This is a genomic window from Nocardiopsis sp. MG754419 (assembly GCF_018207095.1).
Taxonomy (GTDB): Bacteria; Actinomycetota; Actinomycetes; order Streptosporangiales; family Streptosporangiaceae; genus Nocardiopsis.
The window spans coordinates 1-48,916 of record NZ_QOCZ01000027.1 but is presented as its reverse complement, the minus strand read 5'-3'; the positions used below and the strand labels follow the sequence as shown (position 1 = coordinate 48,916).

Genomic DNA, 48,916 nt, shown 5'->3' with positions numbered 1-48,916 from the left:
AAGAGATCCCCCGTGAACAGCGCACGCCCCACCCGGAAGAGCACACGTCGACGCGGTCCCGCCCTGGGCCGGAACTTCCATCGGTTCTGGACCGGCAGCCTGTCCAGCAACCTCGCCGACGGGCTCATGCTCACCGCGCTGCCGATGTTGGCCGCCACGCTCACCAACGACCCCTTCCTGGTCTCCCTGATCGCCGTCGCCCGCTTCCTGCCCTGGCTGCTGTTCGGGCTCCTGGCCGGGGCGGTGGTCGACCGGGTGGACCGGGTCCGCCTCATGGTCGGCGCCAACCTCGCCCGCGCCCTGGTGGTCGCGGGCCTGGCGGTGGTGGTGGCGACCGGCAACGCCTCGATCTGGACGATCGTCCTCGCCATGTTCCTGGCCATGTGCTTCGAGGTCCTCTACGACCTGGCGGGTCGGGCCATGCTGCCCGACATCGCCCCCGCCGGAACGTTGGAGCGGGCCAACGGTCGGCTGGTGGGCGGCCGGACGGTCACCGAGGACTTCGGCGGCGCCCCGTTGGCCGGGTTCCTGTTCGTCATCGCCGCCGCGTTGCCCCTGGCGGTCAACGCGGGCGCCTATCTCCTGGGCGCGCTGGTGCTGCTGGGGCTTCCCTTGGCGGTCCGCCGGCCAGGGTCCCCGGACGGCGAGGCCGCCGGTGTGGGGCGTTCGGGCGGCGGGGCCCGTACCTCCCTGTTCGACGAGATCCGCGAGGGCCTGCGCTACACCTTCGGTGACGCCTCGATCCGCGCCATGGTGCTGTTCGGCGCCGCCACCAACATCGGCCTGATGGCGATGAACGCGGTCATGGTCCTGTTGGTCACCGACCACTTCGGTGTGCCCCTGAGCCTGTTCGGCGCGTTCATGGCGAGCCTGGCCGCCGGCGCGCTCGTCGGCGCGATCCTGGCCGGGTGGCTGGTCGCACGCCTGGGGCGCTTCCCTCTCCAGGTGGGCGGCTTCGTTCTCCAGGGGACGTTGTGCGCCCTGGTGGCCGTCGCGCCGAACGTCTCCATCGCCGTGGTCGCGTGGACCGTTCTGGGCGCGGTCATGGCCGTCTCCAACACGGTGCTGCTCGGCGTGGTCCAGCGGGTGGTCCCGGGCGCGATGCTCGGCCGCATGATGTCCTGCTCTCAGTTCCTCGGGTTCGGACTCACTCCGGTCGGATCGGTGCTCGGTGGGCTCCTCGGCCGGGTGGATCTGCGCATCCCCTCCCTGTTCGCCGCGGGCGTCGTCCTCCTCTGCCTGGTGCTGGTCCTGCCCGCGTTACGGCGCCTGGCGCACCGGGCGGACGCGATCGAACGTGAGGCGGACGAGTGCGAGCGACGAAAGGATGCCTCGGAACGGAAGTCGGCCGAAGGTGGCCGCGCAGGCGTCTGACCCGCACCGACGGGGTACTCAGAGCGTCGGCGAAAATCTCTCGTGCGGGCGTGTCGATCCGGCGTCGTCCCGTTCGACGAACAGGTGAGAGCGGGAGAGAGGTCCCCGCGCCGCACCCGGAAGAGGGCGAGCATCATGCGTTACCTGATGTCGATCATGAGCACCCCGGAGACCGAGGCCACCGACTACGATCCGCCCGCCGAGGCGTTCGAGGCGATGGCCGCCTACAACGAGGAGATGCTCAAGGCGGGGGTCCTGCTGTCCGGTGAGGGGCTGACCTCGACCTCCGAGGGCGCCGAGGTCATCTTCCGGAACGGGGAGGCGAACGTCGTCGACGGGCCCTTCACCGAGGCCAAGGAGTTCATCGCCGGGTTCTGGCTGCTCCAGGTGTCCTCGCACGCCGAGGCGCTGGAGTGGGCCCGGCGCTGCCCGCACCCGCCGGCGGGGGACTCCACCGAGATGAAGCTCCAGTTGCGTCGGATCGCCGAACTGGAGGACCTGGAGCAGATGCCCGAGGAGCTCAAGGAGCGCGAGCGGGCCCTGCGCGCACAGCAGTAGCGACGGAGAGCCACCGGGGCCGGGTCCGGCCGGACCCGGCCCCGGTACCGCGGTCGCGGGGCGTCGCCGCCGTCCGCCCGAACCCTGGTGGCGCCGACCCCGCGGCCGCTCGATCGGTTGCGGTCCCGGTCCGCCGGTGCTGTCATGGTGCCGTGGCCCACACCGAGGTGACACGTGAGGTGGAGGCGGTCTGGCGGATCGAGTCGGCCCGACTCGTCGCCGCGCTCACCCGTATGGTCGGCGACGTCGGCCTGGCCGAGGAGTTCGCTCAGGACGCCCTGGTCACGGCCCTGGAGAAGTGGCCGGAAGAGGGTGTGCCCCAACGCCCCGGAGCGTGGCTGACCACCGTCGCCAAGCGCCGGATCCTCGACCGGTGGCGGCGGGACGAACGCTTCCAACGGCACATGGTGGAACTCGGCCGTGCGATCGCCGAACACGACGGTTCGGCCGACTTCGACGCCGTCCTGGAGGAGGACTACGGCGACGATCTGCTCCGGCTCATGTTCGTGTGCTGCCACCCCGTGCTGTCCACGCGGGCCCGGGTCGCGCTGACCCTCCGCCTGCTCGGCGGACTCACCACCGACGAGATCGCCCGCGCCTTCCTGGTGTCCGAATCCACCGTCGCCCAGCGCATCGTGCGGGCCAAACGGCGGTTGAGCGAGAAACGGGTGCCGTTCGAGGTGCCCTCGGGCGGGGACCGCGACGCCCGTCTCACCGACGTGCTGGAGGTGCTCTACCTGGTCTTCAACGAGGGGTACACCGCCACCTCGGGGGAGCGGTGGTTGCGGCCCGAGCTGTGCGAGGAGGCCATGCGGCTGGGGCGGATCCTGGTCGGGCTGGTACCCGAGGAGGCCGAGGCGCACGGGCTGATCGCGCTCATGGAACTCCAGGCCTCCCGGTTCCGTGCCCGCGTGGGTCCCGACGGTGCGGCGGTGCCCCTGGCGGAGCAGGACCGCTCCCGCTGGGACCGTCTGCTCGTCCAACGGGGGCTGGCCGCGCTGGAGCGTTCGTTCCCCACGGATCCGGGCCGGACACGTGGCGTGTACTCCCTCCAGGCGGGCATCGCGGCGCAGCACGCCGTGGCCCCCACCGCGCAGGACACGGACTGGCGGGCGATCGCCGTCCTCTACGAGGCGCTGGCCAGGCGTACCGGGTCGCCGGTGGTCGAGCTCAACCGCGCGGTGGCCGTGTCGATGGCGGCGGGCCCCGACGCGGCGATGGCGATCGTGGACGCACTGGATGCGTCCGGTGCGCTGGAGGGATACCACCTGTTGCCGGCCGTGCGGGCCGACCTGCTCCAACGGTCGGGGCGGGACGAGGAGGCCCGGGCCGAGTACGCGCGGGCTGCGGGGCTGACCCGCAACGAGCGTGAACGGGCGCTGCTGCGGGAGCGCGCGCGGGGGCCCGTGCCCCCGGACGGTGGCGCGGGGTAGGCGGTTCGGAGCCGGGCGGCGTGGCGCGGTCCGGCCGGCAGGGTTCTCGTGGGCGGGCCGTCGGACCGGTGGGGGAGGGCGACGGTACGTCTGGGTCGGTTCCGACCCGGTGGCGCGTGCGCCGCGGCGATCTGCGAGTCTGGCGCACATGGTCTCGATGCTGCGGAACATGGCGATCGACTGCACGGACGCCTACGAACTGGCGCGGTTCTGGAGCGGGGTGACGGGCCGCCCGGTGCATCCGGAGAGCCGGCCGGGTGACCCGGAGACCGAGGTGCTCCTGGCCGAGGGGCCGGTGCTGCACTTCAACCGGGTGCCCGAGCCCAAGACGACCAAGAACCGGTTCCACCTGTGCCTGCGCCCCGAGACCTCGCGCGAGCAGGAGGTGGAGCGGCTGCTCGGCCTCGGTGCCGGCCTCGTCGAAGACCGACGCAACCCCGATGGTTCGGGCTGGGTGGTCCTCGCCGACCCCGAGGGCAACGAGTTCTGTGTGCTGCGCAGCGAGTCCGACCGGGCCGCGACGCACCCCTGACCCTCCCCTCCGCCGCCCGCCCGCGCGGGGTCTTCCGGTGAGGCGGGTCCACGCCCGTGCGAGGCGTTCACCTCGGTGACGTCAGTGGGAAAGGCTCGCGTTCTCGTGCCGGAACGAGGTCAGGACGTGGTCGACCTCGTCGGGGAGTCCTGCTGAGGGCGCCCAGGGGGTCGGTGCCTGGAGCGGGACGATCTGTGAGGGGTACGGGCGCCGGGATCGGCGTGGCGAATCCGTCCGTTGATGACTATGCGCATTCCGTGGCGGACCCCGTGAACTGCGCCGAGGGTAAATCGAGAAGGAGAGAGAAGTCGTCGCTCACTCTATGGGTCCTGATCCCGGAGACGAGTGCGGCCGCGCACGAGGAACGCCCGGCCGGGTTCGACCCCGGCCGAGCGTTCCGACGCGATTTCCCGGTGGCGGCCGACCGGTGTCACGCGATGCGACGACCGTGCGCGTCCGCCTCACCGGCGCGGTGCCCCGGACCCCCGCGGTGCGACGGGTCGATCGTGAAGCGGATCTCGACCCCTGCACGCGAAGGACCTTCAGCGCCTCAGGGCTCGATCTCGGTGATCGTCTCGGCGATCCCGTCGACCATGTCGACCGAGGCGAGGATGACGGTCCCGTTCGCGAGGGTGGCGTCGAACTCGTCGAAGTCACACCTGACGTCGCCGGTGTCGGGGTCCTGAACGCCATCGACACAGGCGTACTTGCCAGCGGTGATCCGCGTGTCCTCCGCGACGTAGAACGCGGTGCCATCGACGATGTACTCGCCCGGGGCCACGTACTCCAGCTCACCCGACGCGATCCCGGTGAACCCGCCGCTCTCCTCCGGGGCCTCGCCGTCACCGTCCTCGGGGCCGTCCGTCTCACCGGGGTCCTGCACGTCCCGGGCGTACTCGTTGATCGATGCGGCGTTCCCGTTCTCGTCCATCTCTACCTGGGCGTAGACGGGCGTGCCCGCCTGGAGGGTGGTCTCGACCGACTCCAGATCGCACTCCACGATCCCGAAGCCGTCCTCGCCGACGCCCTCGTCGGCCGGACAGGTGTTGACGCCGCCGACGATCTCCGTGTTCTCGGTGACGAAGAAGGACTGGCCGTCGATGAGCAGTTCACCCGGGGCCACGAACTCCATCTTCCCCGCCAGCGTCCGGGTCTCCGTCTCGCCGTCGCCGGCCGCGCCCGTCTCGGTGGATTCCGCCGACATCACCGTGTCGTACATCGCCTGGCCCGAGCACGCGGCGGAGGCGAGGACCACCAGGCCGGAGGTCGCGAGGGCCAGGGTGGTGGAACGGAGGTCGCGCTTCATGATGTTCCTTTCTTGCGGCGGTGGGGGATGCGGTATGGCGAGTGCCGTGATCTGTACTACGGGTGAGGTGCTATCAGTCGGTTCAAGGGCTTGTTCTGTGGGTGAAAAATGCGCTCACGCCTCACTCGAAAAGGCGTGGCTTTCACCGTGAGAGCCCTGGTGTCCGGGTTACTTGTTACGATGTCCGGAGTCGCTGTGGGCGATCCTCGAAGGTGCGCCGCGCCGGGTGTCCCGCACGGTCGTCTCCGAGGGCTGAGCGCCGGCTTCACGGACGCGTCGGAGTGCGGGTGCGACCCCCTGGCCAGGCCGTCGATCAGCGCTTTCCCGGTTCTCGGGGCCAGGGTCACGGTGGAGGTGACGGGGGCGCCGGCCGGGCCTCGCGACGAACGCGCTCTCGCCTGGAGGGCGTCGTTCAGGGTTGCGCTCCGTGTGATGCGCATCGTCGCCTCCTGGGTTCGATATCCCGGTCGCGGGGCGGCTCGCCCCTTTTCCTCCGTTGCTCTTCGGTCCACTCCTGTCGGCGCTCCATGTGCGTCCGTCCATTGTTTATATGTACTGCGATGTCGCCCGGAGCGTTCGAGTTCGCCGTGTCGTGGATCTTTTTTCGCGGACCCGAACGAGGCGCGCACGCGGGGATATCGGTGCGGTCGCGGGCGGTGCGGCGGCCGTGGGGTCGGGTCCCTCCGGCCTCTCCGGCTGCTCCGACCTCTGGGGTCCACGGACCCATGGTCGTGTGGCCTGTACGGGGCGGGCGCGATCCCGGCACGTCGCCGCCCGAGCGACTTCTGTCCTTCCCGGCCGGCAGGAAGGGGACTCATCCACTCAAGGGCCCCTCCTCCTCGCCGGTGAGGCACCCTGTGGCGCGTTCCGCGCTGCCCCCGCCTCCGCCCGACGGCGATGACGACGACCGCGTGCACGGCATGCCGCTGATCCGCACCGACCACGACGACGCGGCCTGGCGGGAGGTGCTGTTCCGCCCGTGGTCTCCGCCCGGCTCCACCGTCGTCCGCCCGGGCGAGGAGACCGGCGCCTCCGCACGGGGGTCGTTCCTCGACCAGATCCGGTGTGCCGGACCACCGGGGTGCGCTCTCGGGCGCGCGCCGGCGGACCGCGCGTCCGGCGGACCCGAGGAGGCGCCGGGTTTCGCGCCTGGCGATCGGGCATCCGAACGCGGGCCGGAACGTGGCGGAGGCCCCGGGAGGACACCGCCGGGTACCCCCGAGGACCCGCGCCGCACGCCTCGCGGTTTCTGCTGTGAGCAGGCGACCCTGGCGGTGCGCGCGGACGCCCCCCAGACTGTCCGCATGAGACTTCTGGTTCTGGGTGGTACCGAGTTCGTGGGGCGCGCGGTCGTGGAGGAGGCGCTGGGTCGAGAGTGGGAGGTCACCGTCTTCCACCGGGGGCGTCACGATCCCCCGGCCGGCACCACCGTGCTGCACGGCGACCGCACCGAGGCGGACGGGCTCGACGCCCTGGCCACGGGGGAGTGGGACGCCGTCGTCGACACCTGGTCGGGGGCCCCGGCCGCGGTGGCCGCCACCGCGCGGCTGCTCGCGGACCGGGCCGGTCACTACGCGTACGTCTCCAGCCGCTCCGTCTACGGCATGCCCACCCCGCCGGGTCTGGACGAGGACGCTCCGACGGTGGAACCCGCCCCGGCCGACGACGGCACCGACTACGCCCGGGCCAAACGCGGTGGCGAGGTGGCCGCGCAGGAGGTCTTCGGGGATCGCGCCCTGTGCGTCCGCGCCGGGCTCATCCTCGGTCCCCACGAGAACATCGGTCGACTGCCCTGGTGGCTGAACCGGATCGCGCGCGGTGGCACCGTCCTGGCCCCGGGGCCGCGGGAACTGCCGTTGCAGTACGTCGACGCCCGTGATCTGGCCACGTGGACCCTGGACGCCTCCGTGAAGGGGCTGGGCGGCCCCTACAACCTGGTGAGTCCCCTCGGCCACACCACCACGGAGGAGTTGCTGACCGCGTGCCGCGAGGTCACCGGCTCCGACGCCGAACTGTGCTGGGTCGAGCCCGAGCCGATCGTCGCGGCGGGGGTCCGACCGTGGATGGACCTGCCGATCTGGCTGCCGCCGGGCGAGTCGCACGAGACCCTGCACCAGGGCGACGTCGGCCGGGCGCTGGCCACGGGCCTGCGCTGCCGTCCCGTCGCCGCGACGGTCGCCGACACCTGGGCGTGGTTGCGCTCCCTCGGCGGCGAGGCGCCCCACCGTCCCGACCGCCCCCGCCTGGGCCTGGACCCCGAGGTGGAGCGGCGGGTGCTCGAAGGCCTGGGTACGCAGCACGCCGGCCGACGGTCCGGGCCCGAAGCCGAGAACCCGTGACCCGGGCCCGACCACCGGGGACCCGCCGCTCCGGCCTCGCGACCGTGACCCCGCCACCGGGCCCGCGACCCGCGCGGGCCCGGCGTGACCCCGACCTCTTCCCTTCCGACGATCGGGTCGCAACCGAACCCCGCCCGCGAACGTCGGACAGGACAGGTCGTCCCCCGATGTGAAGAGGTCCCCGTGTCGTACTCCACCCCCTCCACCCCGCACCACGGTGCGCCCTCGGACCGGAGCCCGGTCACGGCTCTGGTCATGTCCATCCTCATGACCCTGTGCTGCAACCAGATCTGCGGCATCATCGCGATCGTCTTCTCCGTCATCGCCATGGGCAAGGACGGTGCCCCCGCCGAACAGGATCGGTACATCGGTTACGCCTGGACGACGATGGGGATCGGTCTGGCGCTCAGCGTCCTGCTGTTCTTCGGCTACATCCTCTTCTTCTCCGGCCTCTCCTGACCGGTGTCGAACACGACGCGGGGGCCGCACCCGACCGGGTGCGGCCCCCGCGTGTGCGACCGGTGCGGATCAGACCCCCGGGACCGCCTCCTCGTCCCGCCTCGCGGAGACCACGAGCCGGTCCTGGGCGTCGTCCACGTCCACGACCACGGTGTCGCCCTCGGTGAGCTCTCCGGAGAGCATCTCCTTGGCGAGCGGGTCACCGATCGACGACTGCACCAGGCGGCGCAGGGGTCGGGCCCCGTAGTTCGGGTCGAAGCCGGTCAACGCCAGCCACTCCCGAGCGCCGTCGGTGACCTCCAGAAGGAACCGACGGTCGGCCAGACGCCGGGCCAACTTGTCCACCTGTAGATCCACGATCCGGGTGAGTTCCTCGGTGGACAGCGCGTCGAACATGATCACGTCGTCCAGGCGGTTGAGGAACTCCGGCTTGAACGTGGCGCGCACGACGTCCATCACCCGCGCCGTGCGGGTGGCCTCGTCCAGGGACTGGTCCACCAGGAACTGCGACCCCAGGTTGGAGGTGAGGATGAGGATGGTGTTGCGGAAGTCCACCTGACGCCCCTGGCCGTCGGTGAGACGACCGTCGTCCAACACCTGGAGCAGGGTGTCGAACACCTCCAGGTGCGCCTTCTCCACCTCGTCCAGCAGCACCACGGTGTAGGGGCGGCGGCGTACCGCCTCGGTCAGCTGACCGCCCTCCTCGTACCCCACGTATCCGGGGGGCGCGCCCACCAGACGCGACACGGAGTGCTTCTCGGAGTACTCGCTCATGTCGACGCGCACGATCGCGCGCTCGTCGTCGAACAGGAACTCCGCGAGCGCCTTGGCCAACTCGGTCTTGCCGACACCGGTCGGGCCCAGGAACAGGAACGAACCGGTGGGCCGGTCGGGGTCGGAGATCCCGGCCCGCGCACGGCGCACCGCGTCGGACACGGCGGTCACCGCGGCCGTCTGCCCGATCAGCCGCCGCCCCAGTTCCTCCTCCATGCGCAGCAGCTTGGAGGTCTCGCCCTCCATCAGCCGGCCCACGGGGATCCCGGTCCAGGCCGACACGACGTCGGCGACCTCGTCGGCGCCCACCTCGTCCTTGACCATGCTGTCGGTCTGCTCGACGACGTCCTCCTCGGCCTTGGACGCCTCCTCGACCTGCTTCTCCAACGCGGGGATCTCGCCGTACATCAGCCGGGAGGCCTCGTCGAAACGGCCTTCGCGTTCGGCCAGTTCGGCCTTGGTGCGGAGTTCGTCCAACCGGCCCTTGAGCTCACCGACGCGGTTCAGCCCGGCCTTCTCCTGCTCCCAACGGGCCACCAGGGCGTTGAGCCGTTCCTGCTTGTCGGCGAGGTCGGAGCGCAGCCGCTCCAACCGCTGGAGGCTGGCGGCGTCGGACTCCTTGTCGAGCGCCATCTCCTCCATCTTGAGCCGGTCGACGGTGCGACGCAGCTCGTCGATCTCCACCGGGCTGGAGTCGATCTCCATGCGCAGGCGGGACGCAGCCTCGTCGATGAGGTCGATGGCCTTGTCCGGCAGGAACCGCGCGGTGATGTAGCGGTCGGACAGGGTCGCCGCGGCCACCAGGGCCGAGTCGGAGATCTGGACCTTGTGGTGCGCCTCGTAGCGGCCCTTGAGGCCGCGCAGGATCGCGATGGTGTCGGCCGACGAGGGCTCGCCGACGAACACCTGCTGGAAGCGGCGCTCCAGCGCGGGGTCCTTCTCGATCCGCTCCCGGTACTCGTCCAGGGTGGTGGCGCCGACCATGCGCAGCTCACCCCGGGCCAGCATGGGCTTGAGCATGTTGCCCGCGTCCATGGCGCCCTCGGCGGCGCCCGCGCCCACCATGGTGTGCAGCTCGTCGATGAAGGTGATGACCTGGCCCTCGGACTCCTTGATCTCCGAGAGCACCGCCTTGAGCCGTTCCTCGAACTCGCCCCGGTACTTGGCGCCGGCCACCATCGCGGACAGGTCCAGGCTGATCAGGCGCTTGCCGAGCAGGGACTGGGGGACGTCGCCCGCGACGATGCGCTGGGCCAGCCCCTCCACCACGGCGGTCTTGCCCACCCCGGGCTCGCCGATGAGCACCGGGTTGTTCTTGGTGCGCCGGCTGAGCACCTGGATGACCCGACGGATCTCGCCGTCCCGACCGATGACCGGGTCGACCTTGCCCTCGCGGGCCCGTTCGGTGAGGTCCACACCGAACTTCTCCAGGGACTGGTAGGTGTCCTCGGGGTTCTCCGAGGTGACCCGGCCGGTGCCGCGCACCCGCTCGAACGCCTCCAGGAGTTGGTCCGGGGTGGCCCCGGCCTCCTTGAGCAGTCGGGAGGCCTCACCGCCGTCGGTGGCCAACCCCACGAGCAGGTGTTCGGTGGAGACGAACTCGTCCTCCATCTGCTGGGCCCGCTGGGCGGCGGTGTTGATGGAGACGATGAGCTGCCGCGACGAACTGGGCGAGCCGACCGTCGACCCCGCCGCCTTGGGCAGGGCACCGATGGCCTCCTCGACCCGGTCCCTGAGCCGGGCGGGGTCGGCCCCGACCTCCTTGAGCAGCGGTCGCGTGACCCCCTCGGGCTGGTCCAGCAGCGCGTTCAACAGGTGCAGGGGCTCGGTCTGTGGGCTGCCGTCGGTGGTGGCCTGACGGATGGCGGCGGCCAGGGCCTCCTGGCTCTTCCGGGTGAGCTTGTAGTTCATGAGTCTGTGACTCCCTCCGCATGAAGTGTCACTCAGGGTGATGTCGGGCGGCCTACCCCGCCGCGCCGAAGGTGGGGGACCCCGGGGGTCCGCACCCGGTGGTCCGGCCCTTACTTCTGGTCCGGGTCACCCGGATCGCGCGCGTCATCGTCGTCCCCGCGCTCGCCGCCCCGCTCGGGGCGCTCCTCCGGGTCGGCCGTGTTGAAGATCGTCACGCGGGTACGCCGGACCAGCTCCCCGCGGACCGGCCCACCCTCGGGGCGGGCCGGGCGGCCGCGCCGGGACACCGCCCGGCGCGCCGCCTCCAGTTCGTTGGCGAGGTGGAACACCTGCTCGCGCAGCTGCTCCGCCTCGTGCTTCAACTCCAGGATCCGCTTGATCCCGGCGAGGTTGATGCCCTCCTCCTGGGACAGACGCTGCACCTCGCGCAACGTCTGCACGTCGCGCATGGAGTAACGACGGCCCCGCCCGGTCGTGCGTCCGGGCGACACGATCCCCAACCGGTCGTACTGCCGCAACGTCTGCGGGTGCATACCGGCCAACTCCGCGGCCACGGAGATCACATAGACCGGAGCGTCGACTCCGAAGGAAGGATCGTTCACGTTCCTCACGCGCCCTTCGCCCGCGCCTCGAGTCCGTCACGCGGGTCGTAGTCCGACGTCGCGGCGCGGAACTTCTCCAACGCCTCGCGCGCGTCGTCGTTGAGGATCTGGGGCACCGCGACCTGGAAGGTGACCAGCATGTCGCCGATGGTGCCGTCCTTGCGGGTGGCCCCCTTGCCGCGCACCCGCAGCGTGCGCCCGTTCTGGGTGCCCGGCGGGACCTTCACGGTCACCGGGAAACCGCCGAGGGTCGGAACCCGGACGTCCGCGCCCAGCGCGGCCTCCGGGAAGGTCACGGGAACCGTGATCGTGACGTTGTCGCCGTTTCTGCCGAACACCGGGTGATCCTTCACATGGACGACGACGTACAGGTCACCGGACGGGCCGCCGTGCTCGCCCGGCGCCCCCTTGCCCTTGATGCGGATCCGCTGTCCGTCGGACACGCCGGCGGGGATCCGGGTCTGGATGCTGCGCGTGCTCTTGCCTCGTCCGCTGCCGGTGCAGGTGGGGCAGGGGTCGTCGACGACCAGGCCGCGCCCCTTGCACTCGCTGCACGGCTCGGACAGCGAGAAGCCGCCCAGGTTGGTGCTCTCGTGCCCGGTGCCGGAGCACTTCGGGCACATGCGCGGGGCCGAACCGGCGCGCGCGCCCGTGCCCTTACAGGTGGGGCACGCCGCTTCGCTGCTCAGTTGGAACGAACGGGTGACCCCGTCCGCCGCCTCGCGGAAGTTCAGTGTCGTCTCGGTCTCGATGTCGGCGCCGCGTCGGCTGCGGGTCGCCTGACCCGGCCGCCCGCGGTTGCCGAACAACCCGCCGAACAGGTCGCTCAGCCGCTCGCCGCCGGAGGCGCCGCCGCCCCCGGTGCTCTGGCCGAAGATGTCGCTCATGTCGAACCCGCCCGGACCGGTGCCGCCACCGGGTCGGTACGAGCCGCCGAACATCGAACGCGCCTCGTCGTACTCCTTACGACGGGTGTCGTCCGACAGGACGTTGTACGCCTCGGAGATCTCCTTGAAGCGGTCCTCGGCCTTCGGGTCGTCCCGGTTGGCGTCGGGATGGTTCTCGCGGGCCAGCTTGCGGTAGGACGAGCGGATCTCGTCCTTGGTGGCGGTCTTTGAGACTCCGAGGACCTTGTAGTAGTCCTTCTCCAGGTAGTCCTTGGTGCTCATCGACTGGTGCCTTCTCCCCGCTGGTGCCGGTTGCGTCCGATGTTTCCACGTGGCCCCGGACCGCGTCGGGCCGGGGTCGACCCGTGGCCGTGACCGACGATCTCACGTCGGGCACGGCCCCAGGCTGAGAGCGGCGTTCGGACGCCGGGCCGAGGCCGTGGCCCGCCGACGCCCGAACCTTCCGCCGCTCGCTACTTCTTGTCCTCGCCGTTCTCGGCGGAGGTGTCGTCCCCGGCGGACTCCGCGGGCTCTTCCGCGGCCTCCTCGGAGGCCTCCGGGGCGTCGCCCATGGGTTCCCCCACGACCACGCGGGCCGGACGGAGAATCCTCTCACCGATGCGGTACCCCGGCTGGAACACCTCGATCACCGTCTGGACGGAGATGTTCGGGACCGGGACGAGGGTGAGGGCCTCGTGCACGTTCGGGTCGAACTCGTCGCCCTGCTCGGCGTACTTCTCCAGGCCCAGCTTGGCGGACGTGGTCTCCAGTGCCTCGCCCACCGCCTTGAACCCGCCGGCGAGCTCGTCGTGCTCCCGGGCGCGACCGATGTCGTCCAGGATCGGCAGCAGTTCGCCGATGACCTGTGCGGTGGCGACCTCACGGACCGCCACCCGGTCACGCTCGACACGCTTGCGGTAGTTGGCGTACTCCGCCTGCACCCGCTTGATGTCGTTGGTGAGCTCGATGACGCGCTCGTCGGCGTTGATCGCCTCGCTCACCACCGACTCGGGGGTGTCCGGGACCTCGGGGAGGTCCTCGATCTCGGCCTCGACGACCTCGGGCTCCTCGCCCTCGGTGCCCTCGGCGCCGGTCTCCCCCGACTCCGACCCCTCGGCCCGGGTCTCCCGGGCCTCACCGGTCTCGGGATCGATCCTGCGGTTGTCGCGGATCACCGGACCCTGGTTCTCGTCACCGTCACCGGTGTCGGGGCTGTTGTTGTCCGACAGCGCCATGTCCGACGCTCCCTCCTTCCTCGGCTCTCAGCGGACTCAACGGGTCAGGACTGGGTGCCCTTGCCGTTCTCCTCGTCGACGATCTCGGCGTCGACGACGTCGGCGTCCTCGGTGGAGGTGTCCGCGCTCTCGCCGTCGGCCTGGGCGGCGCCCTCACCCTGCTGACCCTGGCTGTAGATGGCCGAACCGATCTTCTGGCTGGCCAGCGCGACCTTCTCGCTCGCGGTGCGGATGGCCTCGGTGTCGGTGCCCTCCAGCGCGGTCTTCAGCTCGGCGACGGCGGCCTCGGTCTCGGAGCGCACGTCCGCCGGGATCTTGTCCTCGTTGTCCTTGATGACCTTCTCGGTCTGGTAGACGAGGGACTCGGCGTTGTTGCGGACCTCGGCGTCCTCGCGGCGCTTGCGGTCCTCCTCCGCGTACTGCTCGGCGTCGCGGACCATCTGGTCGATGTCCTCCTTGGACATCGCCGAACCACCGGAGATGGTGACGGACTGCTCCTTGCCGGTGCCCAGGTCCTTCGCGGTGACGCTGACGATGCCGTTGGCGTCGATGTCGAAGGCGACCTCGATCTGCGGGACGCCGCGCGGCGCCGGGGGCAGACCGGTCAGGTCGAAGACACCCAGCTTCTTGTTGTACTGGGCGATGTCGCGCTCACCCTGGTACACCTGGATCTGCACGGACGGCTGGTTGTCGTCGGCCGTCGTGAAGATCTCCGACCGCTTGGTCGGGATGGTGGTGTTGCGCTCGATGAGCTTGGTGAACACGCCGCCCTTGGTCTCGATGCCCAGCGACAGCGGGGTGACGTCCAGCAGCAGGACGTCCTTGACCTCACCCTTGAGCACACCGGCCTGGAGCGCGGCACCGATGGCCACGACCTCGTCCGGGTTGACGCCCTTGTTGGGCTCCTTGCCGCCGGTCAGCTCCTTGACGAGCTCGACGATGGCGGGCATACGGGTGGAACCGCCGACCATGACCACGTGGTGGATCTGGCTCAGCTCGATGCCGGCGTCCTTGATGACCTGCTGGAAGGGGGTCTTGGTCCGCTCGACCAGGTCGGCGGTCAGACGCTGGAACTCGGCGCGGGTGAGCTTCTCGTCCAGGTGCAGCGGGCCCTCGGCGGAGGCCGTGATGTAGGGCAGGTTGATCTGCGACTCGCTGGAGCTGGACAGCTCGATCTTGGCCTTCTCCGCGGCCTCGCGCAGACGCTGGAGCGCCATCTTGTCCTTGGACAGGTCGACGCCGTTGGAGTTCTTGAACTTCTCGACCAGCCAGTTGACGATCGCCTGGTCCCAGTCGTCACCACCGAGGTGGTTGTCGCCGTTGGTCGCCTTGACCTCCACGACGCCGTCGCCCACCTCCAGGAGGGAGACGTCGAAGGTACCGCCACCGAGGTCGTAGACGAGGATCGTGGCCTCGTCCTCCTTCTCCAGGTGGTAGGCGAGCGCGGCCGAGGTCGGCTCGTTGATGATGCGCAGGACGTTGAGGCCCGCGATCGTGCCGGCCTCCTTGGTGGCCTGGCGCTGGGAGTCGCTGAAGTAGGCCGGGACGGTGATGACCGCGTCGGTCACGTCCTCGCCCAGGTACGCCTCGGCGTCGCGCTTGAGCTTCTGCAGGATGAAGGCGCTGATCTGCTGCGGGTTGAAGTCCTTGTCATCGATCTTCACCGACCAGTCGGTGCCGATGTGACGCTTCACCGAGCGGATCGTCCGGTCGACGTTGGTGACGGCCTGGCGCTTGGCCACCTCACCGACGAGAACCTCGCCGTTCTTGGCGAACGCCACGACCGAGGGGGTGGTGCGGGAGCCCTCGGCGTTGGTGATGACCGTCGGCTCACCACCCTCCAGGACCGCGACACACGAGTTCGTCGTACCGAGGTCGATTCCGACCGCACGTGCCATGGTTGCTTCCTCCGTCAAAGTTGAGTCGTTCGGGCGTAAGTTTGCTTCGTCGATCGGGGACTGTCAAGTCAGTTGAGTCGACCCCACTCAAGTCACTTCCTACGCCCTGACAACGGTCGGACGGGCGGGGATGTTCCCGACCTGGGCAAATTTCAGCGGTGCGCGGGGTCGGCCCCGGGACATCTCCGGGAGATCATCGACCCCGGAAATCAGGGCCTCAGGGGCGGCCTCAGGGTGGGATCAGGGGTGCCCCGACGGGCGGATGATCCGGTCGGGCGGGGCCGCGCGCGTCCCCTCGGGCGCGGGTTCGCGGGGGTCGGGGAGCCCGACCGGCGGACCCACCGATGTGCTCGGGTGCTCCGGTGGTCCACTCTTCCGCTTACATAGGGGGAGAAGCGTGGTGTGTTCGGGAGGGCTCGCACGGGCCCGCGTGATTCTGTTGACGCCGGAGCCGTCTACGGTGGGCACGCGCGTGGAGGCGGCCCCGCAGCCGCACCACGCGCGCCGAGAACACAGGAGCAGTGCGAGTGCGACGCGTGGTCGGGCGCTCGGGTCGTGGCGGCCCGGGGCGATGGCGACCGTGCTATTACTCGCTAGTAACATGAATTGGGACACCGGTGTGTGGCGCACCGGATGACGAGAGCAGGATGGGAGGCCACGGACGATGCACCCGCTGTACTTGACACTGGGCATCATCACCTCGGTCTTCGCCGTGGTCGCGTTCACCTTGTTCGGTCTGGGGATCCGCCAGATCGTGCGAACCGTGGGTGTCGGCCGAACGGTGGAGCCGGAGCGCAAGGGGCCCTTCGGGCAACGGCTCACGATGACGCTCATCGAGATCCTCGGGCACACGAGGATGCTCAAGCGACCGTGGGTCGGTGTCGCCCACTGGTTCGTGATGGTCTCGTTCCCGCTGCTCTTCTTCACGGTCGTCGAGGCGCAGGGTGAGACCTTCAACCCGCACTTCAAGCTGCCGATCATCCACGACTGGACCCTCTACGGTCTGGCGATCGAGATCATCGCGGGCGCCAGCCTCGTCGGCATCATCGGCCTCACCGTCTACCGCCTGCTCAACGGCCCGCACCGCAAGGGCCGCGACTCCCGGTTCTACAACTCGCGGACGTGGACGGCCTACTACGTCGAGGCCTACCTGTGGGCCCTGCTGATCTCGATCTTCGTGATCCGCGGTCTCAAGGTCGCCATCGAGGACTTCCCGTTCCCCGTCTGGGCCACCCCGATCTCGTACGCGTTCGGTGCGATCATGCCGACCGACGCCGCGGTCGCCGAGCCGGCCATCGCCCTGGTCGCCGCGTTCAAGCTGATCATCAGCTACGCGTTCTTCGTGGTGCTGTACTTCAAGCTCACCATGGGCATCGGCTGGCACCGCTTCATCGCCCCGGTCAACATCTTCTTCAAGCGCAACGCCGACGGCGCCCCGACCCTGGGCGCCGCCAAGCAGATGATGGACAAGTCCGGTACCAAGCCCCTCGACTTCGAGGAGGCCGACCCGGACGAGGACCCGTTCGGCGCCGGCAAGCTGGAGGACTTCACCTGGAAGGGCCTCCTGGACTTCACCAGCTGCACCGAGTGCGGCCGGTGCCAGTCCCAGTGCCCCGCCTGGAACACGGGCAAGCCCCTCTCGCCGAAGAAGGTCATCCTCGACCTCCAGGCCCACGCCTACGAGAAGGCCCCGTACCTGCTCCAGGGCATCACCGAGGAGACCCTCTCCGAGGCCCCGGACGAGAGCCACGCCGGCGTCGACGTCCTGGCGCTCCTCAACAAGCCGCTGGTCGGCACCGAGGAGGAGGGTGGCGTCATCCACCCCGACGAGCTGTGGGCCTGCACCAACTGCGGTGCCTGTGTCGAGCAGTGCCCCGTCGACATCGAGCACATCGACCACATCCTGGACATGCGTCGCTACCAGGTCATGGTCGAGTCCAACTTCCCGTCCGAGGCCAACACCCTCCTCAAGAACCTGGAGAACAAGGGCAACCCCTGGGGCATGGCCGAGGACCGGCGCATGGACTGGGTCCAGGAGCTCGCGTCCCAGGAGAACCCGGTCGAGGTCACGGTCGTCGAGGACACGCTGCCCGAGGGCACCGAGTACCTGTTCTGGGTCGGCTGCGCCGGTGCGCTGGAGGACCGCGCCAAGAAGACCACGAAGGCCATCGCCGAACTGCTCGACATCGCGGACGTGAAGTTCGCCGTCCTGGGCGGTATGGAGGCCTGCACCGGTGACCCGGCGCGGCGCCTGGGCATGGAGTACGTCTTCCAGATGCTGGCCCAGCAGAACGTCGAGACGCTCAACGAGGCCGGTGTCACGAAGATCGTGGCCAGTTGCCCGCACTGCTTCAACACCCTGGCCAAGGAGTACCCGCAGCTGGGCGGTACCTACGAGGTCATCCACCACAGCCAGTTGCTGGCCGCGCTCGTGGACGAGGGGCGCCTGACCCCGGTGAGCTCCATCGACGAGAACATCACCTACCACGACCCCTGCTTCCTGGGTCGGCACAACAAGGTCTACACGCCGCCGCGCGACATCATGGCGCAGGTGCCGGGCGTCAAGACGCAGGAGATGCACCGCCACAAGGAGCGCGGTTTTTGCTGTGGAGCCGGTGGCGCGCGCATGTGGATGGAGGAGCGGATCGGCAAGCGCATCAACACCGAGCGGGTGGACGAGGCGCTGACCACCAACCCCGACACCGTCTCCACTGCGTGCCCGTTCTGCCAGGTCATGCTCGGCGACGCCATCAACGAGAAGAAGTCCGCCGGCGAGGCCAAGGAGTCGCTGGAGGTCGTGGACGTCTCCCAGCTGCTGCTCCGTTCGGTCAAGGGCGAGAGCCCCACGGCCGGTGGTGAGGAGAAGGCGACCGCCGACGCCTAGTCGGTTCCGTTCAGGGCCTCCGCAGCGCTTCGACCGATGTCCGAGCGCGGCGGAGGCCCTGCGCGTCCGGTCATGGGCGGCGTGCGTTCGGGCACCGCCGTGCAGCCGGGCGCCCGAACACGGGCCGAAGCGCGGCGGAGGCCGCGCGACAGGGGCCTCAGGGCCCCTCGACCGTGTCTGACCAGGTCACCAGGCCGTACCGGTAGGCGTACACGGCGGCCTGTACACGGCTCCCCACTTCGAGCTTGGTGAGGATGCGGGCCACGTGGACCTTCGCTGTACCGGAGGCGATCCCCAGCTCGGCCCCGATCCCGGCGTTGCCGTACCCCTGGGCCACCAGCCGCAGCACCTCCCGTTCCCGGTCGGTCAGGCCCTCGGCCCGACGCGGCGGGGTGCGGGGCGAGGTACGCGCGAACCGGTCGACCAACCGCGGTGTCACCCGAGGGTCGATCACCCCCTCACCGCGCGCCGCCGCACGGACCGCCGTCACGTACAGCTCCGGCTCGCTCTCCTTCAGCAGGAAGCCCACCGCACCGGACTGCAACGCGCCGAACAGGTACTCGTCCAGGTCGAACGTGGTGAGCATGACCGTCGGCGGGGGCGGGTCCAGTCGCGCCAGCTCGCGCAGCGCCGCCACACCGTCCATCCCCGGCATCCTGACGTCGCTGAGCACCACGTCCGGGCGCAGGCGGCGCGCCATGGCGACCAGTTCGATCCCCTGGGCGGCCGCGCCCACCACCTCCACGTCCGGGACCGCCCCGAACAACAGGCGCAGTCCCTCCCGCGCGGCCGGCTGGTCGTCGGCCACCAGCAACCTGATCACGGGCGGGTCTCCTCCGTCGTGAGGGTCGCGGGGAGCACGGCCCGCACGCGCCAGCCCCGGCCGGGAAGGAACCCGGCCTCGGCGTGGCCGCCCACCTCCGCGGCGCGTTCCCGCATCCCGCGCAGACCCAGCCCGGGCGTCGATCCGCGCTCCTCGGAGTCGGGTGCGGGCCGGCCGTCGTCGAGCACGGTCAGCACCAGGTCCGCGGCGTCGCGCCGCTCGGACCTCTTCAGGGTCACCGTGACACGGCGCGCGGAGGAGTGCCGCAGCACGTTGCCGAGGGCCTCCTGAGTGATCCGGTAGACGCTCGCCGCGACCCGGGCGTCCACACCCTCGTCGGGTGCGGAGGGCACCGACAGCGCCACGTCCAACCCGGCGTCCTCCACCGACATCACCAGCCGGGACAGGTCCGTCAGGCGTACGTTCGGTGGAGGGGCCTCGTTCCAGTGGTCGTCGCGCAGGAGCTCCACCAGGCTCCGCAGCTCGCTCACGGCCCGCCCGGAGGTCTCGGCGATCGTCGACAACACCTGATCGGGCCGCGCGTCCGGCCCCCGGAGCGCCTCGCGGCCGCCCACGGCCAGCAGCCGGATCGCGCTCAGGTGGTGACCGGCGATGTCGTGCACGTCCCGGGCGATGCGGGCGCGGTCCCGCGCCAGCTCCCGCTGGAGCCTGGCCCGCTCGGCGCGCAGCCTCTGCTCGGCCCGCTCCACGCGCATCCGCAGGATCGACCCCGCGAGCACGGGGACCGTTCCGGTGAGCGCGATCATCACGGCATGCGCCGGCTGTTCCAGGAGGAACCGTGGTGACTCGGCCGTCACCCCGAACAGCGTCAGGATCCACAGCACCGACACCACGCCCACCAGCGGAGCGGAGGCGCGGTGCAGGACCGCGGATCCGGCGGCGAACGCCGCCAGCGCCTCGGGGAGCGGAGCGCCGATGTCCCAGACGACCGCCGTGGCCAGGGTCCACGCACCGACGGCCAAGGCCACCGTCAGCGGGTACCGGCGGCGCCGGACCAGCGCCGCGCACGCGGGAAGGAGCAGGAGCGTGGCGTGGGGACCCGGGACCGCGCACGCCAGAGCCCAGAGCAGGGCGATCAGGACGTCACCGACGAGGGGCGACGGCCACCGGAACGGCCCGCACGGCCCCAGGGTGCCCGTCCTCGCCCGGGCGCGCGTGGTCTCCATGCGTCCATGGTGCGCCACGGACGCCGTCGCCGTCGTCTGCCGAACGGCATAGGGGGAGCCCTCTGCCGTTCGGCGGATGTGGACCGGCCCGCGCCGGCCACAGTCTGCCCACCATGGACAGCACACCCGTCGCCCGTCGACGACCCGAACCCGGGAGCCGCCTCCCACTTCTGGACGTACTGCGAGGGATCGCCGTTCTCGGCACCCTCGCGGTCAACATCTGGCTCTTCCTCCCCAGTGCGCAGGATTCCGCCGGCGCCGTCAGAACAGTGCTCGACCCCCTGCTCAACGGCAAGTTCTACGCGATGCTCGCGATGATGTTCGGTATCGGGCTGGCCCTCCAGTACCGCTCCGCCGCGGTCGGAGGTCGCCGTTGGCCCGGTCGACACGGGTGGCGTCAGGTCCTCCTGCTCATCGAGGGCGCCCTGCACACCCTGCTGCTGTTCGCCTGGGACGTGCTCATGGGCTACGCCGTCACCGCGTTGGTGGTCGTGTGGCTGTTGGGCCGGTCCGCCAGGGTGCGGTCCGCGGTGATGTGGACCGCCTTCGGTGTGAACCTCGTGGTCATCGGCGCGCTCACGTCCCTGTACTTCCTGGTCGTGCCGGGCGAACCCACACCGGAGGCGATCCGGGGGATGCGGGAGCACGACGCGCTCTTCGTCGAGGGCGCCTACCCCGACCAGGTGGCCGAGCGCGCGGTGTCCTTCCTCGGCACGCGCACGGAGATTCTCGTGGCCTTCCCGATGGTCCTCTTCCTGTTCCTCCTGGGGGTGCGGCTGTACCGGGCGGGCGCCTTCGGCGACGACGAGCGGGGGCGTCGGATCCGCGGCCGTCTCATGGTCTGGGGTATCGGTCTCGGGCTGCCTCTGTGCGTTCTGGGCGGCACGGTGCCCGAACTCGGCATGGCCCATCGGTACGTCTTCTCGGGGCTGTTGATGCTGGGCTACGTGGGGTTGACGGGGTGGCTGCTGGACCGGGTCCGCCGGGCCGGCCGGATCGTCGCCTCCCTGACCGCCGTGGGTCGCACGGCCCTGTCCTGTTACGTCCTCCAGAACCTGCTGGGATCGGTGGTCTTCTACGGCTGGGGTCTGGGTCTGGCCGGGTACCTCCAGGGGAGTGAGGGGTACGCGCTGGACCTGGGGGTCGCGGGCGCGTTCGGGGCGATCACCCTCGTGCTGGTGGTCGGTGCCCGATGGTGGACGGCGCGGTATCCCCGGGGGCCGCTGGAGAGTCTCGGCGCCCGTCTGCTCACGCTGGTCCCCGAACGTCGGGGGGTGGACGAACGACCACTTTCGTAACACCATTGCACGCCTTTTCGTGTGGATATTCGACCCCGCCTGCGCGGACCATTCCGGACGGCGGTAACGTCGTCGTCGAGTCCGAGGATATGGCGGTTTCCCCTGGTGGGATCGGTGGAGATGGGACCTTTGGTGTGTCTCCGTGTCGTGCGTGATGGCTCTCGAACGATGAAGTTTCCTGAGAAGAAATTTCCCCTTCGCTATCGTTCCGGTTCGCTTCATCGGGGAATGGCGAATTCCACCACCCGGTCGCACGGAATTCGTGTAGAACGTTGGTAGCCGCGGCGCGGTCCCGCCCGACGTGAGTGTGAGGGGACGGGCGTGGATCGCGCCGCGGTGGCGATCGCGCTCTCACGTGAGGTGACGAAGGGGCACGTGCGAGTGCGGCGCACGGCCACGACCCGGGCATGGCCGGCCGGACGTGGTCCTGGCGGGGCGCGCGGGCCCGGGGGTGATGCCCGGACCAGGCCGCCGGACGGGCACGGGGCCCGCGGGACGGGGGACCCGCCAGGACCGAACGGCGACGTTCCCTCCACGGCACGGGGGTCGGCGTACGGCGCCGTACGCGTCGGTGCCGTGGGGCGCCCGATGACATTTGTCAGTGTCCGATCCGGGCGAACCCCATCGAGGGCCGGTGACAGCGGTGTCTGCCGATCATGAGGCCCCCTGCGCGAGGCTGTCGGTATGACCACGACAGCGAACACCACCGCCGAGAGCAGTGCCCCCCTCTCCACCCCGGAACCGACGGTGGTCGTCCGCGACCTGCGCCAGCGATACGGCGACTTCGAGGCGGTCCGGGGCGTCTCCTTCGACATCCGCCCCGGTGAACTCTTCGCGCTGCTGGGCACCAACGGTGCCGGCAAGACCACCACCATCGAGACCCTGGAGGGGTTCCGGCGGCCCGACTCCGGAACGGTCCGGGTCTTCGGGCAGGACCCCTACGGTCAGCCCACCGGGGTGCGCGAACGGACCAACGCGGTGCTCCAGGGCAACGGCCTGATGGAGGACCTCAGCGTCGACGAGAGCCTGTCCCTGGCCCGTGACCTGGCCGCCGACCCCCGCGACGCCGACGAGATCCTCACCCTGGTGGGCCTCACCGACAAACGCCGGTTGCGGGTGCGGCAGCTCTCCGGCGGACAGAAGCGCCGCCTCGACCTCGGCCTGGCCCTGCTCACCCGGCCCGAGGTGCTCTACCTCGACGAACCCACCACCGGCATGGACCCCGAGGCCCGTCACGAGACCTGGCGCATCATCTCCGACCTCAAGCGGGACGGTGTCGCGGTCCTGCTCACCACGCACTACCTGGAGGAGGCGGAACGGCTCGCCGACCGGCTCGCGATCATGCACCGGGGCGAGGTCCGCGTCGAAGGGACCCTGTCGGAGGTGCTCGGGGGCTGGGGCGACCGGGTGAGTTTCCTGGTGCCGAGCGACGTGCGCACCGCCGACCTGCCCCACCTGGACGGGGCCGACGTCGAGGTGCAGACCCGTGACCAGCGCCTGTGGGCGACCTACACGATCCGCGCCGGTGACGTCGCCGACCGGGCCCACCACGCGGTCGCCGCGCTCATGGCCTGGGCCGCCGACCACGGCGGTGCCCTGCACCACCTGCAGGTCCGCGGCGCCTCCCTGGAGGACGTCTTCCTCGAGGTCGCCGACGGCGCCGCCGACCTCGTCGGCGAGTAACGACCGGCCACTCGGAACACCGCCCCCACAGATCTTTGGAGCACCACCATGACCACCGCCACCACGACCGCTCCTCAGGGCGCCGACCACCGGCGAAAGGGACCGGGCCTGTTCCGGCAGACCCTGCGCCTGGGCCGCACCGAGTTCACCCTGTTCGTCCGGTACAAGACGGCGTCGATGTACCTGCTCATGCCGGTGATCCTGCTGCTGCCGGTCCTCAACCAGCAGTCCGTGCCGATCCTGGGGGAGTACACCACCACGGAACTCTCCCTGATCGGCACCATCGGGGCCATCGCCCTCTTCCTGGGTCTGGGCCACCCCTGCAACGTCTTCACGGCGCGTCGTGAGGCCTTGGTCCTCAAGCGGCTCCGCGTGAGCGGCGTCCCCGCGACGGCGATCTTCGGTGGCGTGTTCCTCGTGGTCCTGCTGTTCACCGTGCTCATCGCGGCGCTCATCGTCGCGGGATCGGTCGCCCTCGGCGGACCTCTGCCCGCCGACCCGGTGATGTTGCTGCTCTCGGTGGCGTTGGGGTGCCTCGCGATGACCATGCTGGGTCTGTTGCTCACCCGCTTCGCGGGCAACGCCGAGTCCGCGCAGATCCTCTCGATGGTCCCGATGATGGCGCTGCTGTTCCTCAGCGGCGGCTTCATCCCGCTGGACGTCATGCCCGACGCGGTCCGGCAGGTCGCGCTGCTGCTGCCGGTCGCCCCGACCGTGGAGATGGCACAGGCCGCCTACTTCGGCTACGACGTCTTCGGTGGGCTGGAGGGCGCCGAGCCGGTCGGTTTCCTGGGCCTGTGGGCCGGAGCCCTGCCCGGGATCGGCGTGATGCTCGTCTGGATCGTGGCCCTGGCGCTGCTGGTCCGCCGCTACTTCGTCTGGGACCCCCGTCGTCCGTGACGGGCAGGACGAACGCGCCGGGAAGTCCCAGGACGGGGGCCTCCCCGGCGCGTTCCCCATCGGTGGAACTCGGCCTGTGGACGACCGTCCGGAGGGGTGCGCCGGGCTCTACCTTGAAGAGGACGGATGAGGGTCGTATCCGGTTGGCCGTGACACCGGTGGTGTGCGCGGACGCGGTCGAGCGGTGGCGAGAGGGGCGGACGCGGTGCGAGAGGGTGGAACGGAGGCCGGCGCGGTGCGTCCGGCCGACGAGGAGGGGACCGACGCCGACCGTGCGGAGCCCGCCGATGGGCCCGGTGCGGCGACCGACCCCTTCGGAACCGCGGACCGGGGACGGTACACCCGTAAGCTCCGCCTCCTGCGTCGGACCGTCCTCTTCTTCCTGTCCGCCATGGGACTGCTGTTCCTCTTCTGGCCCACCTACGAACTGCTCCTCCGGTTGCCCTCCACCGAGGCGCCCGCGACGCGCTGGCTCGGCCCGGAACCGCCCCTGTGGCCCTCCATCGCCGCCCTGGCCGTAGGGGCGGTGGGAACGGTCCTCGGATGGCGGATGACCTGGGAGAGGGTGAACGGTCGCGCGGTCGCCGACCCCCGCCTGTACTGGGGTTGTCTGGGCGTCCTCGTCCTCATGTGCCTCCTGCTGGAGGTGCCCTTCTACGTTTTCTCCGCCTGCGCGAGCGCCTGGTGCCTCCTGGTCTTCATGGCCCCTCTGAGAAGGACCCTCTGGTTGACCCCGGCACTGGTGCTCCTGGGGTGGGGACGACTCCTGTTCGACCCGGCCGGATACCCGCCCGCCCTGCTCGTGCCCGATTTCGTGTTCGCCGTCCTGGCGGTCCTGGTCATCTGGATCGGTTGCGTCGCCACCTTCTGGATGTGGGACGCGACCCGGGAGGCGGTGGAGGGATCGCGGGCCCGCTCCCTGTTGGCCGTGAACGAGGAACGTCTGCGCTTCGCGGAGGACATCCGTGGACTGGTGGGCTCGGAGCTGAGCACCCTCGCCGTCAGCGCCGACCGGGCGGGGCGGCTCCTGCGCACCGACCCGGAGGCGGCCCGGAGACGGATCGACCTCGTGCACGAGTCGGCCCGGGGGTCCCTGCAACGGGTGCGCTCCGTGGTGCGCGGCTATCGGGAGTTGAACCTGGAGACCGAGGTCGGCTCGGTCCGGGCGGTCCTGGAACAGAACAAGACCGTCACGACCGTCTCCGGTCTGCGCGGTCTGGAGCTGCCACGGGAAACGGCCGCGCTGGTCGCCTGGGTGGTCCGGGAGGGAGGCACCAACGTTCTCCGGCACAGCACCGCCCACCACTGTCGGCTCGTGTTCTCCGTGGTCGAGGCGGACGGAGCGTCCCCTCGCCGTCTGGTCGTCGAGATGACCAACGACGGGGTGGAGCCCGGGACCAAGGACGGCGCGGAGTCCACCAGCGGGCTCTCGGGGCTGGCCGAACGTGTGGAGGGCGCCGGAGGCTCCCTGGAGGCCACGGGTACCGACGACGGTGGATTCCGCCTGCGTACCGTCCTGCCCCTGCCCTCGAACGACGTCCCAGGGGCGGGCGCGCGAGGCGAGGGGGTCGCCACGGCCCTGGAGGGGGCCGCGTCCACGTCACCGTCCGCACACCCCCTGGCGGTGTCGACCGGCACCGTCGCGGGCCCGGTGTCCGTCCCGGCGGGCGCCCCGACGCTCACCCGGGCCTCCGTGGACCCGGAACGCCGAGCCGACCGCCGGTATCGGATCACCCGCATGATCAACTTCGTCCTGCTCGGGCTCATAGGCCTGTCCCTGCTCCTGATCCCCCTCGTGGAACTGGTCCTCGCCGATGACGTCGGCGCGAGCCCGGCCACCAGCCTGGCCGCGGCGGGGTTCAGCGTGCCCAACGTCCTCCTGCTCATCCTGATGTTGCGGGCCCGGCTCGACGGCGATCGGGCGCCCTCCCCGAAGCTCTACTGGACCTCGCTCGGTCTGCTGGCGGTGACGGCCGTCCTGCTCGACTCACCCGTCACCACCCTCAACAGCCTCGCGTTCTGGTGGTCGATCGGTGTGCTGTTGGCGCCCCGGCGCACCACCGTCGCGGTCTCCGTCGTCCTGCTCCTGTCCCCGATCCTCCTGCTCCCCACCTACGGTTTTGCCATCACCAACCTCCCGGTGTACGGGGTCGTCTGGGTGATCGCGATCGTGCTCGCCCTGTCGATGGCCTCCACCACGCTGCTCACCGTCTGGCTCTGGGACGTCAGCAGGGAGGCGGTCCTGGGCCAGGAGGCCCGAGCCCGGTTGGCGGTCACCGAGGAACGGTTGCGCTTCGCCCGGGACATGCACGACCTGCTCGGGCACAGCCTCTCGGCGCTGGCGGTCAAGGCACAGCTCGCCGGCCGCCTGATGGACCGCGCCCCGGATCGGGCCGCCGCCGAACTGGCGGAGGTCCAGGACCTGGCCCGCAAGGCACTGGGACAGGTGCGCTCCGCGGTGAGCGGTGACCGCGCGGTCGACCTCGACGACGAGATCGCTTCGGTCGTCTCGGTCCTGCAGACCCGGGGCACACGCACGACGGTCACCGGTCTGGACGGTGGCCGGACACCTCCCCGGGTGGCGGAGTTGGCCGCGTGGGTCGTCCGGGAAGGCGGGACCAACGTGCTGCGGCACAGCGACGCCGAAGAGTGCCAGATCACCTTCACGCGGGTGCGGGGGGACGTGGGAGGCCCCCACACGCTGGTGGTGGAGATGCACAACGACCGGGCCGGGGGGTCCGCGACGGACGCGAACGGCGGCAACGGGCTGACCGGGCTCGCCGAGCGTCTGTCGGCGAGCGGTGGGACGGTCTCCGGTTCCCGCACTCGGGAGGGCGGGTTCCTGCTCCGTGCGGTCCTCCCGCTCTGAACCGGCTTCGGCCGTTCGCGAGCGCCCGGAGCGCGACCCCGCGACCCGTGGATTCGCCCCTGCCCCGCGACGCCCTGGACCGGGGCGCCGCGAGGCGTCCGGGGGGTCGATCAGAGCGTGCCGACGGACGCGAAGGCCGCGTCGATGCCCTCGGTGGCCTCGGCGCCCCCGCCCGTGTTCAGGCCCAGCATGAACCCGCCCTGGTCGCCACCGAGCTCCACCACCACGAACCGGCCGTAGGAGTCGTCACCCGCGCCGGAGCCGGCGCCCATGGTCGCGCCGAAGGCGGAACGACCGTCCACCTCGGTGGCTCCGTCGGGTTCGATCCACAGGTCACCGTCATCGGTGGCCAACCGCTCGACCATGTCCGTCGCCATGTCCACGGCGGTGAGGCCGAGCGGCTCCAGCGGACCGAGTTCCTCGCTGCCGGTCACGATGATCGCTTCGGGGTCCTCCAGGGGGCCGTACACCGTGTACGAGCTGTACTCCGGAGGGACCTGGTCGTCGCCGAGCCGCTGCCACCCCTCGCCGGGGAGCGCGAAGGCCAGACCGGCACCGGGATCGGAGACGGTACCGGAGGGGGCCGGAGTGTCCTGCCCCCGCGCGTCCTCGCCGGACTCCGCGTCCTCGCCCGCCGTCCCCTCCGCCGCCTCGTCGGTGGTCTCGGTCCCCGGCACGGCCTGGGGGGCGTCGTCCGACAGGAGCCGGGTGATACCCACGGCCGTGACCAGGAGAAAGACGATCGTCACCAGGATGGCGATGGTGAAGGTGACCGTCCGCGCCCGATTCGGCTCGTCGACGTGCTCACGGGGGGCGAGGTCCCTCTCGACCTCGGAGAGGGGGCTTTCGGGTTGTCTCATCTGTGCTCCTGCGAGGGCGACCGGGCATGACCGGTGGACAGGGGTCCAGAGGGTTCAGTACCCGGTGGCGCGGCGGCCGGAGCGGGGCGGACGTGGCCGGATCAGGCCGATTTCGCCGGAGGACGTGGGCGGCCGTGCCGGCCGACCGTCAGATGTACCAGGGCGCGAGCCTGTGCAGAAGGGGCCCGTGGGGTGCGCCGTGCGCGTGGACCTCCCCGACGGTCCGGGGCAGGATCCACGGCGCAGGGAGCGACCGGCGGATCGGCCTGCCGGCGAACGGGTTCGGCAGCGTGGCCTCGTCCAGTCCGGCCTGCGGATCCGCGGAGCGTGGTTCGGGCGCCCGGGGCGCGGGGGCGGTGGTGTGCGGCGATGGCCCCTCGGACACCGAAGGGCCGGAGGCTTCGGCGGGGTGGGGTTCGGTCCGTGCGTCCCGACCGGGCGTGTGCTCCGCACCCACGCCGTCCTCGGGCCGTGCCGAGGGACCCTCCTCACCGCGTGCGCCGAGCCCCAGGGCACGGTCGATCTCGCCGAGGCTGAGCCGGTGGTCGACGTCGGCGACCGCGATGAGCACCTCGGCGTAGAGTTCGATCTCGTCGAGGGCGACGTGATCGTGGAGGCGGTCACGCAGCCCGGTGCCGTGGTTCAACGGGTGCTCACCTCCGAGGGATCGACGGTCTCGCCGGACAGAACGGCATCACCCACGCGGTTCGGGTGAGGGGGCGAGTGCGACGATGACCGCTCCCACAGAGCGCGAGCACTTATCAGGCTACGTTCGCCGACACCCGCCGCGCATGACTCGGGTGGACCACCCCTCCCCCCACCCGGGCTAGTCACACAGTGTCGACTCCTCTTGGGCGGGAAGGGACGGAAGACTCTATCCCTTCTCCCCCGAGAGGACCATACGCGGTGTGACGGTGGCGTGACCGGCATGGATCGGATCCGCCGGGCGGCCCGGGGCCCGGCCTCAGCGCCAGGCGACGTCCTGGTGCTGCACGGCGTAGGCCGCGTAGGCGGTGGGCGTGTGTTCCAGGACGAGGCGGTCGTCATCGTTCAGTTCACGCACGACCTTGCCGGGAACACCGGCCCAGAGCGTGTTCGGGGGGACGACCTTGCCCGGGGCCACCAACGAACCGGCCGCCACGAGCGCGCCCTTGCCGACCCGGGCACCGCCCAGGACGATGGCGCCGATGCCGATGAGCGCCCCCTCCTCGACGATGGCGCCGTGCACCATGGCCTTGTGCCCCAGGCTCACGTTGTCGTGGAGGATCGCGGGCTGCCCGGGGTCGGAGTGCAGACCGCACTGGTCCTGGATGTTGACCTTGTCACCGACCACGATGTCCTCGGTGTCGGCGCGCAGGACCGAGCCGTACCAGACACTGCTCTCGGCGCCCAGACGGACGCGGCCGATCACGACCGCTCCCGGGGCGATCCAGGCGGTGGGGTGGAGGTCCGGCTCGCCGAACGGGGCGCCACCGATGCGCGCCCCCTCGGCCCGGTACAGGCCTCCGTCGTCCGTTGTGCTTCCCATGTTCCACGTCCTTCCCGAGGTCGGTTCCCCTGGGACCGAAGTGGAGGAAGTTGACCGCTCGGCCCCCGCGCGGGGATGATCGCGCATACCTTAGTAAGAAGGTGGCCGGCGTTCGCACGGCGATGTACCCGTCAGAGATCTTGACGCGACGGCGCGGCCCGTGTCTACCTTGGTCGTTTGGACTCTGTCCACGGCGTGACGCTCTGCTCTCGGCCGATGCCCCTCATCGAGCCGAGCCGGGGCGGGAAACAGGCACCCGGGGGAGAAATCGCAAAAGGGGCCCCTGGGTGTTCGTGAAGCAAGTACGGGGCAACTCACACCATCGGCGACGTGCAGTCAACGGTGTTAAGGACATGAAAGGCACATGAGCGAAATGTTGCCGGGCGGCGGACTGCAGCAAGACAGGTTCCCGACAGTGCGCAAGGGCGGCTACGACAAGGCGCACGTCGACGACTACTACGTCCGAATGGACAACCAGTTCAAGGACCTCCGCGAGCGACTCCAGCGGATGGACGACGAACTGGAGCAGTACAAGCGCGACCTCGCGATCGCTCGGGAGAAGGCCCAGGTCAAGCCTGAGCACGAGCAGATCAGCGAGCGCATGGCGGAGATCCTCCGGATCGCCGAGGAAGAGGCCAAGGAGCGTCGCTCCCGGGTCGAGTCCGAGGTGAAGGACGCCCAGAAGAAGGCGGAGGAGGAGACCGGCAAGCACCGCAAGGACGCCGAGGAGCACGCCGAGCGGATCGTCACCACCGCCCGCAACGAGGCCACGGAGATGGTCACCGGTGCCAAGAAGGAGGCGGACCAGCTCCGGGAGCAGGCCAAGCAGGAGGGCGAACGGCGCCTGAGCGAGGCCGAGGCCCGTGCCAAGAAGATCCACGACACGGCCGACCGCAGGCTGGCCACCCTCACGGCCACGCACGCCGAGGCGCTGCGCCGACTGAAGGACATGCACTCCACCCTGGCCGACCTGGTCACCGCCGAGGACAAGGCGGGTGCCCTGGAGACCGGTCTGTCTCGCGATGAGGTCGCGGCCCCGGCCGAGGACAAGGGCCCGCAGGGACGCCCGCAGCAGAACAAGGCGCCCGAGAACAAGGCCCCGGGGAACAAGGCGCCCGAGGGTCGGGGACCGGAGGGCAAGACCCCCGCCGAGGCCCCGGCTCAGGAGAGCGGGACCGCGGAGTCCGCCCGCCCGGCGCAGGCCGAGGCCGCCGCGCCCCAGCAGGCCCCGGACGAGGCGACGGTCCGCATCACGCCGCTCGGCAAGCCCGAGCAGGCCGAGAGCGCCGAGGCACCGCGGCAGGACGAGGGCAAGGGTGGCGAGCCCAAGACCGCCGCGCCCCAGCCGCCGCAGGGCGCTCGCTTCAACGGACCGGCCCCCGAGGGTCGCCCCGGCGGTCCCGCGCAGGCACCCGGTGGTCCGCAGCAGGCGCAGAGCGGCCCGCAGCAGCCCCACCACGGTGGTCAGCAGCAGGCGGCCACGCCCGCGCAGCAGCCGCAGAGCGGCCCGCAGCAGCCCGTGTCCGACACCGGGGACCCGGGTATCACCGGCATCTACCGTCGTCCCGAAGGCCGGCAGCAGCCCCCGACCGGCGACGAGGGTGTGCGCGTCATCCGCAAGCCCTGAGGACGTTTCTTCGCGGTACCCCGCCACCTGGGCGGGACGAGGGCGGGACCAGCGGTCCCGCCCTCGGCGTTTTGTGGCTGGTTGTAGGGGGACGTCCGCCTTGTCGCAGGCCGTGGGCTACGATGCCGACAGCCATGATGATACGCGCGGCCATTCGGTCCGACCTCGGTGCGATCCTGCGACTCCTGCGCGGACTCGGTGACACCACCCACACGCAGAGCGCGCACGTTCGCATGTCCTCCGCCGCCGTCCGGGCCTGGACCCGGATGGAGAACGACCCCGATCGCACCGTCCTGGTGGCGGAGCGCCGGGGCCAGATCATCGGCACACTGGATCTGCTGGTGGTGGCCAACCTGACCCACGACGCCCAGCCCTGGGCGGTGGTCGACAACCTCGTCGTCGACCCCGAGACCCGCTACCAGGGCATCGGTCGGGCGCTCATGGAGGACGCCCTGGACCGGGCCACGCGCGCGGGCTGTTACAAGGTCGAACTGCTCTCCCACGAGAGCCGTCAGGGCGCGCACCGCTTCTACGAGACCCTCGGGTTCGCCAACTCCGCCGAGGGCTTCCGCCGCTACCTCTGAACGGCCCCGGGGCGAGCCGGGGCCGCCCGTACGGCGGTCCCCGTGAACAACCCGGTCATGGGATGACCGGGCTCAGTCATCGTCGCGGGCCGGACCCCCGCCGCGCAGTGGCACCCCCTTCATGAAGGACACCGCGACCAACCCGATGACGGCGATGGGGATCCCCGCGACGAACACGCCCAGCATCGCGTGGTCGAAGGCGCCCACGACCACGTCGCGGACCGGACCGGGCAGGGAGTGCACCAGTTCGGGGGAGCCCTGGGCGGACTCGGCCGCCTGTTCCAACCCGATCGACAACTCCTCGGCCCCGGTGTCGACACCGGTGGCGGTGTCCGTGGCCAGGGCCTCCCGGGCGGCGGTGGAGGCGGCGGCGAGCTCGGTGTTGAGCCGGCCCACCATGACCGCTCCGAAGGCGGCCACACCCATGGCACCGCCGAGGTTGCGGAAGAAGGTGACCGACGCGGTGCCCGAGGCCATGTCCCGGAGCGGCAGGGAGCTCTGCGTGGCCAGCAACAGGATCTGCATGTTGAGCCCGAAGCCCAGCCCCACGAGGATCTGCCCCACGATGACCGTGGTCAGCCCGGGGTCGATCTGCGCCATGCTCAGCACCGTGAAACCGATGACGCACAACACCATGCCCACCACCGGGTAGACCTTCCATCGGCCGGAGCCGCTGATGGCGTACCCGGAACCGATCGAGGTGACGAGGAAGGACCCCACCAACGGCAGCGTCATCAGGCCGGAGACCGTGGGGCTCATGCCGTGGACCATCTGCAGGTACTGCGGCATGTAGATGATGAGGCCGAACATCATCATGCCGACGGTCACCGACCCGGCGGAGGCCAGCACGAACGTGCGGTCCCGGAACAGGCGGGTGGGGATGATGGGCTCGGCGGCACGACGCTCGACCACGACCGCGAGGACGGTGAGCAGCACCGAGGCGATCCCCATGGCGTAGGCGGCCGGAGAGTTCCAGGGGATCTGGGTGCCGCCCAGGCTGAGCAGCACGATCACCGTGCTCGCGGCGCTGAAGATCAGGGAGGCGCCCCACCAGTCCACCGGTGCCTTGCGGCGCGGCGCGAACGGCATCCGGAACATGAACTGGATGACCGTGAAGGCCACCACGGCGAGCGGGACGGTGATGAGGAAGCACCAGCGCCATCCCAGGGGGCTGTCCACCAGGAACCCGCCGACCAGTGGGCCCAGCACGGTGGACACACCGAAGACCATGCCGATCAGGCCACTGTAACGGCCGCGCTCACGCGGGGAGACGACGTCGCCCAGGATGATGTTGGGCAGCGTGGCGAGTCCGCCGACGCCCAGCCCCTGGAGGGCGCGGGCGGCGATGAGCCAGTTGATGTCCTGCGCGAACCCCGCGGCCAACGAGGCGACGATGAAGATGCCCAGGGCCACCTGGAAGAGGAGCTTGCGGCCCCACAGGTCGGAGAGCTTGCCCCAGACGGGGGTGGAGGCGGTCATGGTGAGCAGGGCGGCGGTGGCGACCCAGGCCAACCGGTCCTGACCGCCGAGTTCGCCCATGATCGTGGGCAGGGCCGTCCCGATGATCGAGTTGGTGAGCATCGAGGTGAGCATGGCCAGCACCAGGCCGACCATGATCCTGCGGACGACGGGGCGCGGGGGGTAGTCGGGGACGGGCTCGGTCGCCGGTGTCGTCGGACGATCCGTGGGGGGACGCACGTTCGCGACGGGTTCTCGTGACGCGGACTTCCCGCGTAGCGACTGTTCCATGGGTCCCCCGATTCCGGACGCACGAAAGCCCCGCGGCACGACAGCCGGGGGCGGGCATCCAGAATCAGGTATAGGTAAACGCTGTTGACCTGTCAAATCGATATCTGTCGGGTCCTTCCGGTATGCGTCCGGCCCACCGAGGTGGGACCCTGGTCTCCTGAAAGTCAGATCGACGGGCCGCCGAGGGGTGTGCAGATGGAGCGTCCGGACGAGACCGGAGGCGGTGCCACCGCACCCACACGCGGTCGCGAGGTGACCAGGGAGCGCATCCTCACGAGCGCCAAGGAGCTGTTCACCAACGAGGGGTTCGGGTCGGTCTCCTCCCGGATGATCGCCTCGCACGCCGGGGTGAACGTCGCGCTCATCAACCGGTACTTCGGTTCCAAGGCCGGACTGCTCACGGAGATCCTGCGCGAGGACGGCGTCTTCCCGCGACTCATCACCGACGGGCCGCCCGAGGAGCTGACCCGGCGGCTGGCCGAGCACGCCGTCAGTCGGCTGTACGGGGAGGGGAGCGCGCTCCAACGGGCGCTGGATCACTCCGCCGGCGATCCCGACCTGCAGTCGGTCTATCAGGGGCGACTCAAGAGCGCGCTCCTCGACCCGCTCACCGTGTACCTGGGGCGGGAGAACGCCCGACTGCACGCCTCCCTGGTCGCCGCGGTGCTGCTGGGTCTGAGTCGGGTCCGCCGGGTCGAGGGGGGAGACGCCCTGCGCACGAGCGATCGCGCGCAGCTCACCGAACGTGTCCTGGCCCTGTTGGAGCTGTGCCTGGAGGACTTCGGGGCCCCGGATCCGGACGATCCCTAGGGTCGCGGGGCCCGCGCCGCCCTACAGGGGGAACGCGGTGGCGGCGGCCCCGAAGGCGGCCAGGGGAAGCACGAACGCCCAGTACTGCATCGGCACGAAGAAGAACGTGTGCGTGTTGCGGTATTCCACCGGCCGACCGGTCGCGGGGTGGAAACCCCGCCGGGGCGTGTTGAGCCTGTTCCCCGCGAGGAACACGGCCACCGAGGCGAGCAGGAGCCCGACGCCGGCGCCGAGGCCGCCGAGATGCTGTTGCCCGGTCACTTCGGCGGTGAGGGCGGCACAAGGGACGGCGATGACCGCCGCGATGAGGGGGACGAGAATTCCCCAGCCGCGCCAGATGATCATGGTGCTACCTGTTCATCGTTTTTATGAAAGGGATTTCGGACGCTTGTTCTGACACGGTTCCACCGCCGAAGGTTCATCCTTTCTCGTGAGGTCCCCGGTTTTTTCCTCGGCTTCTCCGCCGTGGTCGGTCTTTGCCGTACCGGCAAGGGAAGTGGCCTCGGGGCCCGCACCTGACGAGAGTGGTGGCGGAGGTGGTCGATCGATGACCCACGACGATGGAACCTCGCCCGAGGACATGGGCGAGGACTTCTGGAACGAGCGTTACCGGACCAAGGGCCGGATCTGGAGCGGTGCACCCAACCGGCACCTGGTGGCGGAGGTCGCCGGGCTCGCGCCCGGTCGCGCCCTCGACGTGGGCAGTGGTGAGGGCGCCGACGCCCTGTGGCTGGCGGAGCGGGGATGGGCGGTGACCGCGGTCGACATCTCGTCCGTCGCGCTGGACCGTGCCGCGGCCCACGCCCGGGACCGGGGCTCCGAGGTCGCCGAACGCATCACGTGGACACGGGCGGACGTGACCGCATGGGCGCCGCCCGCACCCGCGTTCGACCTGGTCACGGTGCAGTTCATGCACCTGTACCCCAACCCCCGGGCCCGTCTGTTCGCGGCGCTGGCCGGGGCGGTGGCGCCCGGCGGAGAGCTGCTGGTGGTCGCGCACCATCCCCGCGACCTGGAGACCGGGGTCCCCCGACCGCCGATGCCGGAACTCTTCTACGAGGGCGACGCGGTGACCGCGGCGCTCACCGAGGGGGAGTGGGAGGTCCTCGTCGACGAGGCCCGCGCCGGCGAGCAGACGCTGGACGGCACCACCCACACCGTGCACGACCTGGTGGTCCGGGCCCGCCGATCGGGGTAGGTATCGCAGTGACGGGACCGGCCGCCCCGGGGCTCCTTCCGGGGCGGCCGGATCCTTCAGTCGTGAAGCTTGGCGACCACGTCGATCTCGACGAGGATGTTGGCGAGGTCGGAACCCACGGTCGTCCGCACCGGGTAGGGAGCGGTGAAGTGCTCTTCGTAGACGGCGTTGAACTCGGGGAAGTCGGCCTTGAGGTTCTCCAGGTGGACGGTGGCCTTGACAACGTCGTCCAAGGTCAGCCCGTGCACGGCCAGGACGGCGGAGACGTTGGCCAGAACCTGCCGGGTCTGCTCGCCGACCGTCGGCGCGACCTGTCCGGTCTGCGGCTCCTGGGGGCCGAATCCGGCCGTGTACAAGAACCCGCCGGTCACGACTCCCTGGCTGTAGGCGCCGGCGGGTGCGGGGGCCTGGTCGGTCTGGACCGCCTGCTTCGACATGGGGCTCCTTCGGTCGGAGATCGTGTGCGCGACGAGCGCGCGTCCGCGCTCGTACGTGGTGCACGCGCAGGTTACGCGTCCTGCGGCGACGAAGTGACCGATGATTCGACCGGAAGCGTCTCTTGGCCCCCACCGCCACCCGTGCGCCACCGCGCCGGGCGCCGGTGACCCGAACGGAGGAACAGTGCAGCCCGAGACCGTACTCAGTGGAGGACGGGTCGTCGACGGCACCGGCGGCCCCTCCCGCCTGGCCGACCTCGTCCTCCGCGACGGCCGCATCAGTCACATCGTCCCGCCCGGAAACGCCCGATCCACCGGTCGCACCATCGACGTGACCGGCCTCGTGGTCGCCCCCGGATTCGTCGACATGCACGCCCACTCCGACCTCGCCCTCCTCACCGACCCCGCACACGAGGCCAAGGTCTGCCAGGGGGTCACCCTGGAGGTCCTGGGACAGGACGGGCTCGGCTACGCACCCGTCACCGACGCCACCGTCGAACCGATCCGGGAACAGATCGCCGCCTGGAACGGCACCCCCGACCTGGACCACTCCTGGCGGAGCGTCGGCGCGTACCTGGACCTCCTCGACCGGGGATCCCCCACCAACGCCGCCTACCTCGTCCCCCACGGCAACGTGCGCATGGCGGTGCTCGGCAACGAGGACCGTCCCCCCACCGACGCCGAACTCGACCGGATGCGCGCCATGGTCGCCCGTGGCATGGAGGAGGGCGCCCAGGGGCTCTCCACCGGCCTGACCTACACCCCCGGCATGTACGCGAGCGACGACGAGATCGTCGCACTCCTCGGCCCCGTCCGCGCCGCCGGCGGCTTCTACTGTCCCCACCACCGCAACTACGGCTCCCGGGTGGTGGAGTCCTACCAGGAGTGTCTGGACGTGGCCCGCCGCGCGCACGTTCCCCTCCACCTCGCCCACTGCCACGTCAACTTCCCCCGCAACCGCGGCCGCGCCCCCGAGGTCCTCGACGCCATCGACGAGGCCACCGTCCGCTACGGCCTCGACGTCACCCTCGACAGCTACCCCTACCGGGCCAGCGCCACCTACCTGGCCGCCCCGTTGCCCGGGTGGGCCCAGGAGGGCGGCACCACCGCCACCCTCGCCCGCCTGCGCGACCCCGAGACCCGCGCCCGCATCCTGTGGGAAGTGGAGAACGAGGGCACCGACGGCAACCACGGCGTGCCCATGGACTGGTCCACCCTCGTCGTCACCGGCACGGCCGACCCGGCGCTGTCCTGGGCGGTCGGTCGCTCCATCGCCGACCTGGCCGCGGTGAGCGGGGAGGAACCCGGCCGCGTGTACGCCGACCTGCTGGTCGCCGACGAACTGCGCAGCGGCTGTCTCCTCCGGGTCGGCAACGAGGAGAACATCCGCACCATCATGCGGCACAGCGCCCACACCGCCGGGAGCGACGGGATCCTCGTCGGCGACCGACCCCACCCCCGAGGCTGGGGCACCTTCCCCCACTACCTCGGCCATTACGTGCGCGAGCTCGGGCTGCTCAGCCTGGAGGAGTGCGTGCGGCACCTGTCCTCCCGCCCCGCCCAACGCCTGGGCCTGTCCGACCGCGGTGTCATCCAGGTCGGGGCCCACGCCGACCTCGTCGTCTTCGACGCCGAGACCGTCGCCGCCCGCGCCACCTACGAGAACCCCCGACGCACACCCGTCGGTATCGCACACGTGCTCATCGGCGGCGAGTTCACCCTCCGGGACGGAGCACGCACCGACCGACTGCCCGGCCGCTCGGTGCGCAGGAACCGCCGATGAGCCCGATCGACGCCGTCTGTGTCGGCGAGACCATGGCCGTGCTCACTTCGCCCGAGGCGCTCACCGAGGGCTCCCGGCTGCGCGTCGGCGCGGGCGGCGCCGAGTCCAACGCGGCGGTCGCCCTGGCCGTGCTGGGCCACTCCGCCGCCTGGGTGAGCCGGGTGGGCGACGACCCCTTCGGGCGGATCGTCACCGGGGCGGTGGCCCGGCACGGTGTCGACGTGCGCGGGGTCGAGGTGGACCCGCGTCTGCCCACGGGCCTGTACGTGAAGGACACCGCGCCGGGCGGTGCGGGGGTCCTGTACTACCGGAGCGGCTCGGCGGCCTCGGAGATGTCGGTCGCCGACGCCGAGAGGGTCTGGTCCCGGGGTGCGCGGCTGGTCCACGTCTCCGGCATCACCCCCGCGCTGTCCTCACGCGCCGCGACCCTGGTGGAGCACCTGCTGGACCGACGTGCCGGTCGCGACGAGCTGCGCTCCTTCGACGTGAACCACCGACCCGCGCTGTGGTCGGCCCAGGAGGCCGCGCCGGTCCTGCTGGACCTGGCCCGGCGCGCCGACGTGGTGTTCGTCGGCCGCGACGAGGCCGAGCGCCTGTGGGGCACCCCCGAGGCGGCCGACGTGCGCGCGGTGCTGCCGGAGGTGCCGACCCTGGTGGTCAAGGACGCCGAGCACGGTGCGACCTGTTTCGAGGGGGAGGACACGGTGTTCGTCCCCGCCCCGCCGGTGGAGGTCGTGGAGGCGGTCGGGGCCGGTGACGCCTTCGCGGCCGGGTACCTGTCGGGTCGGCTGGATGGGTGGCCCGTCGAGCGCCGACTGGACCTGGGCCACGCCGTGGCCGGGGCCGTGCTGGGCTCTCAGGGCGACACCCTGGAGGCCCTTCCGGCTCGGGTCGCCGAGATCCGTGCCGCCGTCGGACGTCCCGGCGGAGGAACGTTCAGCCGATGACGATGGCGCCGGCCAGGACCGGCGTGCCGAAACGCACGGAGCCGTGACCCGAGGCCAGGGTGCGGCTTCCCTGGCAGCTGGTGCCGCCGAACAGAGCGAAGCGCGACTCTCCCTCGATCTCCACCACCCCGCCCTGGCCGGTCTCCAACACGCGGCAGCCGCCGTTCTCCACGGTCTGCTCATGGCCCGACTCGAAGGTGATGAGGACGGGCGCGGTCTCCTCCCTGCTCGCCATCCCCGAGATGGCTCCGGCGATGGTCGCGGACATGGTGGCAAGGTTCGCAGGGCGGATCGGCACAGGATTCCCCTCTTCGCCCCGGGCTCGCGGGAGCCCGGGAACGCACGGCAGAGTCGGTTACTCTGTGTCATTTAGCTACAAGATCGCGTCGACGCAGGGGAGGGTCGACGGAGTGTCGGCGGAATTTCTCCCTACGGTGAACAGGGCTTTTGTCCGTCTGGTGGTGGCTGGGTAGGATCGGTGCCACGGTCGGAGAGGGCCGACGGAGAACGAAAGGAGGGGCCGGGTGCACTTCCTGCTGCCCCTGCTCGAGTTCCTCGTTCTCGGCGCCCCGCCCACCGAGTTCCTCACCCCCGGGGCCCACGGACCCGCGTTGCTGCTGGTGGCCCTGGCCCTCGGCGCCGCCCTCACCTGGATGGTCCTGCGGGGCACGGCCCTGTGGCCCGTCGGTGACAGCGCCACCCCGGCCGGACACGCGATGCGCCGTCGCTCCGCGCGACTGCCCGTCCTCACCCTGTGCGACCCCGACGCCGCGGGTCGCCCCCGTCCCCGAGCGCCCGGACAGGCCCTTCCGGCCGCTCGTTAGATCCCGCCCGCACGTCTCGCACGTCCGATGCGACCCGCACGTTCCGTGCGCGCGCACCGCGGTCTCCGGCGAGCGGCCCACGTCCGTACTCTCCACCTGGACGAAGGGCCTTCACCTTGTACACCTTCGGGCCGATCGCGGCCGTCATCGATGTGCTCGCGACGATCCTCGCCGTACTGACCGATCTGCTCACCCCGTTCACCGGGGCCCTCGCCGCCGGCCTGGCGGTGATCGTGCTGACCATGGCCGTGCGTGTGCTGCTCCTGCCCCTGGGGGTGGCGCAGACGCGCGCGGAGAAACAGCGCGCCCGCCTGGCCCCGCGCCTGGCGGCGATCACCGAGCGCCACCGCAAGAACCCCGAACGCATGGTCGCCGAGCAGCGCAAGGTCTACGCCGAGGCGGGGACCAGCCCCCTGGCCGGATGTCTGCCCGGGCTCGCCCAGATCCCCCTGGTGATCGCCCTGTACGGGGTGTTCATCGGGGTCGCCCCCGGTACCGAGGCGCTGTTGGAGCGCCCCTTCGCCGGGGTCGCGTTGGGCGACACGGTGGTCGGCGGCACGTTCGCCCCGGTCTTCGTCGTGATGCTCGTCGTGCTGGCGGTGGTGGCCTGGGCCAACCGGCGGTACGTGGTGCTGCCGACGATGCGGGCGGCCCCGTCGGGGCCGCCCATGATCGCCGCCCTGTCCTACATGCAGTTCGTCACCGTCGTCGTCGCCCTCTTCGTACCGCTGGCGGCGGGCCTGTACCTGTGCGCCTCCACCGCCTGGGCGCTGGGCGAGAAGCTCGTCCTGCGCCGGCTCATCCCGGACTGATCCGGGTACGGGCTCAGAACTCCACGGTCACGCAGGCCAGGCGGTCGCCCGCCGTGCCGGCGTGGCCCTCGTGGGTGGAGGTGTGCTCGTCGTGCAGCACCAGGGAGTTCGCCTCCCCCTCACGGAACTCCCAGTCCACCGTGGAGGTGACCAGGGCGTTGCCGCCGGTGTCGGTGGTCATGTCGAGCCACACCTCGTTCTCCGGGTTGGCGAACGCGGGGTCGGTGGAGGGTTCGTCCTCCGTCGCCTCCGGGTCGACCTCGTTCTGGTAGTGCGGGCCGGAGTCCGCGGGGTCCTCTCCGCAGGGCTCGGTGTGCACGTGGGCACCGAAGTCCCGGTCGGCCTCCAGCCCGGTCCCGGTGAACTGCACGAAGGTGGAACCGTCCTGGACGCGCACCTGGACGTCGGCGGTGGCGCCCTCGGGCACGGCGATCTCGTCGTAGGTGACGGCACCGGTGCTCTCGCCCGGCGGAAGGAAGATCGACGCCGTCACACTCGGTTCCGCCGTCGGCTGGGCGGCGGCGCCGTCGGTGGCCGCGGAACCGTCGTTGGTGGAAGGTGTTCCCTGGGCGCACCCGGCGATGAGGACGGCGGTCAGGGCCAGACCGACGGCGGGTGGTGTGGTGCGCATGGCGGAACTCCCGATTGTTGGTCGCTTGATGTCCGCAACGTTACCCAAAGTGCAGGTCAGATAACTACGGGTGCGGAATCTCCGGTGTGCCCGAAGGGTCGAGGCGCTCGTGGGGTTGAACGCCTCGGGGCCGGTTCCATTGTCGCGCAGGCGTTCCCCGCGTTCGGCGGCCTCCTTCAGGGTGGGGACGGTACCAGCCGGAGGCCACCACGGGGCCGGCCTCGCCGAGTCACAACAGGGGAGCCGCCCCCTACGCTGCCGCGACGGTTCCACGAGCACGGTCCGATGGGTGGAATCCCACAGGGAAACGCGATCCCGTCGGGCCGCGAGGTCGACGGTGCCGACCGTCCCCGGGCGGCGGCCAGGGGTGCGGGGAGGTGGCCCGGGTCGATCCGGGCGATGGGCACCGGGGGTCGCCCACGAGGTCCGACGGGCCACGGCCGGGCCGACCCTGCCGGAACCGATGCTCGCGCGAGCGGTCTCACACGGGAGCGGTCGTGCGAGGGGCGGTGACCGGTCGGACGGCGGTCAGGGCCAGACCCACGATGAGGGCCACCTCGCCCATGTTGGTCACGACCAGCGGCAGTGACGGCAGCGCCGCGGCCACGAACATGAGCGCGGCGCCGACGCCCATCCACCCACCGCCCCGGCGCCACAGGGCCACACCGACGATGATCAGCACCACGATGGCGGCGATGGAGGGGATGGGCGGTGAAGGGTCGACCGCCGTGTAGCGCAGCGCGTCCCCCTCGCGGCCCGCGACCAGTTCCAGGCCCACGACCTCGAACAGCAGGCCGTACACGATGAGCGCCGTCGCCAGGGAGCAGAAGGCCCCGTGGACCCACCTGAGCCGGGCCCATGGGGCGCCGGCCCCACGGGCCAGGCCGACGGCGGCGATGATCAGCAGGGGGGTGATGAGGGCGTGGACCAGGAAGCGCGGCAGGTTGAGGGCTTCGAGCACGGCGCCCTCGCCCACCAGGCGCCCCACGGCCACGATCCCGTTGTCGTAGACCAGGCCGAGGGTGACCAGGGCGACCATCGCCAGGTAGGGGGAGCGGTCGGTCCAGGCGCGTCGGGCCAGCCACACCGTCAGTACGGCGTGCATCGCGGTGACCGTCGCGAAGAGAAGGGAGGTCATTCAAGCTCGCTGACTAAATATCTTGTTTTTCGAGAGATTAACGTGCCGGTGCTCTCCTGACCACCCCCTGCGTCCACGAGACGACCGGGCGTGGGCTCCGCCGCGGGAGGTGGCAGACTGTGCGTCGGACCCACGAACCCAGCTGAACAGGCGACATGCGAACGATCAGACGCGGCGGCGAACACGAGATCGAGATCAGGAAGTCTCGGTTCATCTGCGCCATGGCCAGGGTGGGCGACGAGGAGGCCGCACGCGCGTTCATCGCCGAGCGTCGCAAGGAGCACTGGAACGCCAACCACAACTGCACGGCGTACGTGCTCGGTGAGGACGGGGGCGTCCAGCGCTCCAGCGACGACGGCGAACCCGCCGGCACCGCGGGGGTACCCATGCTGGAGGTGCTGCGCCACCGTCGGATCACCGACACCGTCGCGGTCGTCACCCGCTACTTCGGCGGCACCAAACTCGGCGCGGGCGGTCTCATCCGCGCCTACGGCAACTCCGTGTCCGCCGCCGTGGAGGAGTTCGGGCTCTGGGAACGCCGCACCCTGACGGTGGTGGACGTGTACGCGGACTACGTTCTCGGTGGACGCCTGGAGAGCGATCTTCGCGACTCCGCGCTCACCGTTCGCGGCGTCGCCTACGAGGACCGTGTCCGGATCGAGGTGGCCCTGCCCGAGGCCGAACTGCCGGACTTCGAGGTCCGGTTGGCCGAGCTGACCGGCGGTCGCGCCGAGTTCGAGCTCAAGGGGACCACCATCGTCGAGGTGGAGCCGGACGCCGGAACGTGAACGCCCGGTGTTCACGTGCCGGTAACGAGTGGTGGGCTCCGTGTATCCACTCGCCCGTCACGCGGCTTAGGATTTGCCGTAATCGTCATCGTTTCATGGGGAGAGACCGTCTATGCGCAGCTCACGCGTGCCCCAGGCCCTGACCTGTGGCCTCGTGGCGCTGCTGGTCGCGGGGTGTACCGGGGACCCGGAGACGCCCGCGCCACCGTCCGACGAGGAGAGCGCCCCCGTCCCCACCGAGTTCGAGGGGGAGCCCCCGCCCGGCATCGAGGGCGAGGTCCTGCGGCACCTGCACGGTGACGACGCGGGCGTCCACGAGATCCTCGACGACCCCATGGGCGTGCGCATCAGCCCGGTGGGCGGGGCCTTCCTCATCAGTTCCGGGGGAGAGGACCGCCACCTCCTGCACGACGCCGCCACCGGAGACCTCCTCTGGGAGGGCGAGGCGCGCTTCCGCGGCATCGACGTCGACACCGCGGGCGACCCCGTCCTGGCCCTGACCGACGCCGACGACCGCCCCTTCGTTCTGGACGCCCGCGGACAGACGCTGTGGGAACCGGCACAGGCCGGCGACCTCTACCTGGACGGCCTGGCGGTGCGTCGGCCGAGCGACTGGAGCGCGGAGGAGCCCGACGGGGACTACACGGTGCTCGACGTCGACGGCGAGGAGCTGTGGACCTACACCCTGGAACCCGCCGAGGACGAGGACGCGGACCCGGAGGAGGCGCCGCCCGAGGAGGACGTCGATGAGGACTCCGAGGAGGACCCGGTCGCACCCCTGGGCGTCCCCGTGGCCGCCTGGGGCGAGACGGTCCTGCTCGACGACGGTGACTCCGCCCTGCACGCCTACTCGGTCGCCTCCGACGACGCGGGTGAGCACCTGTGGTCGGTGAGCGGTGAGGACGACGACCTCGACGTGCCCACCTCGCCCACGAGTGTTCCGCAGGTCCTCGGGTTGTTCGAGACCCTGGACCCGGACGCCCGGGAGTCCGACGACGAGGACGACGAGGACACCGAGGAGAACCCCGACGAGGACGTGCAGGAGGAGGAAGCCACCCGGGACGTCCTGATGCTGCGCTGGGCCCGCCCCGAGGCCCCCTCGACCCTCTCCGCGCACGACGTGTCCGACGGCGACCTTCTCTGGACGCTGCGGGAGCCCGGTGCCAACCCGGTGGCCGCCCGCTTCGACGACGGCGGTTCCACCGGAGGGCCCTACGACACCGACACCGCCACACTCCTGCTGCCGCAGGCCAGCGGCGGAGCCCCGATGGTCGCCGTCGACCTGGTCGCCGGCGAGATCCGATGGGGGCTGGAGGAAGAGGCCGGAGCGATCTCCCCGGCCTTCGCCCACGCCGGTTTCGTCTACGGGGACACCCGTTCCAACGAGGACGGTGACCGGCAGTTGGTGCTGGAGGCCGAGACCATGGACGTGGTCGCCGAGGACCTGGACGCCTACGTGGAGGCCGTCACCGACACCGGGCACGCCATCCTCGTCCAGGGGCGTCAGCGGTTCGTCTACGGCCCCGGACCCGAAGCCGACACGGACGTCGACGGCGAGCTCGACGAGCCCGACGCCGAGGAGTCCCCCGAGGACGACACCGACTGAGGCGCCTGCACCCGCCGACATCCTCCCCGCCCCGAGACGAGAGAGGTCCCGTGCGGCACCGTGCGCATCGACCACGCCGATGAGCTCCTGCGGGCGATGGCCGAGGCGGGTGCGCATCCGGGCGCCTTCCAGCCCGCCTTCCCGTCGACCGGGTGGACTACAGGCACGTTCGCGAGGTGAGCCGTCAGGAGCGCGGGGAGTCCCCCGCCTGAGCGACCCGGGGCGTGACCGGAACCCGCCGGGGGTTCCCGGCCGCGGGCGCCCAATCGGGTGAGGGCCACGAGAGGTCGGGGCGAGGCCCGGTTACCATGCAGGTTCCGGGTCGCTTTCGCGCAAGGCGTCCGGCGCTCTTCCGGAGACCTCCCGCCCCGCCCTCGCACCTGTGAGCCCCATGAGTCCTGCGCACTCCTCCGTGCAGTTGCCCGCCACGGCCACCGATCTCACGCCCGGCGACCCGGCCGACATCGGCCCCTATCGCCTGGTCAAACGGCTCGGTGCCGGTGGCATGGGCGTCGTGTACGCCGCGCAGGGGCGGGACGGTGCGCCGGTCGCGGTCAAGGTGATCCACCCCGAGTACGCCGCCGACCCCGAGTTCCGGGGGCGCTTCGCCCGTGAGGTCGACATGCTCTCCCGTGTGGGCGGAGCCTGCGCGGTTCCCCTGTTGGCGTCGGACGCCCAGGGCACCCGGCCGTGGCTGGCCACCCCTCTGGTGCGGGGCCTGGCCCTCAACGCCTACCTGCGGGAGAGCGGGGGCAGGCTGCCCGCGCCCCTGCTGCCGGGGCTCGCGGTGGGCATCGCTGAGGCGTTGGCACAGATCCACGCCGCCGGTGTCGTGCACCGCGACCTGAAACCGGCCAACATCATGATGGCCCCCGAGGGGCCGCGGGTGCTGGACTTCGGTATCGCGCGGGCGCTCGACCAGACCGCGCTCACCCGCACCGGTTCCCTGCTGGGCTCCTCCGGGTGGATCAGCCCGGCGCACTACCGGGGTGAGCCCGTCAGCACCGCCGACGACATCTTCACGTGGGGCGCCCTGGTCACCTACGCCGCGACCGGACGTCGACCGTTCGGGACCGGAGACCCCGCGGCCGTGGCCCACCGGGTCATGAACGAAGAGCCGGACATGGAGGGTTTCACCGGTCCGATCGCCTCACTCGCCCGCCAGGCCCTGTCCAAGGCCGCCGCCCGCCGCCCCAGCGCGATGGCGTTGGTCATCGCCCTCACGCAACTCGCCGATCTCGAACGTCCTCCCACCCCCATCGCCTCGGCCGCGGCGGCGGAGAACGCGGTGACCGCGACGCTCCGAGCGACCTGGCACGGCGTGCGCACCCCCGAGGAACGCGAGGTCGCGGTGCCGGGGAGGTGTCGTGGTGGGCGCACCGGCCTGAGGGTGGCGTCGGTGGTGGCCGCCCTGGTGCTGCTCGCGGGGGTGTCGTTGGGCGGCGTCGCCATCACGGGCCACTGGGGGTCCCTGCCGTTCACGTCCTGGTTCGGTGCCGGGGCCGAACCCGGTGACGACGGGGAGGGGGCCGGTGGGACCGCCCCGTCCGGCGCGGAGGACACCGGGGAGGACGCCCCCGCGGACACCGACGATCGCGACTCCGCGGGGTCGGGTACGGGTCAACAGGGTTCCGATGGGGACGCCGAGGGCGCTACCGCCGGGGGCGGCTCCGGGCCGCACACCGTCATGGCGACGGTCGGCGCCGGGGTGGACGCGAGCGGGACACGTCCGTCCGGCACCCACGTGGTCGCCTTCCGTCCGGCCAACGGAAGCGGGATGTACGGCGTACTCGACGACGCCACGGTGGTGTGCGCCTGGAGTTTCTGCCAGGGGGAGGGCGGCTCCGTCGCCCACGGGGACGCCGGCTCGGTCCCCTCCGACCCGGCGGCGCTCACCGACCACGTCGACACCGGGAGCCGGACCATCACGGCGGAGGTCACCTACACGGAGGAGACCGACGGCACCGCCACCATCACCGAACTCGTCGAGCACCACAGCACCAGCGGCACCGGAACCCCGCCCTGGTAAGGAGGAACCATGCGCACGTCCTTGAGGCGGTGGCTCGCCCTCGGGGTGGCACTGACCCTGGCCACGGTTCTGGCGAACGCCTCCCCGGCCCTGGCCTCGGTGCCCTACAACGGGGTCTGCGGTGACGGCTACAACGTGAACAACAGCGCCGCCATCACCGGTGGCACCATCTACCTCACCTACAACAACACCAACGGCAGGAACTGCGTGGTCGTGATCCGGGCCGACCCCGGCGCGGCCATGACCATGGACGCGGTGCTCAAGCACAGTGACGCCACCTCGTGGCGGCGCGACCCGGGAGAGTGGACCACCTACGCCGGCCCGGTCTACCTGGAGGCCGCCGGTCGGTGCGTGGACTGGGGCGGGGTCATCGGCGACGCCTGGGTCGTGCGCAACGGCACCAACTGCGGGTGAGACGTACACGAACGGCCCCGCCGCGGCGGGGCCGTTCGTGTACGGCCGGTCGGTGACCGGTGCGGCATCAGGCGCGGTAGAAGGAGAACGCGCCGTACTGCGAGATGCTGAGTTCCCAGTCGACGACGTCGCCGGTCGCCTCGTCCAGGGTCTGGCACAGGAACGGCCCCTCGCCGCCGGTCTCACCGCGGGCGACGTCGGACTCCATGTCGCACAGCACGAGCTCGTTGTCGGAGCTGAAGCGGAGCGTGTCCTCCAGGACCTCGCGCACCAGCGGTCCCTCGGGCAGGTTCCAGTCGTAGCTGATGAGGATGCCGGAGGACTCGATGTCGATCGTGTACTCGAACTCCTCGCCCAGGTAGTCCACGGTGCAGGTGACCGACTCGCCCTCGTCGCCCGCGATGTCGGGGCAGGTCGAGGTGGCGTCCGGGTCGATCACCGAGGCGAACGTGGAGACGCGCTGGAGGGCCTCCCAGGCGATGCGGTCGCTCAGTTCGGCGCTGGAATCGGGTTCGGCGGGCAGGTCGGCCTCGTCGATCTCGGGCCGCTCGGAGGGGACGGGTCCCTGGTTGAAGGCGGAGGTGTCGACCTCCGGCGCCTCCTCCTCGACCTCGTCGACGGCTTCGGCGGCGGTGGTGTCCTCGGCGCCGGTCTCGGGCTCGTCCGCACCGCAGGCGGAGAGGGCCAGGGCGGCGCCGGCCGCGGCGAGGCCGAGGGCCGCGCGGTGGCGGCGGGTGGAGGCGATCATGGCGGGTTCCTGTTCGTCAGTGCTGTTCAGGGGGTCGCTGATTGGTCGCCGCCGAAGTTGATCAAGTTCTGAGAAGAGGCATTATGTGATCCAAGTCATATAATGTGGCCGTCGCGGTCTTCGGGTATGAGCGCAGGTGAAGCCCGTCCCTCACGGGTGTGCCGGGCACCACACCCCGACTCGCCGGGACCGAACGCGGTTCTCTACCATCTCGGAGTATGGACGTCCCTGAAAGCGGGGCCGGCGAGGCCCAGGACCTGACCGAGGGCTTCCCGACGGCCGACCACGAACGGTGGCGCGCACTCGTCGCGGGAGTGTTGCGCAAGAGCGGTGTGGCCGAGGAGCGCCTGGCCGAGGCGCCCGAGGAGGCACTGGCCACCCCCACTCTGGACGGGTTCGACATCGCGCCCTTGTACACCTCGGCGTCGCCACAGGCCGATCCCGGTTTCCCGGGGCTGGAGCCGTTCACCCGCGGTTACCGGCCCCAGGGGTCCACGGAGTCCGGATGGGACATCCGGGCCCGGCACAGCGACGCCGACCCGGGCGCACTGCGTCGCCGTGTCCACGACGACCTGATGAACGGCGTGGGCTCGTTGTGGATCCAGGTCGGGGGAGAGGCGTTGCCGGTCGACCGGCTGGCGCAGGCCCTGGTCGACGTCCACCTGGATCTGGCACCGGTCATCCTGCGGGCGGCCGGTCCCGACGCCTTCGACGCCGCCCGTGCCCTGCTCGACGCGCACACCGACGCCGAGGTGCCCGACGGTCGGGTCATCTCCCACCTGGGGTTGGACCCGCTGACCACGGCCGCTCTGGCGGGCGAGGCCCCCGACGTCGGGGAGGCCGCTCGGTTCGCCGCCGAGCACGCGGCCCGCTACCCGCATCTGGGGTTGTTCGTGGCCGATGGGACGTTGGTGCACGAGGCCGGTGGGTCCGATGCCCAGGAGCTGGGTGCGGTCGTGGCCGCGGGGACGGCGTATCTACGCGGGTTGGTCGAGGCCGGGCTGGGGGTGGGCGAGGCGGCCGGGCGGATCGAGTTCCGGTTGGCGGCCCAGGCCGACCAGTTCGCGGTGATCGCCAAGCTGCGGGCGGTGCGGGGGATGTGGAACCAGGTGTTGGAGGCCTGCGGGGTGCCGGCGTCGGAACGCGCCCTGCGGGTGCACGCCACGACCTCGCGGGCGATGCTGACGCGGCGGGATCCGCACGTGAACATGGTGCGCGCCACGGTGGCGTGTTTCGCCGCGGGGGTGGGCGGTGCCGACGCGGTCACGGTCGAGCCCTTCGACGCGGCGGTGGGGTTGTCCGATGATCTGGCGCGGCGGATCGCGCGTAACACGCAGGCGTTGTTGGTGGAGGAGTCACATCTGTCCCGGGTGATCGATCCGGCCGGTGGTTCGTTCTATGTGGAGGAGTTGACCGCGCGGCTGTACCGGGCGGGGTGGGGCTTCTTCCAG

42 protein-coding genes and 1 pseudogene are annotated in these 48,916 nt (G+C 70.9%); 24 read left to right on the top strand and 19 right to left on the bottom strand.

All coding sequences use genetic code 11. From position 1 onward, the window contains the following. The 4 genes from DSY14_RS08195 to DSY14_RS08180 all read left to right on the top strand — a co-directional run. The coding region (locus tag DSY14_RS08195; RefSeq protein WP_307851161.1) for an MFS transporter at positions 1–1,374 on the top strand (1,374 nt) is incomplete at its 5' end. 135 nt (positions 1,375–1,509) lie between these two features. Further along, the gene (locus tag DSY14_RS08190) at positions 1,510–1,932 is read left to right on the top strand and encodes a YciI family protein (protein WP_211715873.1); all 423 of its coding nucleotides are present in this window, start codon (positions 1,510–1,512) and stop codon (positions 1,930–1,932) included. 152 nt (positions 1,933–2,084) lie between these two features. After that, positions 2,085–3,365 carry an RNA polymerase sigma factor gene (locus tag DSY14_RS08185; protein ID WP_211715872.1) on the top strand — a complete coding sequence of 427 codons (1,281 nt, stop codon included), beginning with the start codon at positions 2,085–2,087 and terminating at the stop codon, positions 3,363–3,365. A gap of 148 nt (positions 3,366–3,513) precedes the next feature. After that, entirely contained in the window at positions 3,514–3,897 is a 384-nt protein-coding gene (locus DSY14_RS08180) for a VOC family protein (RefSeq protein ID WP_211715871.1), read from the top strand. Positions 3,898–4,447: 550 nt separating this feature from the next. Here DSY14_RS08180 and DSY14_RS08175 read toward each other — a convergent pair. Beyond that, on the bottom strand, positions 4,448–5,203 hold the full coding sequence (locus DSY14_RS08175) for a hypothetical protein (protein ID WP_211715870.1): 756 nt from the start codon (positions 5,201–5,203) through the stop codon (positions 4,448–4,450). Between the two features lie 1,304 nt (positions 5,204–6,507). On the opposite strand from DSY14_RS08175, the gene DSY14_RS08170 reads away from it, so the two are divergent. Then, the gene (locus DSY14_RS08170) at positions 6,508–7,542 is read left to right on the top strand and encodes an NAD-dependent epimerase/dehydratase family protein (protein WP_211715869.1); all 1,035 of its coding nucleotides are present in this window, start codon (positions 6,508–6,510) and stop codon (positions 7,540–7,542) included. A 183-nt stretch (positions 7,543–7,725) separates the two neighbouring features. Continuing rightward, a complete protein-coding gene (locus tag DSY14_RS08165) occupies positions 7,726–8,001 on the top strand; it encodes a hypothetical protein (RefSeq protein ID WP_211715868.1) in 276 nt (91 codons plus the stop codon). A 69-nt stretch (positions 8,002–8,070) separates the two neighbouring features. Here the strand turns inward: DSY14_RS08165 and clpB are convergent, their stop codons facing one another. The 5 genes from clpB to dnaK all read right to left on the bottom strand — a co-directional run bounded on the left by clpB (position 8,071) and on the right by dnaK (position 15,308). Next, positions 8,071–10,686, bottom strand: a complete 2,616-nt coding sequence (clpB, locus tag DSY14_RS08160; RefSeq protein WP_211715867.1) for an ATP-dependent chaperone ClpB — start codon at positions 10,684–10,686, stop codon at positions 8,071–8,073. Positions 10,687–10,796: 110 nt separating this feature from the next. Beyond that, positions 10,797–11,297 carry a heat shock protein transcriptional repressor HspR gene (locus DSY14_RS08155; RefSeq protein WP_211715866.1) on the bottom strand — a complete coding sequence of 167 codons (501 nt, stop codon included), beginning with the start codon at positions 11,295–11,297 and terminating at the stop codon, positions 10,797–10,799. Beyond that, on the bottom strand, positions 11,294–12,457 hold the full coding sequence (gene dnaJ, locus DSY14_RS08150; RefSeq protein ID WP_211715865.1) for a molecular chaperone DnaJ: 1,164 nt from the start codon (positions 12,455–12,457) through the stop codon (positions 11,294–11,296). The genes DSY14_RS08155 and dnaJ overlap by 4 nt, the downstream gene beginning before the upstream one ends. Before the next feature lie 191 nt (positions 12,458–12,648). After that, positions 12,649–13,410, bottom strand: coding sequence for a nucleotide exchange factor GrpE (grpE, locus tag DSY14_RS08145; RefSeq protein ID WP_211715864.1), 762 nt, complete (start codon positions 13,408–13,410; stop codon positions 12,649–12,651). Positions 13,411–13,454: 44 nt separating this feature from the next. Then, entirely contained in the window at positions 13,455–15,308 is a 1,854-nt protein-coding gene (dnaK, locus tag DSY14_RS08140) for a molecular chaperone DnaK (protein WP_211715863.1), read from the bottom strand. A 664-nt stretch (positions 15,309–15,972) separates the two neighbouring features. Here dnaK and DSY14_RS08135 point away from each other — a divergent pair. Then, positions 15,973–18,192 carry a (Fe-S)-binding protein gene (locus tag DSY14_RS08135; protein WP_211715862.1) on the top strand — a complete coding sequence of 740 codons (2,220 nt, stop codon included), beginning with the start codon at positions 15,973–15,975 and terminating at the stop codon, positions 18,190–18,192. A gap of 157 nt (positions 18,193–18,349) precedes the next feature. Here the strand turns inward: DSY14_RS08135 and DSY14_RS08130 are convergent, their stop codons facing one another. Further along, on the bottom strand, positions 18,350–19,015 hold the full coding sequence (locus DSY14_RS08130; RefSeq protein WP_211715861.1) for a response regulator transcription factor: 666 nt from the start codon (positions 19,013–19,015) through the stop codon (positions 18,350–18,352). Further along, positions 19,012–20,202, bottom strand: a complete 1,191-nt coding sequence (locus tag DSY14_RS08125; RefSeq protein WP_211715860.1) for a sensor histidine kinase — start codon at positions 20,200–20,202, stop codon at positions 19,012–19,014. Before DSY14_RS08125 ends, DSY14_RS08130 begins: the two co-directional genes overlap by 4 nt. A gap of 113 nt (positions 20,203–20,315) precedes the next feature. Here DSY14_RS08125 and DSY14_RS08120 point away from each other — a divergent pair, with 113 nt between their 5' ends. From DSY14_RS08120 to DSY14_RS08105, 4 genes are all read left to right on the top strand, one after another. Next, a complete protein-coding gene (locus tag DSY14_RS08120) occupies positions 20,316–21,500 on the top strand; it encodes a DUF418 domain-containing protein (protein ID WP_211715859.1) in 1,185 nt (394 codons plus the stop codon). Positions 21,501–22,184: 684 nt separating this feature from the next. Then, a complete protein-coding gene (locus DSY14_RS08115; RefSeq protein ID WP_211715858.1) occupies positions 22,185–23,183 on the top strand; it encodes an ABC transporter ATP-binding protein in 999 nt (332 codons plus the stop codon). A 48-nt stretch (positions 23,184–23,231) separates the two neighbouring features. Continuing rightward, positions 23,232–24,083, top strand: coding sequence for an ABC transporter permease (locus DSY14_RS08110; RefSeq protein ID WP_211715857.1), 852 nt, complete (start codon positions 23,232–23,234; stop codon positions 24,081–24,083). Between the two features lie 205 nt (positions 24,084–24,288). Then, complete coding sequence (locus tag DSY14_RS08105; protein ID WP_211715856.1) at positions 24,289–26,952, top strand: sensor histidine kinase; 2,664 nt, start codon at positions 24,289–24,291, stop codon at positions 26,950–26,952. Between the two features lie 110 nt (positions 26,953–27,062). Here DSY14_RS08105 and DSY14_RS08100 read toward each other — a convergent pair whose 3' ends face one another. The 3 genes from DSY14_RS08100 to DSY14_RS08090 form a co-directional block, all read right to left on the bottom strand. After that, positions 27,063–27,812: a hypothetical protein gene (locus tag DSY14_RS08100; protein WP_211715855.1), complete on the bottom strand. Its 750-nt coding sequence runs from the start codon at positions 27,810–27,812 to the stop codon at positions 27,063–27,065. Between the two features lie 148 nt (positions 27,813–27,960). Continuing rightward, the gene (locus tag DSY14_RS08095) at positions 27,961–28,458 is read right to left on the bottom strand and encodes a hypothetical protein (RefSeq protein WP_211715854.1); all 498 of its coding nucleotides are present in this window, start codon (positions 28,456–28,458) and stop codon (positions 27,961–27,963) included. Between the two features lie 318 nt (positions 28,459–28,776). After that, on the bottom strand, positions 28,777–29,340 hold the full coding sequence (locus DSY14_RS08090; protein WP_211715853.1) for a gamma carbonic anhydrase family protein: 564 nt from the start codon (positions 29,338–29,340) through the stop codon (positions 28,777–28,779). Positions 29,341–29,713: 373 nt separating this feature from the next. On the opposite strand from DSY14_RS08090, the gene DSY14_RS08085 reads away from it, so the two are divergent. Further along, positions 29,714–30,967, top strand: coding sequence for an ATP synthase F0 subunit B (locus DSY14_RS08085; RefSeq protein ID WP_211715874.1), 1,254 nt, complete (start codon positions 29,714–29,716; stop codon positions 30,965–30,967). Between the two features lie 134 nt (positions 30,968–31,101). Then, positions 31,102–31,551 carry a GNAT family N-acetyltransferase gene (locus tag DSY14_RS08080; protein ID WP_211715852.1) on the top strand — a complete coding sequence of 150 codons (450 nt, stop codon included), beginning with the start codon at positions 31,102–31,104 and terminating at the stop codon, positions 31,549–31,551. A gap of 72 nt (positions 31,552–31,623) precedes the next feature. On the opposite strand, the gene DSY14_RS08075 is transcribed toward DSY14_RS08080, so the two are convergent. Next, the gene (locus DSY14_RS08075) at positions 31,624–33,300 is read right to left on the bottom strand and encodes an MDR family MFS transporter (RefSeq protein ID WP_211715851.1); all 1,677 of its coding nucleotides are present in this window, start codon (positions 33,298–33,300) and stop codon (positions 31,624–31,626) included. A gap of 195 nt (positions 33,301–33,495) precedes the next feature. Between DSY14_RS08075 and DSY14_RS08070 the strand changes: the two genes are divergently transcribed. Next, on the top strand, positions 33,496–34,110 hold the full coding sequence (locus DSY14_RS08070) for a TetR/AcrR family transcriptional regulator (RefSeq protein ID WP_211715850.1): 615 nt from the start codon (positions 33,496–33,498) through the stop codon (positions 34,108–34,110). A 21-nt stretch (positions 34,111–34,131) separates the two neighbouring features. Here DSY14_RS08070 and DSY14_RS08065 read toward each other — a convergent pair whose 3' ends face one another. Then, the gene (locus tag DSY14_RS08065; protein ID WP_211715849.1) at positions 34,132–34,455 is read right to left on the bottom strand and encodes a hypothetical protein; all 324 of its coding nucleotides are present in this window, start codon (positions 34,453–34,455) and stop codon (positions 34,132–34,134) included. A 202-nt stretch (positions 34,456–34,657) separates the two neighbouring features. On the opposite strand from DSY14_RS08065, the gene DSY14_RS08060 reads away from it, so the two are divergent. Next, a complete protein-coding gene (locus DSY14_RS08060) occupies positions 34,658–35,308 on the top strand; it encodes a bifunctional 2-polyprenyl-6-hydroxyphenol methylase/3-demethylubiquinol 3-O-methyltransferase UbiG (protein WP_211715848.1) in 651 nt (216 codons plus the stop codon). Positions 35,309–35,364: 56 nt separating this feature from the next. On the opposite strand, the gene DSY14_RS08055 is transcribed toward DSY14_RS08060, so the two are convergent. Further along, a complete protein-coding gene (locus DSY14_RS08055; protein ID WP_211715847.1) occupies positions 35,365–35,745 on the bottom strand; it encodes a RidA family protein in 381 nt (126 codons plus the stop codon). Between the two features lie 184 nt (positions 35,746–35,929). On the opposite strand from DSY14_RS08055, the gene DSY14_RS08050 reads away from it, so the two are divergent. Together DSY14_RS08050 and DSY14_RS08045 are read left to right on the top strand one after the other, a co-directional pair. Continuing rightward, positions 35,930–37,528 carry an amidohydrolase family protein gene (locus DSY14_RS08050; RefSeq protein WP_211715846.1) on the top strand — a complete coding sequence of 533 codons (1,599 nt, stop codon included), beginning with the start codon at positions 35,930–35,932 and terminating at the stop codon, positions 37,526–37,528. Continuing rightward, positions 37,525–38,475, top strand: coding sequence for a sugar kinase (locus DSY14_RS08045; RefSeq protein WP_211715845.1), 951 nt, complete (start codon positions 37,525–37,527; stop codon positions 38,473–38,475). Before DSY14_RS08050 ends, DSY14_RS08045 begins: the two co-directional genes overlap by 4 nt. On the opposite strand, the gene DSY14_RS08040 is transcribed toward DSY14_RS08045, so the two are convergent. Next, complete coding sequence (locus tag DSY14_RS08040) at positions 38,465–38,773, bottom strand: hypothetical protein (protein ID WP_211715844.1); 309 nt, start codon at positions 38,771–38,773, stop codon at positions 38,465–38,467. The genes DSY14_RS08045 and DSY14_RS08040 overlap by 11 nt on opposite strands. 226 nt (positions 38,774–38,999) lie before the next feature. Between DSY14_RS08040 and DSY14_RS08035 the strand changes: the two genes are divergently transcribed. Together DSY14_RS08035 and DSY14_RS08030 are read left to right on the top strand one after the other, a co-directional pair. After that, positions 39,000–39,299, top strand: coding sequence for a DUF6412 domain-containing protein (locus DSY14_RS08035; RefSeq protein WP_211715843.1), 300 nt, complete (start codon positions 39,000–39,002; stop codon positions 39,297–39,299). A 116-nt stretch (positions 39,300–39,415) separates the two neighbouring features. Continuing rightward, positions 39,416–40,111: a membrane protein insertase YidC gene (locus tag DSY14_RS08030; protein ID WP_211715842.1), complete on the top strand. Its 696-nt coding sequence runs from the start codon at positions 39,416–39,418 to the stop codon at positions 40,109–40,111. 13 nt (positions 40,112–40,124) lie between these two features. On the opposite strand, the gene DSY14_RS08025 is transcribed toward DSY14_RS08030, so the two are convergent. The 3 genes and pseudogenes from DSY14_RS08025 to DSY14_RS08020 all read right to left on the bottom strand — a co-directional run bounded on the left by DSY14_RS08025 (position 40,125) and on the right by DSY14_RS08020 (position 41,880). Then, positions 40,125–40,742, bottom strand: coding sequence for a superoxide dismutase family protein (locus tag DSY14_RS08025; protein WP_249187513.1), 618 nt, complete (start codon positions 40,740–40,742; stop codon positions 40,125–40,127). 126 nt (positions 40,743–40,868) lie between these two features. Further along, positions 40,869–41,180, bottom strand: a pseudogene (locus tag DSY14_RS29430) (DUF3291 domain-containing protein); the annotation flags it as partial. Between the two features lie 43 nt (positions 41,181–41,223). Then, on the bottom strand, positions 41,224–41,880 hold the full coding sequence (locus DSY14_RS08020) for a hypothetical protein (protein WP_211715840.1): 657 nt from the start codon (positions 41,878–41,880) through the stop codon (positions 41,224–41,226). Positions 41,881–42,035: 155 nt separating this feature from the next. Here DSY14_RS08020 and DSY14_RS08015 point away from each other — a divergent pair, with 155 nt between their 5' ends. From DSY14_RS08015 to DSY14_RS08000, 4 genes are all read left to right on the top strand, one after another. After that, entirely contained in the window at positions 42,036–42,668 is a 633-nt protein-coding gene (locus tag DSY14_RS08015) for a YigZ family protein (protein WP_211715839.1), read from the top strand. A 112-nt stretch (positions 42,669–42,780) separates the two neighbouring features. Next, positions 42,781–44,274, top strand: a complete 1,494-nt coding sequence (locus tag DSY14_RS08010; protein ID WP_211715838.1) for a PQQ-binding-like beta-propeller repeat protein — start codon at positions 42,781–42,783, stop codon at positions 44,272–44,274. Positions 44,275–44,665: 391 nt separating this feature from the next. After that, the gene (locus DSY14_RS08005) at positions 44,666–46,303 is read left to right on the top strand and encodes a serine/threonine-protein kinase (RefSeq protein WP_211715837.1); all 1,638 of its coding nucleotides are present in this window, start codon (positions 44,666–44,668) and stop codon (positions 46,301–46,303) included. Positions 46,304–46,312: 9 nt separating this feature from the next. After that, the gene (locus tag DSY14_RS08000) at positions 46,313–46,717 is read left to right on the top strand and encodes a spore-associated protein A (RefSeq protein WP_211715836.1); all 405 of its coding nucleotides are present in this window, start codon (positions 46,313–46,315) and stop codon (positions 46,715–46,717) included. Between the two features lie 67 nt (positions 46,718–46,784). On the opposite strand, the gene DSY14_RS07995 is transcribed toward DSY14_RS08000, so the two are convergent. Then, positions 46,785–47,465 carry a hypothetical protein gene (locus DSY14_RS07995; protein WP_211715835.1) on the bottom strand — a complete coding sequence of 227 codons (681 nt, stop codon included), beginning with the start codon at positions 47,463–47,465 and terminating at the stop codon, positions 46,785–46,787. 218 nt (positions 47,466–47,683) lie between these two features. On the opposite strand from DSY14_RS07995, the gene DSY14_RS07990 reads away from it, so the two are divergent. Beyond that, the coding region (locus DSY14_RS07990) for a methylmalonyl-CoA mutase family protein (protein WP_249187511.1) at positions 47,684–48,916 on the top strand (1,233 nt) is incomplete at its 3' end.

Excerpts from the sequence above, each read along its gene's own strand:
- DSY14_RS08090 (WP_211715853.1), bottom strand. The coding sequence starts at position 29,340 with ATGGGAAGCACAACGGACGACGGAGGCCTGTACCGGGCCGAGGGGGCG.
- DSY14_RS08125 (WP_211715860.1), bottom strand. The coding sequence starts at position 20,202 with ATGGAGACCACGCGCGCCCGGGCGAGGACGGGCACCCTGGGGCCGTGC.
- DSY14_RS08135 (WP_211715862.1), top strand. The coding sequence starts at position 15,973 with ATGCACCCGCTGTACTTGACACTGGGCATCATCACCTCGGTCTTCGCC.
- DSY14_RS08120 (WP_211715859.1), top strand. The coding sequence starts at position 20,316 with ATGGACAGCACACCCGTCGCCCGTCGACGACCCGAACCCGGGAGCCGC.
- dnaJ (WP_211715865.1), bottom strand. The coding sequence starts at position 12,457 with ATGAGCACCAAGGACTACCTGGAGAAGGACTACTACAAGGTCCTCGGA.
- DSY14_RS08080 (WP_211715852.1), top strand. The coding sequence starts at position 31,102 with ATGATGATACGCGCGGCCATTCGGTCCGACCTCGGTGCGATCCTGCGA.
- DSY14_RS08100 (WP_211715855.1), bottom strand. The coding sequence starts at position 27,812 with ATGAGACAACCCGAAAGCCCCCTCTCCGAGGTCGAGAGGGACCTCGCC.
- DSY14_RS08010 (WP_211715838.1), top strand. The coding sequence starts at position 42,781 with ATGCGCAGCTCACGCGTGCCCCAGGCCCTGACCTGTGGCCTCGTGGCG.
- DSY14_RS08015 (WP_211715839.1), top strand. The coding sequence starts at position 42,036 with ATGCGAACGATCAGACGCGGCGGCGAACACGAGATCGAGATCAGGAAG.
- DSY14_RS08025 (WP_249187513.1), bottom strand. The coding sequence starts at position 40,742 with ATGCGCACCACACCACCCGCCGTCGGTCTGGCCCTGACCGCCGTCCTC.
- DSY14_RS08070 (WP_211715850.1), top strand. The coding sequence starts at position 33,496 with ATGGAGCGTCCGGACGAGACCGGAGGCGGTGCCACCGCACCCACACGC.
- DSY14_RS08005 (WP_211715837.1), top strand. The coding sequence starts at position 44,666 with ATGAGTCCTGCGCACTCCTCCGTGCAGTTGCCCGCCACGGCCACCGAT.
- grpE (WP_211715864.1), bottom strand. The coding sequence starts at position 13,410 with ATGGCGCTGTCGGACAACAACAGCCCCGACACCGGTGACGGTGACGAG.
- DSY14_RS08115 (WP_211715858.1), top strand. The coding sequence starts at position 22,185 with ATGACCACGACAGCGAACACCACCGCCGAGAGCAGTGCCCCCCTCTCC.
- DSY14_RS08085 (WP_211715874.1), top strand. The coding sequence starts at position 29,714 with ATGTTGCCGGGCGGCGGACTGCAGCAAGACAGGTTCCCGACAGTGCGC.
- DSY14_RS07995 (WP_211715835.1), bottom strand. The coding sequence starts at position 47,465 with ATGATCGCCTCCACCCGCCGCCACCGCGCGGCCCTCGGCCTCGCCGCG.
- DSY14_RS08000 (WP_211715836.1), top strand. The coding sequence starts at position 46,313 with ATGCGCACGTCCTTGAGGCGGTGGCTCGCCCTCGGGGTGGCACTGACC.
- DSY14_RS08175 (WP_211715870.1), bottom strand. The coding sequence starts at position 5,203 with ATGAAGCGCGACCTCCGTTCCACCACCCTGGCCCTCGCGACCTCCGGC.
- clpB (WP_211715867.1), bottom strand. The coding sequence starts at position 10,686 with ATGAACTACAAGCTCACCCGGAAGAGCCAGGAGGCCCTGGCCGCCGCC.
- DSY14_RS08170 (WP_211715869.1), top strand. The coding sequence starts at position 6,508 with ATGAGACTTCTGGTTCTGGGTGGTACCGAGTTCGTGGGGCGCGCGGTC.
- DSY14_RS08190 (WP_211715873.1), top strand. The coding sequence starts at position 1,510 with ATGCGTTACCTGATGTCGATCATGAGCACCCCGGAGACCGAGGCCACC.
- DSY14_RS08065 (WP_211715849.1), bottom strand. The coding sequence starts at position 34,455 with ATGATCATCTGGCGCGGCTGGGGAATTCTCGTCCCCCTCATCGCGGCG.
- DSY14_RS08075 (WP_211715851.1), bottom strand. The coding sequence starts at position 33,300 with ATGGAACAGTCGCTACGCGGGAAGTCCGCGTCACGAGAACCCGTCGCG.
- DSY14_RS08020 (WP_211715840.1), bottom strand. The coding sequence starts at position 41,880 with ATGACCTCCCTTCTCTTCGCGACGGTCACCGCGATGCACGCCGTACTG.
- dnaK (WP_211715863.1), bottom strand. The coding sequence starts at position 15,308 with ATGGCACGTGCGGTCGGAATCGACCTCGGTACGACGAACTCGTGTGTC.
- DSY14_RS08180 (WP_211715871.1), top strand. The coding sequence starts at position 3,514 with ATGGTCTCGATGCTGCGGAACATGGCGATCGACTGCACGGACGCCTAC.
- DSY14_RS08055 (WP_211715847.1), bottom strand. The coding sequence starts at position 35,745 with ATGTCGAAGCAGGCGGTCCAGACCGACCAGGCCCCCGCACCCGCCGGC.
- DSY14_RS08110 (WP_211715857.1), top strand. The coding sequence starts at position 23,232 with ATGACCACCGCCACCACGACCGCTCCTCAGGGCGCCGACCACCGGCGA.
- DSY14_RS08060 (WP_211715848.1), top strand. The coding sequence starts at position 34,658 with ATGACCCACGACGATGGAACCTCGCCCGAGGACATGGGCGAGGACTTC.
- DSY14_RS08045 (WP_211715845.1), top strand. The coding sequence starts at position 37,525 with ATGAGCCCGATCGACGCCGTCTGTGTCGGCGAGACCATGGCCGTGCTC.